Here is a 44,034-nt window from a genome sequence, read left to right on the forward strand (position 1 = left end):
ACTCGCCATCTTCGGCAGGCGGAAAGTGCTGCCGCGAGATGAAAATGCGGGCGCCTTTGAGGGCTTCGGCGGCCGTTCGGTCTGGCAGGCCGGCGAGCAAAGCCACGAGGCCCTTGGCGTGTTCCTTGATCTCATCCACGCGCGCCGAAACGACGCCGTCGAAGGCGGCAAAGCCACGGGCATAGCGGCCCTCGGGTGGGCACAGAAACCAGTCTTTGGAATAGAAGAGTGCCTGCGGATCGGCGCTGTGGGAGTGGACATGCAACCACCCCTTGATGCCCCAGGCTTCGGCCAGGCGGCCCACTTCCACCGCGTCGGCGGGCAAGGAGGCTGGGGTCAGACCGGCAATCATGCGTGTGGGGCGCTCAAAAAGAAACAGACCCCGGGCGAAAAGCACGGGGTCTGTGGGGTCACACGATCAGGCAGCGGCCTTGGCAGCGTGTTGCTTGACCAGGCGGGCCACGGTGTCGGAGGCCTGTGCACCCACGCCAGTCCAGTAGGTCAGGCGATCTTGGGCGATGCGCAGGGGCTCTTCGCCGCCCTTGGCCAGGGGGTTGTAAAAACCGATGCGCTCGATGAAGCGGCCATCGCGGCGGTCGCGCTTGTCGGCCACAACAATGCTGTAGAACGGACGGGCTTTTGCGCCGCCGCGGGAGAGTCGAATGACGACCATGATTTATCCTTCGGGTGGTGGTGACAGACACAACTCTCTCGGAGAGGACCTGGCACCGCAAAATTTTGCAACGCTTGAGACACACGACTGACCACCCGGTCAGCGAAACGCCGCAAAGCCCGCGATTATAGCCTTCACCGGCGTTGTGCGCCATACCGACCGAACGACCACCTGCCATGCCCCTGATTCGCCCGAGCACCGACCACGACATTGCCGCCATCACCCGCATCTACGCCCACCATGTGCTGCACGGCACGGGCACCTTCGAGACCACGCCACCGACCGAGGCCGACATGGTCACCCGCCGCGCGGACGTGTTGTCCAAAGGCTTGCCCTGGCTGGTGCTGGAAGACGGAGGCAACGTCATCGGGTTTGCCTACGGCAACTGGTTCAAGCCCCGCCCGGCCTACCGCTTTTCGGTGGAAGATTCGATTTACCTGGCCCCCGAAGCGGCCGGCAAAGGCCTGGGCCGCGCGCTGCTGGCCGAGCTGCTGGCCAAGCTGCAAGCCGGTGGCGTGCGCAAGGTGATGGCGGTCATCGGCGACTCGGCCAATGCCGGCTCGGTGGGCGTGCACGCCGCGCTCGGGTTCGAACGGGTCGGCGTCGTCAAGTCCTGCGGCTGGAAATTTGACCGCTGGCTGGACATCGTGCTGATGGAGAAAAGCCTGGGCGAAGGCGACAGCACGCGTCCGGAATAAGCACACCATGCACACCAAGAACAAAACCGTCGCCGCCTGGCTGGCCTTGCTGGGTGGCCCGCTGGGCCTGCACCGCTTCTACCTCAAAGGCCTGGGCGACACCCTGGGCTGGCTCTACCCGCTGCCCACCGCGCTGGGTCTGTGGGGCGTGGAGCGCCTGCAAAGCCTGGGGCAGGACGACAAACTGTCATGGCTGCTGATCCCGCTGCTCGGCTTCACCGTGGCCAGCACCTGTCTGACGGCCATCGTCTACGCGCTGACAGACCGTGCACGCTGGAATGCGCGCTACAGCACCTCGACTGAGAGTGGTGCCGGCAACACCAACGGGCTGACCATCACGGCCATTGTGGTGTCGCTGCTGGTAGGTGCCGGCTCGCTGATGGCCAGCCTGGCTTTCAGCTTCCAGCACTACTTCGAATACCAAGTTGAGGAAGCGCGAAAAATAAGCCAGTGATCAGTTGCTGCGGAACATGAAGTACACCGCGCCCACCATGCACAGGCCGGCCCACAGAAAGTCGAGCTTGAGTGGCTCCTTCATGTAGAAAACAGCAAAAGGCACGAACACGCTGAGCGTGATCACCTCTTGCATGATCTTGAGCTGGGCCACGCTGAACTGGGTGTGGCCAATGCGGTTGGCGGGCACCTGCAGCAGGTACTCGAACAGCGCAATGCCCCAGCTCACCAGCGCGGCCACCAGCCACGGCGATGCCGCGTGGCTGCGCAGATGGCCATACCAGGCAAAGGTCATGAACACGTTGGAGGCGATCAGCAGACCCACGGTCTGCACCGACACGGGCAGGGATTGCAAAAAGGTGATCATGGCCACTCCAGTGAAACGACGCCCTCAGGACACCAACCACATGACCACGCTGAGCGTGACCAAACCCATGGCGGTGGACACCCCCACGCTGGCGGTCACCACGTCTTCGGCCACCTGGTAGCGTTGCGCAAACAAGAACACATTGGCGCCGACCGGCAGCGCGGCGGCCACCACCATCACCGTCCAGGGCAGGCCGGTCAAACCCCACGCCCAGCCACTGAACGCCACGCAGGCGGGCAGCGCCAAATTCTTCAGTGCGGTCACCCACAAGGTGTGTCGCCACAGGCCTGCGACGCGGGTGCGCGCCATGGTCACCCCCACCAGCAACAGCGCGATGGGACCAAACGCATTGGCCAGCAATTGCAGCGGTTTGTCCACCACCACGGGCAGCCCCCAACCCGTCTGGCCGTACAACAGCCCACACAGAATGGGCAGCGGAATCGGGTGGATGACGGTGCTCTTGACGGCCGCACCGACCGTCACCCACAGCGACGTGGCAGCAGCCCCCGACGCCCTCGCTTCTCGGGCGACCACCAGTTCGAAGACGATGGTGATCACCGTCAGCAGCACCAGCGCATGCACCGAAATCAGCGTCAGCAGCGTGACCAGGCCGGCTTTGCCATAGGCCAGCTCCACCAGAGGGATGCCGATCATCACCGTGTTGGAGAACACCCCGGCCAAGGCAAATGCCACCGAACGCCTGTCCAGCCCCTGGAAGGCCAACAGCGCAAAAAACAAACCCAGCGCGGCACTGAAGTACACCAGCAAGGGCAAGGGGTCGAGTTGCTCGACACGAACCGAGCTCATGGTCCGGAACAGCAAGGCCGGAATCAGCACCAGAAACACCAGGTTGGAGAGGTCGCGCACCGCGCCGTCGCGTATCCAGTGCAAACGCCCCGCCAAAAACCCCAGGGCAATCAGCAGCACCACCGGCGTGAGCGAAACCAGAACAGGGTGTTGGGCAGGAAAATTCACGGCCGCGATGTTACCCGCAGCCTGCAGGTGATCAAGGCTGGGCAAGGCACCGCTTCTGTTAGTGTCAAGGGATGATGGCGCTTTCCCTCGACTTTCTTTCGCTGCCCCTGCTGGCGGCGGCGGCGCTGGTGTTTGCCAGCGTGCTCGCAGGCCTGTTCTCTGCCCGCCTGGGTTTCTCGTTCTTGTTGGTGTTTCTGATCGCTGGCCTGCTGGCGGGCGAGGACGGCCCCGGCGGCCTGAGATTCGACGACTTCCGTTTGAGTTTCTGGGTCGGCAACGTGGCCTTGGCGGTGATCCTGCTCGACGGTGGTTTGCGCACCGAACAAGCGACCTTTCGCACCGGTTTGCGGCCCTCATTGCTGCTGGCCACGCTGGGCGTTGTGCTGTGCGCAGGCATCACGGGCGCTGCCGCCCACTGGCTGCTGGCACTGGACTGGCCACGCGCCCTGCTGCTCGGCGCCATCGTGGGCTCCACCGATGCGGCAGCGGTGTTTGCCCTGCTCAAAAACTCCGGTGTCCGGCTGAATGAGCGTGTGGCCGCGACACTGGAAATCGAGTCCGGTATGAACGACCCGATGGCGGTGTACCTGACGCTGGCGCTGATTGGCGTGGCGCTCAGCGCACAAGACGCCGGCCAGGCCGGCGTGCTCGCCTGGCTGCAGTCCTTTGTGTTGCAGTTTGGGCTGGGCGCCTTGCTGGGCATTGGTGGCGGTTGGGCCTTGGCCGAACTGCTGCGCCGGGTCCAGTCCCGATTCGACACGGGCGACGGCGTGCTGGCCTTGCTGCTGGTCTCGGGCGGTCTGGCGGTGTTTGCCTTCACCACATGGGCAGGTGGTTCGGGTTTTCTGGCCGTGTATGTGCTGGGGGTGGTGGTGGGCAACCGGGCCAAGCAGGCCGTTGCCCCCGCGCTGGCGGCCATGGATGGCTATGCCTGGCTGGCCCAAGCCGGTATGTTCTTGTTGCTGGGCCTGCTGGCCACGCCCGGTCAAGTCGCCAACACCTTCTGGCCGGCGCTGGGGTTGGCGGTCGTGTTGATGGCCGTGGCCCGCCCCCTGTCGGTGGCGCTGTGCCTCTGGCCCTTCCACTTCACGCGCCGTGAGATCGCCTACATCGCCTGGGTGGGGCTGCGCGGCGCCGTGCCCATCGTGCTGGCCATGTTCCCATTGATGGCCGGGGTCGAGGGGGCTCAGATATTTTTCAATGTGGCTTTGGTGGTCGTGTTGGCCTCCTTGTTGCTCCAGGGCTCCACCATTGCCCTGGCCGCACGCCGGCTGGGGCTGGCCTTGCCCGACCCGGACGACACGGCGCACACCCGCCAGGTGTTCGGCGACTTCGCGCTGGCGGCCCACACCCCGCTGTCGGATCTTTGCGCTTTCTACAACCTGCCACCCCCAGCCGATGCGCACCTGTCCGTCGCACAGTGGCTGACAGCCACGCTCAACCGCCCACCGGTGGTGGGTGATGCCATGCGGCTGGGGAACGCCGAACTCAGTGTCCGCGAGATGGACGACGGGCACATCACACGCATAGGCATTCGCCTGTTGGAAGACTGAAAAGGTCGAATCGGGGACGCTTTACACGGCATTGACCGAACGCCGTGTGCGCCAAGACGGGGATGCGCTATAGTTAATAACCAACTGGTCATTAACATCCATGTCCGCCCCAGCCTCCCCACCGCCACCCGACGCCGACACGCGCCACAAGCGCGAGCGCCGCAAGGAGGCGCGCCCGGGCGAGCTGCTGGACGCGGCGTTGGACCTGTTCGTGGAAAAGGGCTTCGCCGCGACCCGCGTGGAAGAGGTGGCCGCCCGAGCGGGGGTGTCCAAGGGCACCCTGTTCCTGTACTTCCCGAGCAAGGTCGATTTGTTCAAAGCGGTGGTGCGCGAAGCCATCAGCGGCCGTTTTGACGAGTGGAAAGCCGAGATGGACAGCTTTCCCGGCGACACCGGCGAACTGGTGCGCGAATGCATGCTGCGCTGGTGGGAGCGCATTGGCAACACGCGCGCCTCAGGCATCACCAAACTGGTTATGAGCGAAGCAGGCTCCTTCCCGGAGATCGCCGCCTTCTACACCCAAGAAGTGATTGAACCGGGCAATGTGCTGGTGCGCACCATCTTGGAACGCGGCGTCAAGCGGGGCGAGGTGCGCGACATCGACATCGACAGCGCCTGCCACAGCATCATCGCGCCCATGATTTTTCTGACCATGTGGAAACACTCGCTGGGCCCCTGTTGCGCGGTGCAACCCACGCTGGACCCACGTGCCTTCATCCTGGCCCAGGCCGACATCCTCACCCACGGCCTGCTCAAACCTTCCACCCGGACACATTCGACATGAAACGCTGGATCACCTGGTTGTTGTGGGGCGCACTGCTGCTGGCGGTTGTGTTGGGTGTGGCCCGGGCCTTGAACGCCCGCAAAACCCAGCAGGCCGCCGCCACACAGGCTGCCAACGCCCTGCGCGCTGACGCCGTGCTCGCGCTCAATGCGGGCGACGTGCTGGTGGCCCAGCCCACCGACATGGCAACCAACGTGGCCTTGTCCGGCCCGCTCAAAGCCGTGCGCAGTGCCGCAGTGAAAGCCAAGGTGGCCGGTGAACTGCAAGGCCTGACGGTGCGCGAAGGCGATAGCGTGCGCGCCGGCCAGGTGATTGCCCGCATCGACAACACCGAAGGCCTGGCCCGTGTGCGCCAGGCCAGCGAACAAGCCGAGGCCGCGCAGGCCCAGGTGGCCATTGCCCAGCGCCAGCGCGACAACAACCAGGCCCTGGTCAACCAGGGCTTCATTTCGCGCACCGCGCTCGACACCTCGCTGGCCAACCTCGACGCCGCCCAGGCCAGCCACAAGGCGGCGTTGGCCGCCCTGGACATCGCCAAAAAGGGCTTGGCCGACACCGAGCTGCGCGCCCCAATCAACGGCCAGGTGGCCAGCCGGTTGGTACAAAACGGCGAACGTGTGGGCCTGGATGCGCGCATCGTGGAGATCGTCGATCTGTCCGCGCTGGAACTGGAGGCGGCGCTCGCGCCCGCCGACGCGCTGGCCGTGCGCGTGGGCCAAAAAGCCGAGCTGACCATCGAAGGCGCTCCCCTGCGTGTGCCTGCCACCGTGGCGCGCATCAACCCCACCGCGCAGGCCGGCAGCCGCAGCGTGCTGGTTTACCTGCAACTCCACACCACCGACGGCCTGCGCCAAGGCCTGTTCGCACAAGGCCAACTTCGCACCGGCGAGACACAAGGTGTGGCCGTGCCGCTGTCGGCCGTGCGCACCGACAAGCCGCAACCCTACCTGCAACTGGTGCGCGACGGCAAAGTGGTGCACCAGACCGTGACGCTGGGCGCACGTGGCCGCGTGTTGGACGAGGACTGGGTGGCGGTGGCGCCGCTGAACGCGGGCGATCAGGTGCTGCGCGTGGCCGTGGGCGCACTGCGCGAAGGCACGGCGATCAGCCCGACCGCGCAGCCCAAATAAGCCCGGACACCCCACCATGTGGTTCACTCAGGTTTCGCTGCGCAACCCGGTCTTTGCGACCATGGTCATGTTGGCCTTTGTGGTGCTGGGGGCCTTCTCCTACCAGCGCCTGCAGGTCGACCAATTCCCCAACATCGACTTCCCCGTGGTGGTGGTCACCACCACCTACCCGGGCGCCTCACCCGAGATCGTCGAATCGGAGGTGACCAAGAAAGTTGAGGAGTCCGTCAACGCCATTGCGGGTATCAACAAGCTGACTTCGCGCAGCTACGAAAACCAGTCGGTGGTCATCATCGAATTCCAGCTGCACATCGACGGCCGCAAGGCGGCCGAAGACGTGCGGGAAAAAATCGCGCTGCTCAAACCGCTGTTGCGCGATGAGGTGGAAGAACCCCGCGTGCTGCGCTTCGACCCGTCCAGCCGCGCCGTGTGGTCGGTGGCTGTGCTGCCCGAGGCCAACGGGCCCACCGCAGCCGAACTCACCAACTGGGCCGACCAGACGCTCAAAAAGCGACTTGAAAACGTGCGCGGTGTGGGCTCGGTCACGCTGGTGGGGGGCACCCAACGGGCCATCAACATCGAGCTCATCCCGTCGGCCATGGAGGCCATGGGCATCACACCCGAACAAGTGGTGAACGCGGTGCGCAGCGAGAACCAGGACCTGCCCGTGGGCGCACTCAAGTCGCGCGAGCAGGAACGGGTGGTGCAGGTGCAGGCGCGCATGGCCCGGCCACAGGACTTTGAACGCATCATCGTGGCCCGCCGCAACGGCCAACCGGTGTACCTGCAGCAGGTGGCCCAGGTGGTGGACGGCACCAACGACGTGGAAAGCCTGGCCCTCTACAACGGCCAGCGCACCCTGCTGCTGCAGGTGCAGAAGGCGCAGGACGAAAACACCATCGCGGTGACGGACGGGCTCAACACCGCCCTGGCCGAGTTGCGCACACAGTTGCCCTCCGGGGTTCGGCTGGAGCCCATCGGCGATGCGGCGCGCCCCATCAAGGTGGCGGTCGACAACGTGCGCCGAACACTCATCGAAGGCGCCGTGCTGACCGTGCTGATCGTCTTCCTGTTCCTGAACTCGTGGCGCTCCACCGTCATCACCGGCCTCACGCTGCCCATCGCCCTGATCGGCACCTTTTTGTTCATGCAACTGTTTGGCTTCACCATCAACATGATCACGCTGATGGCGCTGAGCCTGTGTGTGGGCCTGCTGATCGACGACGCCATCGTGGTGCGCGAGAACATCGTGCGCCACGTGCAAATGGGCAAAACGCCCTACCAGGCGGCCATGGAAGGCACGCAGGAAATTGGCCTGGCGGTGTTGGCCACCACGCTGTCCATCGTGGCGGTCTTCCTGCCCATCGGCTTCATGGAAGGCATCATCGGCAAGTTTTTCCACGAGTTCGGCATCACCATCGTGGCGGCGGTGCTGATCTCCATGTTCGTGAGTTTCACGCTCGACCCGATGTTGTCCAGCATCTGGCACGACCCTGCCATCGACCAACACGGCAAACCTTTTGTGCCGGTGACGCTTTACGACAAAACCATCGGTCGACTGACACACTGGATAGACCGCGCACAAGACCACCTGGCCGATGGCTACCAGAACATCCTGCGCTGGTCGCTCAAACACAAGCTGGCTACGCTGAGCGTGGCGCTGGCCACTTTTGTCGCCAGCATCGTGATGGTGCCGCTGCTGGGCACCGAATTTGTGCCCAAGGCCGACTTTTCCGAAACCTCGGTCACCTTCCACACGCCCGTGGGTTCGTCGCTGGAAACCACCGAATCGCGCGCCGCGCAGGTGGAAGCCATCGTCCGCGAGTTCCCCGAAGTCAAATACACCCTGACCACCATCAACACCGGCAACGCGCAAGGAAAAATTTACGCCAACGTCTACGTGCGGCTGGTGGACCGCAAGGACCGCACCGTCAGTGTGGACGCGATGTCGGCCAAACTGCGCGAGCGGCTGCGGCAAGTGGCGGGCATCACGGTCACCCACGTGGGCCTGCTCGATCCGGTGGGCGGTCAGAAGGCGTTGGAGTTCTCACTTCAAGGCACCGACCTCAAGGAACTGGAGCGCCTGAGCCAGCAGGTGCTGGAGCGCATCCGGACCATCCCCGGCCTGGTGGACCTCGACGCCAGCGTCAAACCCAACAAGCCCACGGTGGACATCGTGCTGCGCCGCGATCTGGCCTCGGACGCCGGTGTGGGCGTGGCCAGCGCCGCCAGCGGCCTGCGCACCCTGGTGGCCGGCACCACGGTGGGCAACTGGCGCGCGCCCGACGACCAGACCTACGACGTCAACGTGCGCCTGCCGGCGGCTGAACGCGCCCGCCTGGGCGACCTCGCCCAGTTGCCGCTGGTGACCGGCACCCAGGCCGATGGCAGCGCCCGCGTGGTGCGTCTGGGCCAGGTGGCCGAGGTGCGCGAGGCCACCGGCGCCAACCAGATCAACCGCCGCAACCTCACCCGCGAAGTGAGCATCAGCGCCAACAGCTACGCCCGCTCCACTGGCGAAGTGTCGGCCGAAATCCGCCAGGTGCTTGACAGCATCGCCTGGCCCCCCGGCTACCGCTACGAGTTCGGCGGTTCCACCAAAAACATGCAGGAGTCGTTTGGCTACGCCATCTCGGCCCTGCTGCTGGCCATCGTTTTCATCTACATGATCCTGGCCAGCCAGTTCAAGAGTTTCCTGCAGCCATTGGCGCTCATGAGCTCGCTGCCGCTCACGCTCATTGGCGTGGTGCTGGCGCTGCTGATGTTCCGCTCCTCGCTGTCCATGTTCTCGGTGATTGGCGTGGTGATGTTGATGGGCCTGGTGACCAAAAACGCCATCCTGCTGGTGGACTTCGCCATCCGCGCCCGCGAGGGCACACCCGACCACCCGGCGGTGGGCCGCGAAGACGCCCTGCTGATGGCCGCGCGCGTGCGCCTGCGCCCCATCCTCATGACCACGCTGGCCATGGTGTTTGGCATGGTGCCGCTGGCGTTTGCGCTCACCGAAGGTTCGGAGCAACGCGCCCCCATGGGGCAGGCGGTGATTGGGGGCGTCATCACCTCCTCGCTGCTCACCCTGGTGGTGGTGCCGGTGGTGTACTGCTACATGGACGACCTGGCCCAGTGGGGCCGCCGGTGGATGGGTCTGGCGCCAGCGCCCGCGTTGCCAGAAACGACACACACCCCCCGGTAAAATCGAAAACCCTGATTGACAAGCCCCACGGAGCCTTTTGCCATGACCGCCTTGCCCACTGCGTTCGACACCGAACAAGCCCGTTTCAACATGATCGAACAACAGGTCCGCCCCTGGGAGGTGCTGGACCCGCAGGTGCTCGCGCTGCTGGGTGAGGTCAAGCGCGAAGACTTTGCGCCAGCGGTGCACAAGGCACTGGCTTTTGTGGACATGGACCTCCCCTTGACCCAGCCCGCCGTGGAAGGCCAGTGCATGCTGTCGCCCCGCGTCGAGGCACGCATGGTGCAAGACCTGCAGCTGCAAGCCACCGACAAGGTGCTCGAAATCGGCACCGGCTCGGGTTTTTCGGCCGCCCTCATGGCACGCCTGGCGCAAGAAGTGCTGAGCCTGGAAATCGACCCCGCGCTCGCCAGCAGGGCGCGCACCCACCTGATGCAGGCTGGCCTGAACAACGTGGACGTGCGTCAGGCCGACGCCGCTGCCAACGACTTCGCGGCCTGCCGGGCCGCCGCGCCGTTCAACGCCATTTTGCTGAGCGGCTCGGTGACCGAGGTGCCTGCCAGCCTGCTGCAACTGCTGGCCGTGGGCGGGCGTCTGATCGCCATCACCGGCGACGAACCCATGATGCGCGCCACCCTGGTCACCCGCACCAGCGACACAGCCTTCCACACCACCCAGCCCTGGGACACGGTGGCACCACGTCTTCTGAACTTCCCCCAAGCTTCGCGCTTCAATTTCTGATGAACGCCCTGCGCCCCAACCAAATGGCCGCCTGGATCGCCCAGGTCAAGGCCGAGCTGCCCGCCGATGTGCTGCCCGTGGTGCTGGACGTGCGTGAGGCCTGGGAAGTCCAGACCGCCAGCGTCAAACCCGATGGCTTCGAGCTGGTCCACATGCCCATGCAGACCATACCGGCCCGCTTGCAAGACCTGCCCCGCGACCGCCCCATCGCCTGTCTGTGCCACCACGGCGGCCGCAGCGCACAGGTGACGCACTTCCTCAACAACCAGGGCTTCGATCAGGCGGTCAACATCGCCGGCGGCATCAACGCCTGGTCGGCCGAAGTCGATCCTTCTGTGCCGCGCTACTGAGCCACTGAGCCTCTCATTCAACCGATCCCAACCAGGACTTCTCGCATGAACCGACGCCCGCACGCTTTGGCCGCCCCTGTCGCAGCGCCCCGCCGCCCCCTGTGGCGGGCCCTGGCACAAACGGGCCTCTCCCTCAGCCTGGCGGGCGCCGCCCTGCCCGGCTGGACCCAGAGCCTGGGCACCTTGTACAGCGCCGCGCGCGACTTTGACGCCACCTACCTGTCGGCCCGGTCGCAGTACCAGGCCAACCTGGCCAAGGCCGAGCAGGCACGTGCCGGCCTGCGCCCGCAAGCTGCGTTGAGCGCGGGTGCCAACGTCGCCAACATCGACAGCAGCCTCACCGGCAACCGCGACACCAACAGCCAGAACGCCGCACTGTCGGCCAGCCTGCCGCTGTACCGCCCGGTCAACCAGATTGCGTTTGATCAAGCGCAAAAATCGCTGGAGGTGGCCGAAGGCCAGTTGCTGGCGGCCGAACACGATCTCATCGTGCGCAGCTCACAAGCCTATTTCGACGTCTTGGCCGCACAGGACACGCTCACTTTCGTGAAGGCGCAGAAAACCGCCGTGGCCGAACAACTGGCCGCCGCCAAGCGCAATTTCGAGGTGGGCACGTCGACCATCACCGACTCGCGCGAAGCCCAGGCCCGTTTTGATCTGGTGCTGGCGCAAGAAATCGCGGCCGAGAACGATTTGCGCGTGAAGCGGCTGGCGCTGGACCAATTGGTGGGCCGCGCCGGCACCGCCCCGCTGCCATTGGCCGCACCGGTGAACCTGCCGGCGATTGCACCCAACGACGTCGCGCCGTGGGTGGCGCAATCGGAGAATGCCCACCCTGGCATCCGCCAGGCGCGTGCGGCGCTGGACATCGCTGCGCTGGAAACTCGCCGTGCCCAAGCCGGCAAAAAGCCCACGGTGGACCTGACCGGCCAGTACCAGCTCAGCCGCTCGCCCAGCACCTCGTCGTTGGCCGCAGGCAATGTGCGCACCAACACCGCGAGTGTGGGTGTGCAGTTCAACCTGCCGCTCTACACCGGCGGCGCGCTGGAGAACCGCATCGTTGAGGCCGCCGCCCTGGAAGACAAAGCCCGCACCGACCTGGAAGCCGCCCGCCGCAACGTGGCGCAGGCCACACGCACGGCGTTTTTTGGCGTCGTCTCCGGTCTCGGTCAGGTCAAGGCGCTGGAGGCCGCCGAGGCGTCCAGTCAAAGTGCACTGGACGCCAACAAACTGGGCTACCAAGTGGGTGTGCGCATCAACATCGACGTGCTCAACGCACAGAGCCAGTTGTTCCAAACCAAACGCGATCTGGCCGTGGCGCGCTACAACGTGCTGCTGGGCACGCTGCGTTTGAAGCAGGCCGGTGGTGTGTTGAAGGCCGAGGACTTGGCCGCCATTGATGCTCTGTTGGCCAAATAAGCCTTGCGCCGCCAGGGCTTATCCTGATGGGTGGGTGGATCGGGGCGGCACATTGCCCTGTTCCGCTCATGTCCCCCGGGCGCTGCGCGCCCTCCGCCTTTACTTCGCTGCACAGGGCAGCATGCCACCCCGATCTGCAACTGTGTAGGTACGCCTCCGCTGGTACGCCAACACGGCTGATGCCCGAGGGCACGGGGTGCCTGGCGCAGCGGCATAAAGGCGGAGGAGGCGAAGCCGACGGGGGACAGCCGCGGAGCCAGGTGCCCCGTGTCCTTGAGCGAGGACACGGGCGTAGGTAAACGACTCAGGCCTTGGCTGCGTCCAGATTGCGCAAGCGGATGTGCAGTTCGCGCAGCTGCTTTTCGTCCACTGGCGACGGGGCTTGCGTGAGCAGGCACTGGGCGCGCTGGGTCTTGGGGAAGGCGATCACGTCGCGGATGGATTCGGCACCGGTCATCAGGGTGATGATGCGGTCCAGACCAAAGGCCAGGCCGCCGTGCGGGGGGGCGCCGTACTGCAGCGCGTCGAGCAGGAAGCCGAACTTGAGCTGCGCGTCCTCAGGGCTGATCTTGAGCGCGTCGAACACCTTCTGCTGCACGTCGGCGCGGTGGATACGGACCGAGCCACCGCCGATTTCCCAGCCGTTGAGCACCATGTCGTAGCCCTTGGCGATGCACTTTTCGGGCGCGGTCACCATCCAGTCCTCGTGGCCGTCTTTCGGCGCGGTGAAGGGGTGGTGCACGGCCGTCCAGCGGTCTTCTTCCTCGTCGTGTTCGAACATGGGGAAGTCCACCACCCACATCGGCGCCCAGCGCTGCTCGAAGAAGCCCTTCTTCTTGCCCAGCTCGCTGTGACCGATCTTGATGCGCAGCGCGCCGATGGCGTCGTTGACGATCTTGGCCTTGTCGGCACCGAAGAACAGGATGTCGCCGTCCTGCGCGCCGCTGCGCGTGAGGATGTGCTGGAGAGCGGCGTCGTGGATGTTCTTGACGATGGGCGACTGCAGGCCATCGCGGCCCTTGGCCAGCTCGTTGACCTTGATCCAGGCCAGGCCCTTGGCGCCGTAGATCTTGACGAACTCGGTGTAGGCGTCGATCTCGCTGCGGCTCATCTCGGCGCCGCCAGGCACACGCAGGGCCACCACACGGCCGTTCTTCATTTGAGCAGGTGCGCTGAAGACCTTGAAGTCCACGTCGGCCATGACGTCGGTCAATTCGGTGAATTCGAGCTTGACGCGCAGGTCGGGCTTGTCGGAGCCGTAGCGGTGCATGGCTTCGCTGTAAGCCATCACGGGGAACTCGCCCAGATCGATGTCCAGCACGTTCTGGAACACGGTCTTGATCATGCCCTGGAACATGTCGCGGATCTCCTGCTCGGTGAGGAAGGAGGTCTCGATGTCGATCTGGGTGAACTCGGGCTGGCGGTCAGCGCGCAGGTCTTCGTCGCGGAAGCACTTGGTGATCTGGTAGTAGCGGTCAAAGCCGGCGACCATCAGCAGCTGCTTGAACAGCTGGGGCGACTGCGGCAGCGCGAAGAACTGCCCGTCGTGCACGCGGCTGGGCACCAGGTAGTCGCGCGCGCCTTCGGGCGTGCTCTTGGTGAGCATGGGGGTTTCGATGTCGACGAAGCCGTTGGCGTCGAGGAACTTGCGCACCTCCATGGCCACCTTGTAGCGCAGCATCAGGTTGCGCTGCATGTAGGGGCGGCGCAGGTCCAGCACGCGGTGCGTGAGGCGGGTGGTCTCCGACAGGTTGTCGTCGTCCAGCAGGAAGGGCGGCGTGACCGAGGGGTTGAGCACGTTCAGCTCGTGGCACAGGATCTCGATCTTGCCGCTTTTGAGGCTGTCGTTGGCCGTGCCTTCGGGACGCGCGCGCACCAGGCCGGTGATCTGCACGCAGAACTCGTTGCGCACGCCTTCAGCGGTTTTGAACATGTCGGCGCGGTCGGGGTCGCACACCACTTGCACAGAACCTTCGCGGTCGCGCAGGTCGACAAAAATCACACCACCGTGGTCGCGGCGGCGGTTGACCCAGCCGCACAAGGTCACGGTCTGGCCCATCAGGGCTTCGGTCACCAGACCGCAGTAGTGGGTACGCATCGCCATGGCTGTTCTCTTTTCTCTCGGGTTTCGCTGAAAGGGATCATGGGCAGCGGCTCAGGCCACCACCGTCTTGAGTTTGGGATTCTTGGGACCACCAGGGACAATCACGCCCATGGAGATCACGTAGGTCAGGGCCTCGTCCACCGACATGGCCAGTTCGACACAACGGCTGCGCGGCACCATCACAAAGTAGCCACCGGTGGGGTTGGGGGTGGTTGGCACGTACACGCTGAGGCAATCGTCCGGCAGATGACGCGCCAACTCACCTGCGGGTGCGCCCGTCAGAAAGGCGATGGTCCACATCCCATCGTGCGGCCATTGCACCAGCAAGGCCTGCCGGAAAGCGTTGCCTTTTTCTGAAAACAGGGTGTCGGACACTTGCTTGACACCCGAGTAGATGGAACGCACCACGGGAATGCGGTGCAACAAGGCGTGCCACCAATGGACCAGTTTGTTGCCGATGATGTTGGACGCCATGGCGCCGATGCTCAACACCACCACCAGCGCGAACACGACGCCCAAGCCGGGAATGTGCATGCCCAGCCACCGGTCGGGTTGCCAGGCCATGGGCAGGATGCGCAAGGTCTGGTCCAGCGTGCTCACCACCCAGTCCAGCACCCACAAGGTGATGATGAGCGGCACGAGGACCAGCAGGCCGGAAAACAGCCATTTGCGCAGGGCGGCAATCATGAGTTGGCTTTCGGTGCGGCCGCTTCAGTGGCAGGCGCAGGAGCCGCCACAGCCGCCAGCCGTCGAGCTGGTGCCTGTCTCGGCCGTGGCCGGCGCGGGCGCCGCAGCAGCATCGGCGGCGGCCGGCGCTGCAGCGGCCGCTGCGCCGGCGGCGGGTGCGCTGGCGCCACCCGAGCCACCACGGAAATCGGTGACGTACCAGCCCGAGCCCTTGAGCTGGAATCCGGCGGCGGTGAGTTGTTTGGAGAAAGCCTCGGCACCGCAAGCCGGGCAAGCCGTCAGCGGGGCGTCCGAGATTTTTTGCAACACGTCCTTGGCGTGACCGCAAGACGCGCACTTGTAAGCGTAGATGGGCATGGCGTGGACCTGAAGAAAAGGGATGACGACCCGGCAGGCGAGCGGCCTGCACCGGGTCAACGAACAAAACCCGTCATTATAAATTGGGGCTCGGCGCCCCGCCTCAAGCCAGGGTGCTCACCAAATCTGCACGCGCACCAGCAGCTGCATGGCCAGCAAGCCCAGCAAAAAGCCCAGCCCCACATAAACGATCATCTGCAACAGGCGGTTGGTGCGCCGCTGCTCGTCCATCAAGGCCTTCAGGTCGCGCCGCAGGTCGTCGGGGCGCTGCTGCAAATAATCGTGCAGCAGGCGCGGCAAGGCGGGCAGCAGTTTGGCGTACTGAGGCGCTTCCTCCTTGAGCTGGCGCAACAGGCGCTGCGGCCCCACCTGATCGAGCATCCACTTCTCAAGAAAGGGCTTGGCCGTGCTCCACAGGTCCAGCTCCGGGTCCAGTTCGCGGCCCAGGCCTTCGATGTTGAGCAAGGTTTTTTGCAGCAGCACCAGCTGGGGTTGGATTTCGACGTTGAAGCGACGCGAGGTCTGGAACAGGCGCATGAGCACCATGCCCAGCGAAATTTCCTTCAGCGGACGGTCAAAATACGGTTCGCAGACCGCGCGTATGGCCGACTCCAGCTCGTCCACCCGCGTGTCGCTCGGCACCCAGCCGCTTTCGATGTGCAGCTCCGCCACGCGTTTGTAGTCGCGTCGGAAAAAAGCGGAGAAGTTCTGGGCCAGGTACTCCTTGTCGTACTCGGTCAGGGTGCCCACGATGCCGAAATCCAGCGAGATGTAACGGCTGAAGCTGGTGGGCTCCACGCTCACCTGGATGTTGCCGGGGTGCATGTCGGCATGGAAAAAGCCGTCGCGGAACACCTGGGTGAAAAAGATGGTGACGCCATCGCGTGCCAAGCGCGGAATGTCCACGCCACGGGCGCGCAGTTCCTCGATGCGGCTGATAGGCACACCCTTCATGCGCTCCATCACCATCACCTCGGGGCGGCAATAGTCCCAGTACATCTCGGGGATCAGCACCAGCCCCACGTCCTGCATGTTGCGGCGCAACTGCGCGGCGTTGGCGGCTTCGCGCACCAGGTCCAGCTCGTCGTGCAGGTATTTGTCGAACTCGGCCACCACCTCGCGTGGCTTGAGTCGTTTGCCATCGGCCGAGAGGCGTTCCACCCAGCCAGCCATGACACGCATCAGGCCCAGGTCCTTGTCGATCACCGGCAGCATGTTGGGGCGCAGCACCTTGACAGCCACCTCACGACCGTCGTTCAGCGTGGCGAAGTGCACCTGCGCAATCGAAGCACTGGCGATCGGCACCTGCTCGAAGCTGGCGAACACCTGTTCCAGCTTGCGGCCAAAGGCACGCTCGATGGTGGCCACGGCGACGTCGCTGGGAAACGGTGGCACGCGGTCTTGCAGGGCGGCCAGTTCATCGGCAATGTCGGGCGGCAACAAATCGCGGCGTGTGGACAGGACCTGGCCAAACTTGACAAAGATGGGGCCCAAGCGCTCCAGCGCCTCGCGCAGGCGTTGGCCACGGGGCACGCTCAGGTCGCGACCGATGGACACCCAGCGCGTGAGCAGGCGCAGCAGCGGGTGCTGGAAGCTCGACAACACCAGCTCGTCCAGCCCGTGCCGGAGCACCACCCAAACAATGAAAGCGCCGCGGAAAAACCGCCTCATGGTTGGGCCTTGGGCACGTCGGCCGCCGCCCCGGGCACCACCCGCGACACAAAACCCCGCACCGCTGTTGCCAGCGCCTGCGCCTGGCTCACCAGGGTGTGGGCAGCGGCATCGCCCAGGAAACGCGAGAGGTCTTCCTCCATGTCCCAGCGCAGGTTGTCGGCCAGCCAGGCCACATCGGCCGCCAGCGCCACGTCACCCTGTATGGACACATCGGGCTTCTGCCCGGACATCACCGCCTGCGCCACCGCCAGCGGCGAGGTCTGCACCAAGGTGATGCTCAGATCGGGTTCGGCCGCCACGTGCGTGCGCTCCAGCAGACCGGCCGGGCTGGCCGCCAGGCGCAGGTCGAACACCCCCCAGCGCACCAGCATGACCTTGCCTGTTTGCCGCTTGAGACGCTCCTGCGCCTGCGGCTCCTGCATCAGCACATGGTTGGCGAACAGCACCACACGGTTCTGCAGTTCGGCCACCAGCCAGTCGGGCAACTGCACCGACGCGGCCAACGACTGCAGGAAATCAAAAGGAGGAAAAGAAATCGGGGACGCCTGTTTCATGGTCCCCGATTCTGACGGATAAAACCGGGTCGCCGCAGGCGCGGCGCGGGGGTGGGCTAACTCACTGCAGGGCCTGCACGCCGGCCACCAGCCAACCGCCCTTGCCCGCCTTGGGACGGGTGATGTTCCAGACCTCGCGGAACGGGTTGGGACCGGTCGACACATCCTCGCGAATCAGCCCGGAAAACTCGACGCTGGCCATGTAGCCCTGCTCCAGTTCTTCGATGCCCAGCAGGTGCGCCTCCAGCATCACGACCTCGGTCTGGTTGGGGGCACCGCCGGTGTGTTGCTCGCGCTCGGCCAGCTGGGACTTGATCTGCGCGAGCATCTCGTCGGTCATCATGGCACGCAAGCTGGGGATGTCAGAGCGGTCCCACGCCGCTTGCAGGTTGACGAAGTTGGCTTTGGATGCGCTCAGGAAACCATCGACATCAAAATCTGCCGGGATAGACCAGTTTTGAGCACTGTTGAGCGCGGTGCCAATCAGCGCGCCACCAGCCAGTGCGGGCGAGCCGGTGTCAAAGCCCATGGTGCTGCGCTCCCAGGGCCGGGCCGAGGCGTCGTTGCCCACGTTCTGCGGGCTGTAGCCACGTGGCGTGGTGGCGTCGGCGCTCTGGAAGGCCAGGTTCGCGCCGCCCACTTGGGCAGCCCGCGATTGGGCGCGCGAGCGCAGCACCCAGCCCACCACCATCACGGCCACCACACCCAGCAAGGCCACTAGCAGAAACTGCGCAAACGCCTCACCAAACCCCAACGTGGACGCCAGCCAGGCCAGCCCCAAACCCGCAGCGAGGCCGCCCAGCATGGTGCCCCAAAGGCGCTGGGGTGCGGCGGCGGGCGCGGCCGCCGTGGGTTTGGTGGCGGCAGCACCCTGCGCAGGCGCCTGCGGCGCGGCTGCCGGTGTGTTGCGCTGGGTCACGTTGGCGGATTGTTTGCCCACGGAGGCGCCGCCGCCCAGGCGCTTGGCCCACACGTCCTGCGACGTGATCGCCATGGCACACACAAACAGGACAGACAGCAGCTTCATGACAACTCCTTCAACCCACAAGGTTCACAGACTTCACACACCCGACACGGGATTCAACACTTGATGCCCACATGCAACGCCACCACCCCGGCCGTGAGGTTGTGGTAGTCCACATGCCCAAAACCAGCCTCGCGCATCAGTTGCTTGAGGGTTTCCTGGTCGGGGTGCATGCGTATGGATTCGGCGAGGTAGCGGTAGCTGCCTTCGTCGCCAGCCACCAGGCGCCCCATCTTGGGCACCACGTTGAAGGTGTACCACTCGTAGGCTTTTTCCAGCGGCTTGGCGACCTTGGAAAACTCCAGCACCAGCAGCTTGCCGCCAGGGCGCAGCACGCGCTGCATTTCCTTGAGCGCCACGTCCTTGTGCGTCATGTTGCGCAAGCCAAAGGCCACGGTGACGATGTCGAAATGGCCATCGGGAAAGGGCAGTTTTTCCGCGTCACACACCAGGGTGGGCAGGATCACACCCGCGTCGAGCAGGCGGGTGCGCCCCTCGCTCAGCATGGCTTCGTTGATGTCGGTGTGCACCACCTGGCCCATGGGGCCCACCTTGGGCGCGAAGGCCAGGCCCAGATCGCCCGTGCCCCCGGCGATGTCGAGCACGCGGTCGCCCGGTTGCGGGTTGGCCACGGTGACGGTGTAGTGTTTCCAGGCCCGGTGCAGGCCGGCCGACATCAGGTCGTTCATCACGTCGTAACGTGACGCAACCGCGTCGAAAACGCCGCGCACGTGCTTGGCCTTGTCGCGCTCGTCGACGGTCTTGAAGCCGAAATGGGTGGTGGACATAGGTGTTGATGTTAGAGCACCACACCGGTGCAAACATCAAAACCAGCGTGGCGCGGCGGGGCAAAACCCCCAAAAAAGCCCAACAAACATGCGGCTGTGCACCCCAAAACGGACCGCAGCCCGCATGTTCAGTGGTGTGAGCCGCAGGCGTGACCGGCTTTTTCGTGCATGGGTGCGTCGCGGCCCACGCCGGCTGCAGCGAGCCGTGCGTTGTAATCGGCCCACAACTCGGCTTCTTTCGAGCCCAGGAAATACAGGTAATCCCAGGAAAAAATGCCGCTGTCGTGGCCATCGCTGAAGGTGGGCTGCACGGCGTAGTTGCCCACCGGCTCCAGCGCCATGACCGCCACCTCACGTTTGCCGGTCTGCAACACCTCCTGGCCCGGGCCGTGGCCCTGCACCTCGGCCGAAGGCGAATACACACGCATCAACTCAAAGGGGATGCGGAAGGTCTTGCCGTCCGAAAAACCCACCTCCAACACCCGCGACTTGTTGTGCAGCGTGATGGATTCGGGGCTGGGGGTGTCTTGGGTCAGGCCGGCCATGGGGGTTGTCTCCGAGTTCAATGAAAGGTGGCCGCCAGCGCCTGGTCGAGCGCCGGCAGCTTACTGCTCAGCACGGCCAGTGCCGCAGGCAACGGTTCGCGTTGTGCTGGCGCCCAGATGGGCGCAGGGAAATGGCTGTCGCCTTCAAAACGCGCAATCAGGTGCCAATGCAGGTGCGGCACCACATTGCCCAGCGCGGCGAGGTTGATTTTGGTGGGCGCGAGGTGGGCGCGCATCAGGCGCTCCACCTGGGTGACCACATCCATGCATTCGTGGCGCTCGGCATCGCTCAGGTCAGACAGCTCGGCGACGTGGGCGTTCCAGACCACGCGGTAGAAGGCGGGATAGGCCGGCGTGTCGGTGGCGCGGATCAGGCGCCATTTCGGCGCCCGGTGGATCAGCAGGCCACCGTCGGTGTCACACAACACGCAGCGGGCCATGGTCAGACCAGCACCCGCTCAATGCCGCCGGCATTGGCGCGCGCCACGTACTCGGGCATCCAGTCTTCGCCCAGGATCTTGCGCGCCATCTCGACCACGATGTAGTCGGCTTCCAGCAAACCGTTCTGCAAGTCGTCGCCGTAGCGGCTCAGGCCTTGAAGGCAGCTGGGGCAGCTGGTGAGGATTTTGAGGTCGGCCTTGGCATCGAGGCCCGCCTGCTCGCGCAGCGCGGTTTCGTTCTTGCGCAGCTCCTCTTCCTTGCGGAAACGCACCTGGGTCGAAATGTCAGGTCGCGTCACGCCCAGCGTGCCCGACTCGCCGCAGCAGCGCGCGCTCTGCAGCACATCGGGGCCCAGCAGCGCCTTCACCGTCTTGAGCGGCTCCTGCTGCTTCATGGGCGTGTGGCAGGGGTCGTGGTACAGGTAGGCACCCTTGTTGTCGAGGACGATGCCTTTTTCCAGCAGGTACTCGTGGATGTCGATGATGCGGCAGCCGGGGAAAATCTTGTCGAATTCATAGCCCTGCAACTGGTCGTAGCAGGTGCCACAGCTCACCACCACCGTCTTGATGTCGAGGTAGTTGAGCGTGTTGGCCACGCGGTGGAACAACACCCGGTTGTCGGTGATGATCTTCTCGGCCTTGTCGAACTGGCCCGAACCGCGCTGCGGGTAGCCACAGCACAGGTAGCCCGGCGGCAACACGGTCTGAACACCCGCGTGCCATAACATGGCCTGGGTAGCCAAGCCGACCTGGCTGAACAGCCGCTCGGAGCCACAGCCGGGGAAATAGAACACCGCCTCCGTGTCGGCCGTGGTGGCCTGCGGGTTGCGGATGATGGGCACGTAGTCCTTGTCCTCAATGTCCAGCAGCGCGCGTGCGGTTTTCTTGGGCAGGTTGCCCGGCATCTTTTTGTTGATGAAGTGGATGATCTGCTCCTTGATCGGAGCAGGCCCCACCGTGGCCGGCGGCGCGTTGGTTTGCTTTCGCGCGGCCAGTTTGAGCACGTCGTTCGCAATGCGCTGCGCCTTCATGCCCAGGCCCACCATGCCAGCGCGCGCCAGCTTGATGGTCTCGGGGTTGGTGGCGTTGAGCATGAACATGGCGGCGGCGTTGCCTGGGCGGAAGCTCTTCTTGCCCATCTTGCGCAGCAGATTGCGCATGTTCATGGTCACGTCGCCGAAGTCGATCTTGACCGGGCATGGCGTGAGGCACTTGTGGCAGACCGTGCAGTGGTCGGCCACGTCCTCGAACTCTTCCCAGTGTTTGATGCTGATGCCCCGGCGTGTCTGCTCCTCGTACAAAAAGGCCTCGACCAGCAGCGAGGTGGCCAGGATTTTGTTGCGCGGGCTGTACAACAAATTGGCGCGAGGCACGTGGGTGGCGCACACCGGCTTGCACTTGCCGCAGCGCAGGCAATCTTTCACGCTGTCGGCAATGGCGCCGATGTCGCTCTGCTGCATGATCAGCGACTCATGCCCCATGAGGCCGAAGCTGGGCGTGTAGGCCTGGCTCAGGTCGGCCATGCGCACGTCGTCTTTTTCAGCGTTGCGCAGCAGCTTGCCTTTGTTGAAGCGGCCTTCGGGGTCCACGCGCTGCTTGTAGTCGGCAAAAGGCGCCAGCTCGGCTTCGGTCAAAAACTCCAGCTTGGTGATGCCAATGCCGTGTTCGCCCGAGATCACGCCGTCCAGGCTGCGCGCCAGCACCATGATGCGGGCCACCGCTTCGTGTGCGGTCTGCAGCATCTCGTAGTCGTCGCTGTTGACGGGGATGTTGGTGTGCACGTTGCCGTCGCCGGCGTGCATGTGCAGGGCCACCCAGACGCGGCCCTTGAGCACGCGTTTGTGGATGGCATTGCACTCGGTCAGGATGGCGCCGAACGCCGCACCGCTGAAGATGCCTTGCAGCGGCAGACGGAGCTGGGTTTTCCAGCTCGCGCGCAGCCGGTGGTCTTGCAGTTCCGAGAACAGGCCATCCACATCGCGCAGCCAGCCGGCCCACAGGGCGCGCACCTCGCGCACCAGCGCCAGCGCCTGCGCCACGCGGTCTTCCAGCAGCTCGGCGCTGGGGATTTCGCTGGCGTCGTCGGTTTTGCCCAGCGGCAGGTTGCCCCGGCTGAAGAAGGTCTCCAGCTCGTCGCACAGGCGCAACTTGTTGCGCAGGCTCAGCTCGATGTTGATGCGCTCGATGCCGTCGGTGTACTCGGCCATGCGCGGCAGCGGGATCACCACGTCTTCGTTGATCTTGAAGGCGTTGGTGTGGCGGCTGATGGCGGCCGTGCGCTTGCGGTCGAGCCAGAACTTCTTGCGCGCTTCGGCACTGATGGCCACAAAACCTTCGCCGCTGCGCGAGTTGGCGATGCGCACCACCTCGCTGGTGATGCGGGCCACGGCGTCGGCATCGTCGCCCACGATGTCTCCGACCAACACCATCTTGGGAAAGCCGCCGCGCTTGCTTTTGGTGGTGTAGCCCACCGCCTTCAGGTAGCGGTCGTCCAGGTGCTCCAAACCCGCGAGCAGCACGCCCGAGCGCTTTTGCTCGGCGAACATGAAGTCCTTGATCTCGACGATGCTGGGCACGGCGTCGCGGGCGTTGCCAAAGAACTCCAGGCACACCGTGCGGGTGTGTTCGGGCATGCGATGCACCACCCAGCGGCAGCTGGTGATGAGGCCGTCGCAGCCTTCCTTCTGAATGCCCGGCAGGCCGCTCAGGAACTTGTCGGTCACGTCCTTGCCCAGGCCTTCCTTGCGGAAAGTTTTGCCCGGGATCACCAGGCGCTCGCTGCGCACCGGCGTTTTGCCGTCGGCCTCGAAATACTTCAGTTCAAAGCTGGCCGCCTCGGCATCGTGGATCTTGCCCAGGTTGTGGTCCAGGCGCGTGACTTCCAGCCACTGCGCCTGCGGTGTCACCATGCGCCAGCTCACCAGGTTGTCCAGCGCCGTGCCCCACAACACGGCCTTCTTGCCGCCCGCGTTCATGGCCACGTTGCCGCCCACGCAGGACGCTTCGGCCGAGGTCGGATCGACGGCGAACACATAGCCCGCGCGTTCGGCCGCATCGGCCACGCGCTGGGTCACCACGCCGGCTTCGGTCCACACCGTGGCCACCGGCTGGCCGTGGCCGGGGATGGCCACAAACTCCACCTCGGTCATGGCCTCCAGCTTCTCGGTGTTGATGACCACGCTCTTCCACGTCAGTGGGATGGCGCCGCCGGTGTAGCCGGTGCCGCCCCCTCGCGGGATGATGGTCAAGCCCAACTCGATGCAGCCCTTGACCAGGCGCGCCATCTCGGCCTCGGTGTCGGGGCACAAGACCACAAAGGGGTATTCCACGCGCCAGTCGGTGGCGTCCGTCACGTGGCTGACGCGCGAGAGGCCGTCGAACTTGACGTTGTCCTTGGCCGTGAGGCGGCGCAACTCGCGCACCACACGCTGGCGCAAGGCCGCCATCTCATCGAAATGGCGCGCAAAGCCTTCGATTGCCGCGCTGGCGGCCTGGGCCAACTCGCCCACCAGGGCATCGCGGGCAGGGTCGTCCTGGGGCGTGCGGCGCTTTTGCACCTCGGACAGGCGGTGATGCAAGGCATCCACAAGGAGGCGGCGGCGCTTGGGGTTGTCCAGCAGGTCGTCCTGCAGGTAGGGGTTGCGCTGAACCACCCAGATGTCGCCCAGCACTTCGTACAACATGCGGGCCGAGCGTCCGGTGCGGCGTTCCTGGCGCAATTGGTTGAGCACGTCCCAGGCCCGGGAGCCCAGCAGCCGCACAACGATCTCGCGATCGGAGAACGAGGTGTAGTTGTACGGGATCTCGCGCAGGCGCGGCGCATCCGTGGTCACGTCGACCAGGGCCTCGGGCAAATAGGGAGCATTCATGGGGACAGTGGCTGGGGCGGCTGGCGCGACCACCCGGCGTGGCAGGGCCGCAAATGTTACCGCAGCGCAGCATGGGCCTGCTGGCCTCATGGAAACCCCGGCTTGTCACACAAGTGAAATACCGGTGCAATACTTTTCACAAAAATGCCACAAGTGAGCGTTAAGCTGCGCGCCTGTGTTTCTGTAACGTATTCAGGAGAACCCATGACATCTCGCATTTCCCGCCTCACCCTCGCCGTGGCCCTGGGCCTGAGCGCCGCCGGCGCCCACGCCCAGACCGAAATCCAGTGGTGGCATTCCATGGGTGGCGCCTTGGGTGAATGGGTGAACGACCTGGCCAAGGAATTCAACGCCAGCCAGAAGGACTACAAGATCGTGCCGACCTTCAAGGGCAGCTACGACGAGTCCATGACCGCCGCCATCGCCGCCTTCCGCGCCGGCAACGCCCCCCACGTGCTGCAGGTGTTTGAAGTGGGCACGGCCACCATGATGGCCAGCAAGGGCGCCATCGTGCCCGTGGCCGAGGTCATGAAAAAAGCGGGCGTGACATTTGACGCCAATGCGTATGTGCCCGCTGTGGCAGGCTACTACACCGCCCCCAACGGTCAGATGCTGAGCTTCCCGTTCAACAGTTCGACGCCGGTGTTCCACTACAACAAAGATGCCTTCAAGGCCGCAGGCATGGACCCAGAGAAGCCGCCCACCACCTGGCCTGAAGTGGCCCTGGCTGCGGCCAAGCTCAAGGCCAGCGGACACAAGTGCCCCTTCACCACCAGCTGGATCAGCTGGACGCAATTGGAGAGCTTCTCTGCCTGGCACAACGTGGAGTTCGCCACCAAGAACAACGGTTTTGCCGGCCTGGACACCCGCCTGGCCTTCAACACGCCCCTGCACGTTCGCCACATCGAAAACCTGGCCAACATGGCCAAGCAAGGCCTGTTCGTCTACAAGGGGCGCGGCAACGCAGCTGACGCCACCTTTGTGTCGGGCGAATGCGCCATGGCCACCGGCTCATCGGCGCTGTATGGCAACGTGACCCGCAACGGCAAGTTCGGCTACGGCATCGGCACCCTGCCCTACTACCCGGACGTGCCGGGCGCACCGCAGAACACCGTGATCGGTGGCGCCAGCCTGTGGGTCATGGCGGGCAAGAAAGCCGAAGAGTACAAGGGTGTGGCGCAGTTCTTTGCCCACCTGTCCAAGCCTGAGATTGCCGCCGCCAGCCACCAGCGCACCGGTTACCTGCCCGTGACCAAGGCCTCGTTCGAAATGACCGATAAGGCCGGCTTCTACAAAAAGAACCCTGGCACCGACGTGTCGGTGACACAGATGATTCGCAAAACCACCGACAAGTCGCGGGGCGTGCGCCTGGGCAACTTTGTGCAGATCCGCACCATCGTTGATGAGGAGCTGGAAGGCGTGTGGTCGGGCAAAAAGCCGGCCAAGGAAGCGCTGGACACGGCCATCAAGCGCGGCAATGAACAGCTGGAGCGTTTCCAGAAAGCCAACAAGGGCTGAGAACCCATCCACGGCTGTGCCGCGCTGACGGCACCTTCAGGCCCTCCCGCGCGGCGCGCGGGAGGGTGTGTTTTTTTCCAAGCAAAATCGCCCCATGGAAAAACGCGTTCGCTTCAAATCGTGGTGGCTGCCCTGGCTGCTGGTGGCACCACAAATGGCCGTGGTGCTGGTGTTCTTTTTCTGGCCCGCCGCCCAGGCGCTTTACCAGAGTGTGCTCACGCAGGACGCCTTTGGCACTTCAACCGAGTTTGTGGGCATGGAGAACTTCCAGCGCCTGTTCAACGACGAGAGCTACCTGGCCTCGTTCAAGACCACGGCCGTGTTCTCCATCTTGGTGGCCGGATCTGGCCTGGTGATCGCCCTGTTGCTTGCCGTCATGGCCAACCGCGTGGTGCGTGGTGCTGGCTTTTACAAAACCCTGCTGATCTGGCCCTATGCGGTGGCGCCTGTGGTGGCGGGGGTGTTGTGGCTGCTGATGTTCGCGTCACCCTATGGCGTGATCGCCTATTTCCTGCGCTGGCTGGGCCTGCCCTGGGACCACCTGCTCAACGCCAACCACGCCATGGCCTTGATCGTGATGGCGGCCGTGTGGAAACAGATTTCCTACAACTTTCTGTTTTTCCTCGCTGGCCTGCAGTCCATTCCTCAGTCGCTGATCGAAGCCGCCACCATCGACGGTGCTTCGCCCTGGCACCGCTTCTGGACCATCGTATTCCCGCTGCTCTCGCCCACCACGTTCTTTCTGCTGGTGATCAACATCGTCTACGCCTTTTTCGACACCTTCGCCATCGTTGACGCCGCCACCCACGGGGGCCCAGGCAAAGACACGGCCATCCTCGTCTACAAGGTGTACTACGACGGCTTCAAGGCGCTTGACATGGGCGGCTCGGCCGCGCAGTCGGTCATCCTCATGCTGATCGTGGTGGCCCTGACGGTGATCCAGTTCCGCTTTGTTGAAAAGAAAGTGCAGTACTGAAGATGCCCCCCCACGCTCATCACTTCGTGTATTCGCTGCCCCCCGAGGGGGCTGCCCTCCCTTGGGGCGGCCCGGCGGGAGACCATCCATGATCGAACGACGCCCCGGCCTGACCTTTCTGGCCCACCTCATCCTCATCCTGGGCGTGCTGGTGGTGGCCTTCCCGGTTTTCATCACCTTCATTGGCTCCACCCAGACGGCCGAGCAGGTGTCCACCAGCAACCCCTTGTCGCTGTGGCCTGGCAACAACTTCATCGAGAGCTACCGCCTGGCCCTGTTCGGTGGCAAAACCACCGGGGGCTCCACCATTGCGCCGGTCGCGCCCATGTTGTGGGTGAGCTTCGTCAGCGCCATGGTCATTTCCATTGGCAAGATCGCCATCTCGCTGCTGTCGGCGTTTGCCATCGTCTACTTCCGCTTCCCCGCACGCGGGCTGGTGTTCTGGATGATCTTCGTGACGCTGATGCTGCCGGTGGAGGTGCGCATAGGCCCCACCTACCAGGTGGTGTCCGACTTGGGCATGCTCAACAGCTACGCCGGCCTCACCGTGCCACTGATCGCATCCGCCACCGCCACCTTCTTGTTCCGGCAGTTCTTCCTCACCGTGCCAGACGAATTGGTGGAAGCCGCACGCATCGACGGCGCCGGCCCCATGCGCTTTTTCTTCGACGTGCTGCTGCCGTTGTCTCGCACCAGCATTGCCGCGCTGTTCGTGATCCAGTTCATCTACGGCTGGAACCAGTACCTGTGGCCGCTGCTGGTGACCACCAACGAGGACATGTACCCCATCGTCCTGGGCATCAAGCGCGCCATCTTCGGCGAGGTCTACGTGGAATGGAACGTGGTCATGGCCACCGCCATCCTGGCCATGCTGCCACCCGCGCTGGTGGTCATGCTGATGCAGAAATGGTTCGTCAAGGGCCTGGTCGACACCGAAAAATAAGATTCACACATGGCTTCCATCACACTCAAAAACGTCGTCAAGCAATACCACCAGGGCAAGCAGTCGCTGCAGGTCATCCACGGCGTCAACGCCGAGATCGCCGATGGTGAATTCATCGTCATCGTTGGCCCTTCGGGCTGTGGCAAATCGACGCTGCTGCGCATGGTTGCGGGCCTGGAAGAGATTTCGGGCGGCGACATCATGATTGGCCCACGCGTGGTCAATCAGCTGGAGCCGGCCGAACGCGACATCGCCATGGTGTTCCAGAACTACGCCCTCTACCCGCACATGAGCGTGTTCGACAACATGGCCTATGGTCTGAAAATCGCCAAGGTGCCGGTGGCTGAAATCAAGGCCCGGGTGGACAAGGCCGCCGGCATCCTGGAGCTGGGCCACCTGCTGGAGCGCAAGCCGCGCCAGCTCTCGGGTGGTCAGCGCCAGCGCGTGGCCATGGGCCGCGCCATCGTGCGCCAACCACAGGTGTTTTTGTTCGATGAACCGCTGTCCAACCTCGACGCGAAGCTGCGCGCCCAAACCCGTCTGGAAATCCAGAAGCTGCACCGCGAGCTGGGCATCACCAGCCTGTTTGTGACCCACGACCAGGTGGAGGCCATGACCCTGGCCCAGCGCATGATCGTGATGAACGCCGGCAACATGGAACAGTTCGGCACGCCCGAGGAGGTGTATGCGCGCCCGGCCACCACCTTTGTGGCCAGCTTCATGGGCGCACCGCCCATGAACCTGCTGCAGAAAGCCCCCGGTGTGCAGCCCGGCGAGATCCTGGGCGTGCGCCCCGAGCACCTGAGCATGGGCACGGATGGCGACGGCTGGAGCGCTCAGGTCGAAACCACCGAGATGCTGGGCGCGGAACGTCTGATTTACCTGCGCATCGCCGATGAAGGTCTGATCGTGCGCACCCACGCCGACGAGGCACCGCCTGCCATTGGCAGCACGGTCAAGGTGTGGTCGCGCCCCGAGCAGGTGCACCGCTTCAACGCAGAAACAGGGCGGCGCATCGACGCATGACGAACTGGCCTTACCCGCGCTGGATCGCCCACCGGGGTGCCGGCAAACTCTCGCCCGAGAACACACTCGCCGCTGTCCGCTTGGGCGCCGAGCACGGCTACCGCATGATTGAGTGCGACGTGAAGCTCAGCGCAGACGGCGTGCCCTTTTTGTTGCACGACGCCACACTGGAGCGCACCACCAACGGCCAAGGCACGGCGGGTGACCTGAGCTGGGCCGCCTTGTCGCGCCTGGACGCGGGTGCGTGGCATTCGCGCCGCTTTGTGGGCGAAAGCTTGCCCAGCTTCGAAGCCATTTCACGCTGGTGCCGCGCCAACGGCATGCTGCTGAACATTGAGATCAAGCCGACGCCTGGCACCGAAGCCCAGACCGGCCACGTGGTGGCCACCGAGGCCGCCCGGCTGTGGCAAGGCGCCCACGTGCCGCCGCTGCTGACATCGTTCCGGCCAGAGGCCTTGTACGCCGCACAGGCCGCAGCCCCAGCGCTGCCGCGCGGCTTGTTGCTCGACAGCTTGTGGGACGGCTGGTTGGACCATGCCCAGGCGCTGGGGGTTGTGGCGCTGGTCTGCAACCACGCCTTGTGGGACGACGCCCTGGTGGGCGTGGCACGCACCCACGGCTGGCGCATGCTCAGCTATACCGTCAACGACGAATGGGCGGCGCAGCGCCTGTGGGCCTTGGGCACCGACGGCATCATCACCGACCGCGTGGACCTGTTTGCGCCGGACTGATCAAGCCCGGTGCCGCCAGAACGCCAAGGTACCCATGATGAGCACCAGGGCACCGTAAGTGGCCATCTTGCCGTCACGGCCAAAAAACACCAGGCCCAGCGCCAACACCAGCACGCCTCCCAACGCGGCCCACACAAACAGGGCGCGTGCGTGGTGCAGGGCCCGCGGCGAGAAACGCGCCCCGGGCCGCAGCGCCCAGGACAACAGGGCCATCAAGGCAGCCACCGCCAGCGCGGGCGCAACAAAATTGGCGAAATGCAGCAAGGCGGTGGTGATACCCATGGGGGTGGCTCTCGGTCAAACGATTTGAAATTTTATAATTCACTACATGACCGTCTGGACTCTCGGCATCAACCACCACACCGCGCCCTTGGATTTGCGCGGGCGGTTCGCGTTTCCGCTGGACCAGATCCCTCACACCCTGGCACGTTTCCGCCAGTCGATGGCACGGGCGCCCGAAGCCACCTTGCTGTCCACCTGCAACCGCACCGAAATCTATTGCTCCACCGACGGTCAGTCGCTGGACCCGGCCATTGCCTGGTTGGCCCAGGCCGGTGGCGTGAGCCCCCACGAGTTGCGCAGCCACGCCTACATCCTGCAAGGCGACGACGCCGCCCGCCATGCCTTTCGCGTGGCCAGCGGGCTGGACAGCATGGTGCTGGGCGAGGCACAGATCCTGGGCCAGCTGAAAGACGCCGTGCGGGCGGCCGATGACGCCGGCGCCCTGGGCACCACACTGCACCAGCTGTTCCAACGTTCCTTTGCGGTGGCCAAGCAGGTGCGCAGCTCCACCGAGATCGGCGCCCACTCCATCAGCATGACGGCCGCTGCCGTGCGCCTGGCCGGCCAGCTCTTTGAAGACCTGAAAGACATCAAGGTGCTCTTCGTGGGCGCCGGCGAGATGATCGAGTTGGCCGCCACCCACTTTGCGGCCAAGACACCCAAAGGCATGGCGATTGCCAACCGCACGCTGGAGCGCGGCGAAGCCCTGGCCGGCCGCTTTGGTGCCGAGGTGCTGCGCCTGGCCGATTTGCCCGAGCGCCTGCACGAGTACGACGCTGTGGTCAGCTGCACCGCCAGCACCCTGCCCATCATTGGCCTGGGCGCGGTGGAGCGCGCGCTCAAACGCCGCAAACACCGGCCCATCTTCATGGTCGATCTGGCGGTGCCGCGTGACATCGAACAGGAAGTCAAGGCGCTGGAAGACGTCTACCTCTACACAGTGGACGATTTGGCCGCCGTGGTGCAGACCGGGCGCGACAACCGCCAGGCCGCCGTCGCCCAGGCCGAGGCCATCATCGACGCCGGGGTGCAGAGTTTCATGCACTGGATGCAGCAACGCGACCCCAAAGCCGGCGTTGTGCAGCTCATCCAGCAAATCCACCAGCAAACCGACGTCTGGCGCGAGGTGGAACTTGCCCGCGCGCGCAAGCGCCTCGCCAAAGGCGAGGACGTGGAAGCCGTGCTGGAAGCCCTGGCCAAAGGCCTGACCCAGAAGATGCTGCACGGCACCCTGGCCGAGCTGCACACGGGTGATGCCGAGGCGCGCGAAGCCACGGCCCAGACCGTTTCGCGCCTCTTCCTGCGCGAGCGCTAGGTGGTGGCGCGCAGCGCGCGCATGGCACCACCTTTTTTCTCCTATCCACGCTCCATCCGTCATGAAGCCCTTTCTCCGCGACACCCTTGAACGCCAGCGCCTGCGCCTGCACGAGCTGGACGCGCTCCTGAGTGCGCCCGATGCCACAGGCGACATGGCACGCTTTCGCCAGCTCACCCGCGAACACGCCGAAACCGATGCCCTGGTGCAGGTCTACCTGCGCCACCAGCAGCGCACGCGCGACCTCGCCGCCGCCCAGGCCATGGCTCAAGACGCTGACGTCGACATGGCGGCCATGGCGGCCGTGGAAATCGACAGCGCGCAAGCCGAGCTGGCCGCCCTGGACACCGAACTGCAGCTGATGCTGCTGCCCAAGGACCCGGACGACGAGCGCCACGCGTTCCTGGAAATCCGCGCTGGCACCGGCGGCGACGAGTCGGCGCTGTTTGCCGGCGATCTGGCGCGCATGTACACCCGCTACGCCGACAGTCAACATTGGCAAGTGGAGGTGGTGAGCGAGTCGCCCAGCGAGCTCGGCGGCTACAAGGAACTGGTGCTGCGCATCGTCGGCCACCACGCCTACGGCAAACTGCGCTTCGAGTCGGGCGGCCACCGCGTGCAACGTGTGCCCGCCACCGAAACCCAGGGCCGCATCCACACCAGCGCCTGCACCGTGGCGGTGATGCCCGAACCCGACGAGGCTGAGGCCATCAAGCTCAACCCGGCCGACCTGCGCATCGACACCTTCCGCGCCAGCGGGGCCGGTGGCCAGCACATCAACAAGACCGACTCCGCCGTGCGTGTGGTGCACCTGCCCACCGGCATCGTGGCCGAATGCCAAGACGGCCGCAGCCAACACAGCAACAAGGCCAAGGCGCTGCAAGTGCTGCAGGCGCGCATCCAGGAAAAGGAACGCAGCGAACGCGCGGCCAAAGAGGCCGCTTTGCGCAAAGGCCTGGTGGGCAGCGGCGACCGCAGCGACCGCATCCGCACCTACAACTTCCCGCAGGGCCGCCTCACCGACCACCGCATCAACCTCACGCTCTACAAGCTGGGCCAGGTGATGGAAGGTGACCTGGGCGACATCGTCCACGCGCTGCAGGTGGCGCGTGGCGCCGAGCTGCTGGCCGACCTGGAAGCCCAGGCCCCCAGCGGCGCCCTGCGTTGATGCCCATGCAGACGCTCAAACAGGCGCTGCTCGACGCCCAGGCCCAAGGGCTGGCCCGCATCGATGCCCAGCTGCTGCTGCTCCACACGCTGGGCCGCGACCCCAATGACCGTGCCTGGCTGCTGGCGCACGACACCGACGCCCTCCCCGCCGAGCCATCCACCACATTCAATGCCCTGTGCCAGCGCCGCTTGGCGGGCGAGCCTGTGGCCTACCTCACCGGCCACAAAGCGTTTTATGGCTTGCAACTCCGGGTGGACGCGCGTGTGCTCGACCCCCGCCCCGACACCGAGACGCTGGTGGACTGGGCCCTGGACGCTCTGCATGGCAAAACTCAGCCCCAGGTGTTGGACCTGGGCACCGGCAGTGGCGCCGTGGCCCTGGCCATTCAGCACCAACGCCCCAGCGCTGAGGTCCACGCCGTGGACGCCAGCCTGGCCGCACTGGCGGTGGCCCAAACCAACGCCCAGGCTTTGGGTCTGCCGGTGCGTTTCCTGGCGGGTTCGTGGTTTCAGGCCCTGCCCAACGGCCAGCGCTTCGACGCCATCGTCTCCAACCCGCCCTACGTGGCCGAAGGCGACCCTCACCTGCGCGCCCTCACCCACGAGCCGCTGTCGGCCCTCACCAGCGGCGCCGATGGGCTGGACGACATACGCACCATCGTGGCGCAAGCAGGCGAGTACTTGGTGCCCGGTGGCTGGCTGCTGCTGGAGCACGGACACGACCAAGGCGCCGCCGTGCGCGCCCTGCTGAGGGCGGCGGGCTTTGAGGCGGTCAGCACCCGCACCGATCTGGCGGGCTTGGACCGCTGCAGCGGCGGCCAATGGGCCGGGCGGGGATAATCCACCCATTCACCTTTTTCGGAGCGAATCCATGAGCGACGCACACACCCGCATCGACCAGTTGGTCAAATCCAACGACATCGTCCTGTTCATGAAGGGAAGCGCCAGCTTCCCCATGTGCGGCTTCTCGGGCCGCGCGGTGCAAATCCTCAAAGCCTGCGGCGTCGACCCCAAGGACCTGAAAACCGTCAACGTGCTGGACGACCCGGAAATCCGCCAGGGCATCAAGGACTACAGCCAGTGGCCCACCATCCCCCAGCTCTATGTCAAGGGCGAGTTCATCGGCGGCTCCGACATCATGATGGAGATGTACGAGTCGGGTGAACTGCAACAGGTCATCACCGGACAGAGCTGAGGCCCAGCCTTTTTGATCCTTTGATCAAAAGGCAACACCTGCCGCAGTTCCGGCGTTTCACGCATTGATGGGCGGGCATGGCTTGTGCTTGAATGAAAACCGTGGTCCCTGCGGTTGATTTGTTCAAGGAGGAAGCCATGAGCTCGAACAGTCTGGTCACCACCAACGACCTGAACCTGCCCATTGCGCACATGCGCAGCGTGTTCCATGCCGACGAGGTCCAGCGCAAACTCGTCAAGCTGCAAACCAGCGGCGCCGAACGCGAACATGAAAGCCTTCGCGCCACCTACGAACGCATGCTGGAGCGGGGCCCGCAGCGTTTTGCGGTCAAGCCCTCGGGTGTGCCGCGCATGGAGCCGCTCTATGACCTGCTGCCCAACTTCACCGAGGTGCTGGACGACGTGAAACGCCACGTCGCCCTGAGCCAGGACAGTCGCGACGCATTGGAAGTGACCCCCATGCTGCTGCTGGGGCCGCCCGGCGTGGGCAAAACCCACTTTGCCCGCCAACTGGCCGATCTGCTGGGCACCGGCATGAGCCTGGTGCCCATGAGCTCCATGACGGCCGGCTGGCTGCTCTCGGGCTCGTCCTCACAATGGAAAGGCGCCAAACCGGGCAAGGTGTTCGAGGCCCTGGTGGACGGCCAGTACGCCAACCCGGTGATCGTGGTGGACGAAATCGACAAGGCCAGCGCCGACGCCCAGTACGACCCGTTGGGGGCGCTCTACAGCCTGCTGGAACACGACACCGCCCAGCGTTTTGTGGACGAATTCGCCGAGGTGGCGGTGGATGCCAGCCAGGTGATCTGGATCACCACCGCCAACGACGAGCGCGGTATCCCGGAGCCGATACGCAACCGCATGAACGTGTACGAGATCCAGGCGCCCACGCTGGAGGCGGCGCGCCGGATTGCTCGCCACCTTTACGCGACGATACGTGAAGAACACGACTGGGGCCGGCTTTTTGCCGACGAGCCGAACGACGATGTGCTGGATCAGTTGGCCACCTTGGCACCGCGTGAGATGCGGCGTGCCCTCATGACGGGGTTTGGCAATGCGCGCCTGGAACAGCGCGATGCCATCGCGGCCGACGATTTGCCGCGGGCGGGCGGGAACAAATCCCGCATGGGTTTCCTGCAATAAACGCCGCCGTCAGGCGGCCAAGACCCAGTTCTTCTGCGCGGCAAACACCGCGTTCGGGTAAGGATCGCGCCCTCGGCTGCCGTTGTAGCGGCCCAGGGCCATGAACATATCACCGCGCTCTCGGTCCAGGTAGTGGCGCAGGATCACGCAACCAAAACGCAGGTTGGTCTGCATGTGGAACAGCTTGCCGACGTCGCCATCGCCAATCAAACGCACCCAAAACGGCATGATCTGCATGTAACCCCGCGCGCCGACACTGGAAATGGCGAACTTTCGAAAGGCGCTCTCCACCTGCACCAAACCCAGTACCAGGGAAGTGTCCAAGCCCGCGCGGCGGCTTTCGTACCAGATGGTCTGCAAAAACTCCACGCGGTGCTGCAGGTCGGGCTTGCGGCGCGCCAAGCGTTCGCTCATGCGACCGAGCCAGCGCAGGTAGTCCAATCGCGCCTCGGTTGTATGAAAATCGGGCACTGGCGGTGCGCTGCTGGCGATGGCCGATGCCAGCGCGCCACGCACCGAATCAGCCAGTGGCTCTTCGAGTTGTCCGGCCGCAGTAGGCCGAGGCCAAGCACCAGCCACTGCCCACGCCGCCGCAGCGCCCAGCAGGCGGCGCCTGCCAGGGTCGCTCAGCGGCCTCATGCCTTCAAGCGGCCCTGGATCAGTGCCGCAATTTCCGCCAGCGCCACCTTGGTCGCCTCGGTATCACGCCGGTGCTGGTACTCCACCACGCCGTCCTTGAGCCCCTTGTCGCCAATGGTCACGCGGTGCGGCACACCAATCAGTTCCCAATCGGCAAACATGGCGCCAGGGCGCTCACCGCGGTCGTCCAGCAGCACGTCCACGCCGGCAGCCACCAGCTCGTCGTGCAGTTGTTCGGCCGCCTGTTTCACCGCGTCGCTGCGGTCCATGCCGATGGGGCAGATCACGACGCTGAACGGCGCGATGGCGTCGGGCCAGATGATGCCGCGCTCATCGTGGTTCTGCTCGATGGCCGCCGCCGGCAGGCGGGTCACACCGATGCCGTAGCAACCCATCTCAAACGGCTTGGGTTTGCCGTCGGTGTCCAGGAAAGTGGCGTTCATGGCCTGGCTGTATTTGGTGCCCAGGTAGAACACATGCCCCACTTCGATGCCGCGCTCAATGGCCAGCACACCCTTGCCGTCGGGCGAAGCGTCGCCCGCCACCACGTTGCGGATGTCGGCCACCAGATCGGGCTCGGGCAGGTCGCGACCCCAGTTGACGCCGGTCATGTGGAAGTCCGCCTCGTTGGCGCCGCAGATCCAGTCGGCCATCACGGCCACCTCGCGGTCGGCCACGACTTGCACGGGTTTTTTCAGGTTCAGCGGTCCCAGGTAACCGGGCTTGCAGCCGAAGTGGTCTTCGATCTCGGCCAAAGTGGCAAAACGGAATCCCATGTCCAGGCCGGGCAATTTGCCCACCTTGACTTCGTTCATGTCGTGGTCGCCGCGCAGCAGCAGCAGCCAGACCGTGCTGTTGACGATTTCATCGCGCTCGTTGATCTCGTCGGTGGCCAGCACCAGCGACTTGACCGTGGTGGACAGTGGCACACCCAGCAGTTCGGCCACGTCAGCGCAGGTGGCCTTGCCGGGGGTGGGCGTCTTGCTCAGCGGAGAAACTGCGGCCGGGCGGGGGCCAGCGGGTGCCAACGCTTCGGCCTTCTCCATGTTGGCGGCATAGTCGCTGTTCGGGCAGTAGACGATGGCGTCTTCGCCAGTCGCGGCGATGACCTGGAACTCCTCGCTCAGGTCGCCACCAATGGCGCCGCTGTCGGCCGCCACGGCGCGGTAGGTCAGGCCAAAACGGTCGAAGATGCGGCGGTAGGCCGCCGCCATCACTTGGTAGCTGGCCTGCGCGCTGTCGCGGTCGCGGTCGAAGCTGTAGGCGTCCTTCATGATGAATTCACGCCCACGCATCAGGCCAAAACGCGGCCGGCGTTCGTCGCGGAATTTGGTTTGGATCTGATAAAAGTTCTTGGGCAGTTGTTTGTAGCTGCGCAGTTCCTGGCGCGCAATGTCAGTGACCACTTCCTCGGAAGTGGGTTGCACCACAAAGTCGCGCTCGTGGCGGTCCTTGATGCGCAGCAGCTCCGGGCCCATCTTGTCGAATCGCCCGGTCTCCTGCCAGAGCTCTGCCGGTTGCACCACCGGCATGGTCAGCTCCACCGCACCCGCTCGGTTCATTTCCTCGCGCACGATTTGCTCCACCTTGCGAATCACCCGCAGGCCCATGGGCATGTAGGTGTAAATGCCGGCACCCAGCTTTTTGATCATGCCGGCACGCATCATGAGGCGGTGGCTGACCACCTCGGCGTCGGACGGGGCTTCCTTGAAGGTGGAGACAAAAAACTGCGAGGCTTTCATGTGGCGGCGTGTGGGAGAAATGCGGGAAGAGACTGAACAGAAAGGGCCGGCGGGCGGCGTGTGCGCTTCATTTCAGTTGCACAGCGGTGCATAATGAAGACAGTTCAAAAATTTGGGGTTGATTATGCTTGACAGAGAAGGCTTCAGGCCCAATGTCGGCATCATTCTGCTCAACCAGAAGAACCAGGTGTTCTGGGGGAAGCGTATCCGCACCCACTCCTGGCAGTTTCCGCAGGGTGGCATTGACCGGGGCGAAACCCCCGAGCAGGCCATGTACCGGGAGCTCCACGAGGAGGTGGGTCTGATGCCGGAGCACGTGGCGATTGTGGCCCGCACGCGGGACTGGTTGCGCTACGAAGTGCCAGACCGTTACATACGGCGCGATGCCCGTGGGCATTACAAGGGACAGAAGCAGATCTGGTATCTGCTCAGGCTGATTGGCCACGACTGGAACTTGAATCTGCGCGCCACCAACCACCCGGAATTCGATGCCTGGCGTTGGAACGACTACTGGGTGCCGCTGGACGTGGTGGTGGAGTTCAAGCGTGGCGTCTATGAGATGGCGCTGACCGAGCTTTCACGCTACCTGCCCCGCACCGATCCGCGCAACCGCTACCTTCGCGGCAACCTCCGCCATCGCGACGGCGCCGACAGCGGGCCTGTCTCCAGCCACATGGGGTTGGAGTTGCCTCCCGGCGCCAGCTTTGATCCTGATCCTCAGACCATGGCCACCCAGTCAGCACCCATCCAACAAAGGTCGGGCGGATGAGACAGCTCTGGACAGTGCCCTTGGCGCTGGGAATGGCCGTCTGCGCATTGCCCTCTCATGCGCAGTCGGTCTGGCAGGAAAACGAGGTGTCGCTGCCCGGGCCGTTGCAGCGCAGTGCACCCATCCCCTTTGACATGAGCACGCGCACCGAACTGCAATTCAGTGTGGATGCCAGCAGCATCAGCGTGGGCAGCGATCGCGTCTTGCGCTACGTGCTGGTGGCGCGCAGCAACAGCGGCGCGGAAAACATTTTGTACGAGGGCTTGCGGTGCGAAACCGGCGAGGCACGCAACTACGCGCGCTGGAACCCGTCTGAGCAACGCTGGGTGCCATACAACGGCAGCACCCCTTGGCGTCCGCTGTCGGGCGTGGCCGCATCCTTGCCAGCAGCACGCTTGGCGTACCTCGCCTTCTGCGAAGGTCGCACGCCAACCGAGCCCATGGAACGCCTGCTGGCCGACCTGCGACGAGGTGGCAAAAACGTCGGTCTGCGCTGAGTCGCCCCTGCGCCTCAGCCTTTGGTGAGCACCAGGTTGGTTCGGTGGATCATCTCAGGCTCGGCCGCGTAGCCGAGCAGTCGCTCAAACTCGGCGGAGGCGCGCCGGCAAATCAGCCGTGCCTCCGAGCTGGCGTAATTGGCCAGCCCACGCGCAATCTCCTGACCACGGGCGTCGCGCACCGCGATCACGTCACCACGCGAAAACTCACCCTCAACGCCCGTCATGCCAATGGGCAGCAGGCTCTTGCCCTCTTCCACAATTTTGGCCACCGCGCCATCGTCCACCAGCACTGCGCCGCGCAACTGCAGGTGATCGGCCATCCAGCGCTTGCGGGCCTGGCTTTTGGCGGTTTGAGCCAACAGGCAGGTGCCAATCGGCTCACCGGCGGCCAGACGCAACAGGGCATCGGGCTCGCGGCCCCACGCGATGACGGTGGAGGCGCCCGAACCGGCCGCCCGTTTGGCGGCCAGGATCTTGGTGATCATGCCCCCCTTGCCAATGCCGCTGCCGGCGCCGCCGGCCATGGCCTCCAACGCCGGGTCACCTGCACGGGCGGTGAACACGAACTGCGCCTGCGGGTTGCTGCGCGGATCGGCGGTATACAAGCCCTTCTGGTCAGTGAGGATCACCAGCGCGTCCGCCTCCACCAGGTTGGCCACCAGGGCGCCCAGGGTGTCGTTGTCACCAAACTTGATCTCGTCGTTGACGACCGTGTCGTTCTCGTTGATCACCGGCACCACGCCCAGCTGCAGCAAGGTCAGCAGCGTGGAACGGGCGTTGAGGTAGCGCTCACGGTCGGCCAGGTCGGCGTGGGTCAGCAGCACCTGCGCACTGCCAATGCCGCTCTCGCGCAACTTGGTCTCGTACATCTGCACCAGCCCCATCTGCCCCACGGCAGCAGCAGCCTGCAACTCGTTGATCTCTTTCGGGCGTGTGCTCCAACCCAGGCGCTTCATGCCCTCGGCCACCGCGCCACTGCTGACCATGATGAGCTCGCGCCCTTCCTTGACCAAAGCACTGAGCTGCACACACCACTCCCCAATGGCAGCCTCGTCCAGCCCCCGCCCTTCGTTGGTCACCAGACTGGAGCCGACCTTGACCACGATGCGCCGCGCATGGCGCAGCACAGACTCGTCCAGACGGGGCAACAGACTGCTCGATGCGGCCGCTGCCGCGCTCTCGTTTTCGACGGACATGCTCAGGACTGCTGCGGGAAACGGGGATCGACCTCCACCGAAGGCAACGCGGCCTGGCGCGTGGCGACGATGTGGTCAAAAATTTTGTGCACGAGTTGTTCGCAGCCTTCGCGGGTGAGCGCGGAAATTTCGAACACCGGGCCTTTGTGGCGCATGCGTTTGACGAAGTCCTTGACCCGCGCAGCGCGCTCGTCAGCAGGCACCATGTCCAGCTTGTTGAGGACGAGCCAACGCGGTTTCTCGTACAACGCCTTGTCGTACTTCTTCAACTCGGCCACGATGGCCTTGGCCTGCGCCACCGGGTCAATCGAATCGTCGAACGGGGCCATGTCGATCACATGCAGCAACAGGTGCGTGCGCTGCAGGTGGCGCAAGAACTGGTGGCCCAGGCCGGCCCCCTCGCTGGCCCCCGGAATCAACCCGGGCAGATCGGCGACAACAAAACTTTTCTCCGGCCCCACACGCACCACCCCCAGGTTGGGGTGCAGCGTGGTGAAAGGGTAATCGGCGATTTTGGGCCGGGCGTTGGAGATGGCGGTGATCAACGTGGACTTGCCCGCGTTGGGCATGCCCAGCAAGCCCACATCGGCCAGCACCTTGAGCTCCATCTTCAGGCTGCGTCGCTCGCCCGGCCAGCCGGGCGTCTTGTGGCGCGGCGCTCGGTTGATGGCGCTCTTGAAGCGCATGTTGCCAAAACCACCATCGCCGCCCTTGGCGATCAGGATCTGCTCACCCGGTTGCAGCAACTCAAACAGCACTTCGCCGGTTTCGGCGTCGCTGATGATGGTGCCCACAGGCATTTTCAGGACGATGTCGTCGCCCTTGACGCCAAACATGTCCGAACCCTTGCCGTGTTCGCCGCGCTGGGCTTCAAACTTGCGGGTGTAGCGGAAATCGACCAGGGTGTTGAGGTTGACGTCGGCCAGCGCGTACACGTGACCACCGCGGCCGCCGTCGCCACCGTCGGGGCCGCCAAACTCTTTGTATTTCTCGTGCCTGAAGGACGAACAACCATTGCCACCGTCACCAGCGGCAATATCGATATAGGCTTCGTCAACGAACTTCATGGCCGTATTCTAGAAAGAGAAAACACAAAAGGCCCGCAAGGCGGGCCTTTTTCGGTGACACGCCAGGGCGCGTCAGACGGGGGTGATGTTCACCACGTGGCGGTTCAGCGCGCCCTTGATGGCGAACTCAACGTGGCCATCGGCCGTGGCAAACAGGGTGTGGTCCTTGCCCACGCCGACGTTGTTGCCGGGGTGGAACTTGGTGCCGCGCTGACGAACGATGATGGAGCCTGCGCTCACCAGTTCGCCACCGAAGGCCTTGACACCCAGCATCTTTGGCTTGGAATCACGGCCGTTTCGCGTAGAGCCGCCGCCTTTTTTCTGTGCCATGTCGCTTTACTCCTGAACTTGGCTCAAGCAGCGATCGAAGCGATCTGCAGCTCGGTGAAATTTTGACGGTGACCCTGACGCTTTTGGTAGTGCTTGCGACGGCGCATCTTGAAGATACGAACCTTGTCGCCACGACCGTGCGAGAGCACCGTGACCGTAACAGTTGCGCCGGAAACCAAGGGCGTGCCCACCTTGATCTCGCTGCCGATGCCGACAGCCAGAACCTGGTCGATCACGATCTCTTGGCCCACTTCCGCAGCAATCTGTTCTACTTTAATTTTTTCGCCAGCAGCAACGCGATATTGCTTGCCACCGGTTTTTATGACCGCGTACATATGAACCTCTGAGGACGAACCTCTGCAAAAACCTGTGAAGGTATCGGCGAACGGATTTTCACCGAACTACGGATTATAGCCCACGATATTGCCCGGCGCAAACCACTCACGACCAACGGATCGCCAGCGAACGGGGCTGTGGCCGTGCTTTTTATAATCCGTGAAACATTTGCAGGCGCCCCACCTTGTCCTCCACGCCCCCCGCTTCCCAAGCAGCCCACGTGCTGACCCTGATTGCCGACGACATGCGCGCCGTGGACGACGTGATCGCCCATCGTCTTAACTCCGACGTGCCCCTGGTGGGCGAAGTGGCACGCTACATCATTTCGGCCGGCGGCAAGCGCCTGCGGCCGGCTTTGTTGCTGCTCGTGTCGGGCGCCTTGGGGCTGACAAGCCCACACCGCCACACCCTGGCCGCCGTGGTCGAATTCATCCACACCGCAACCCTGCTGCACGACGATGTGGTGGACGAGTCCACGCTGCGCCGGGGCCGGCAGACCGCCAACGAGGTGTTCGGCAACGCCACCAGCGTGTTGGTGGGCGACTTCCTCTATTCCCGCGCTTTCCAGATGATGGTGGACGTCGGTCAGATGCGCGTGATGGAGGTGCTGGCCGACGCCACCAACGTCATCGCCGAAGGCGAGGTGCTGCAGTTGATGAACATGCACGATGCCGATCTGGACGAAGCCGCCTACCTGCGCGTCATCCGGTCCAAAACAGCCAAGCTGTTCGAGGCCAGTGCCCGTCTGGCCCCGATACTGGCCGGCGCCGACAGCGCCACCGAACAACGCTGCGCCGACTACGGCCAGGCCCTGGGCACGGCTTTCCAAGTGATTGACGATGTGCTGGACTACGAAGGTCAGGCCGACGAGCTGGGAAAAAACCTGGGCGATGATCTGCGCGAGGGCAAGATGACCTTGCCGGTGATCTGGGCGTTGAAACTGGGCAACCCCGAAGAGCAGGCCATGATTCGGCACGCCATCGAACAAGGCGACGTGACCCACCTGGACACCATCGCCAACGTCATTCGCCGCACCGGCGCACTGGATCGCGCCCGGGAGGCGGCAGAATTGGAAGCCCAACGCGCCATCGCCGTCGTCAGCGGACTGCCCCAAAATACCTACCAACAAGGTTTGCTACAATTAGCGGCTGACCTGTTGACGCGCCGCACCTAGCGCTCCGGCAGCAGATCGGGGTGTAGCTTAGCCTGGTAGAGCGCTACGTTCGGGACGTAGAGGCCGGAGGTTCGAATCCTCTCACCCCGACCAGACACACAGACAAAGGCCGTTAGGAACATACACCTAGCGGCCTTTTTCTTTGGAAAATCAACGGTTTACCCTGCAACGGGGTACAAAGACCGACATTGACAGCCAGAACGACAGCAGGGAACATAACGGGGAACAAAACCCCGGTTTCCTGAAAACCGGGGAACATGCCCCGGTTTGACCGGGACACCACCCACCGGGGAACCCCCATGCTGACCGATGCCGAATGCCGCAACGCCACCTGCCCACCGGGCAAGAAGCGCGAGCGCCTGACAGACTCCGGCGGGCTGTACCTTGAGGTAAGCCCAAATGGCCGCAAACGCTGGTTTCAGAAACTCTACAAAGACGGCAAGGAAACCCGCATGGCGCTGGGCAGTTACCCGGCGGTGGGCCTGACTGCTGCGCGCAAGGAACAGAAGGCGGCAAAGCTGAAAAAGGCGGACGGCATTGACCCGGTGCAGGCGCGCAAGCTGGACAAGATCAAACAGGCCATGAGCGAAGGGGAAACTTTCGAGCATGTGGGGCGGGAGTGGTTCGGCAAGAAATCACCCCTGTGGAGTGGCCACCACCAGACCCGCGAACTGCGCAATCTGGAAAAAGACCTGTTCCCCTGGGTGGGCAAGCGGCGCATTGCTGAGATCGAGCCGGTGGAATTGTTGATGCACGTTCGCAAGGTGGAGGCGCGGGGATCGTTGGATGTGGCCCACCGGGTACTGTCCACGGCGCGGGCGGTGTTTGCCTATGCGGTGGCCACCGGCAAGGCGCAACGGAATATCGCGGTGGACCTGACCGGGGCACTGACCCCCCACCGGGGAAAACACTTCGGGGCAATCACCGACCCGGTGAAGCTGGGCGAACTGATCCGAGCGATCCGAGGTTACAAGGGCGGGTTGATCGTGCGCGCGGCGCTGCAACTGACCCCCATGCTGTTTCAGCGACCGACCGAGCTACGCGCGGCGGAGTGGTCCGAGTTCGATCTAGACGGCGCGCTGTGGACGATTCAGGCCAAGCGCATGAAGCGCAACCGGGACGGCAAGGAAAACGGCGACCCGCATTTGGTGCCCCTGCCTGCCCAGGCGGTTGCCATCCTGCGCGAGTTGCACCACCTGACCGGCGACGGCGTGTTGCTGTTCCCCGGCGAGAAATCCCGCAACATCCCAATCAGTGACAACACCCTACGGGCGGCGCTTCAGACGCTGGGCTATGGGTCCGATGTGCAGACCGTTCATGGCTTCAGAGCCACGGCGCGAACCCTGTTGGATGAAGTGTTGGAGTTCGACCCGCTGGTGATTGAGGCGCAGCTAGCCCACACGGTGAAGGATGCCAACGGGCGGGCCTACAACCGCACCACCTATCTGAAGCAACGCGCGGACATGATGCAGCGGTGGGCGGACTACCTGGACAAACTGGCCACTGGTGCCGATGTGATCGAGTTCAAGCGGGCATGATGGTTTGACGCCACGCCTAGCCATCGGCTGATCCCCGATGGTGAAAACCGGGACACCCTGACCCGGC

44 protein-coding genes and 1 tRNA gene (1 of these 45 cut by a window edge) are annotated in these 44,034 nt (G+C 64.4%); 24 read left to right on the top strand and 21 right to left on the bottom strand.

Annotation, left to right across the window (positions count from 1 at the left end):
• Together rimM and rpsP are read right to left on the bottom strand one after the other, a co-directional pair.
• Window positions 1-352, bottom strand: partial view of a ribosome maturation factor RimM gene (rimM, locus tag ACFQU0_RS02335; RefSeq protein WP_382198473.1) — the 5' portion only. Its footprint begins 245 nt before the window's first position; only the first 352 of its 597 coding nucleotides appear in the window; its start codon is at window positions 350-352; the stop codon falls past the left edge of the window.
• Between the two features lie 66 nt (window positions 353-418).
• Window positions 419-673: a 30S ribosomal protein S16 gene (rpsP, locus tag ACFQU0_RS02340; protein ID WP_382198475.1), complete on the bottom strand. Its 255-nt coding sequence runs from the start codon at window positions 671-673 to the stop codon at window positions 419-421.
• A gap of 176 nt (window positions 674-849) precedes the next feature.
• Between rpsP and ACFQU0_RS02345 the strand changes: the two genes are divergently transcribed.
• Both ACFQU0_RS02345 and ACFQU0_RS02350 read left to right on the top strand, forming a co-directional pair.
• The gene (locus ACFQU0_RS02345) at window positions 850-1,371 is read left to right on the top strand and encodes a GNAT family N-acetyltransferase (RefSeq protein ID WP_382198476.1); all 522 of its coding nucleotides are present in this window, start codon (window positions 850-852) and stop codon (window positions 1,369-1,371) included.
• 7 nt (window positions 1,372-1,378) lie between these two features.
• Entirely contained in the window at window positions 1,379-1,825 is a 447-nt protein-coding gene (locus tag ACFQU0_RS02350; protein WP_382198478.1) for an NINE protein, read from the top strand.
• Here ACFQU0_RS02350 and ACFQU0_RS02355 read toward each other — a convergent pair whose 3' ends face one another.
• Window positions 1,826-2,191, bottom strand: coding sequence for a DMT family protein (locus ACFQU0_RS02355; RefSeq protein ID WP_382198480.1), 366 nt, complete (start codon window positions 2,189-2,191; stop codon window positions 1,826-1,828). It lies immediately after the preceding gene.
• Between the two features lie 24 nt (window positions 2,192-2,215).
• Entirely contained in the window at window positions 2,216-3,211 is a 996-nt protein-coding gene (locus tag ACFQU0_RS02360; RefSeq protein ID WP_382198482.1) for an AEC family transporter, read from the bottom strand.
• Window positions 3,212-3,240: 29 nt separating this feature from the next.
• Between ACFQU0_RS02360 and ACFQU0_RS02365 the strand changes: the two genes are divergently transcribed.
• The 7 genes from ACFQU0_RS02365 (at window position 3,241) to ACFQU0_RS02395 (ending at window position 12,336) form a co-directional block, all read left to right on the top strand.
• Window positions 3,241-4,719: a potassium/proton antiporter gene (locus ACFQU0_RS02365; protein WP_382198484.1), complete on the top strand. Its 1,479-nt coding sequence runs from the start codon at window positions 3,241-3,243 to the stop codon at window positions 4,717-4,719.
• A gap of 100 nt (window positions 4,720-4,819) precedes the next feature.
• Window positions 4,820-5,503, top strand: coding sequence for a TetR/AcrR family transcriptional regulator (locus ACFQU0_RS02370; protein ID WP_382198486.1), 684 nt, complete (start codon window positions 4,820-4,822; stop codon window positions 5,501-5,503).
• Window positions 5,500-6,633, top strand: coding sequence for an efflux RND transporter periplasmic adaptor subunit (locus ACFQU0_RS02375; protein ID WP_382198488.1), 1,134 nt, complete (start codon window positions 5,500-5,502; stop codon window positions 6,631-6,633). The genes ACFQU0_RS02370 and ACFQU0_RS02375 overlap by 4 nt, the downstream gene beginning before the upstream one ends.
• Before the next feature lie 16 nt (window positions 6,634-6,649).
• Entirely contained in the window at window positions 6,650-9,826 is a 3,177-nt protein-coding gene (locus ACFQU0_RS02380; RefSeq protein WP_382198490.1) for an efflux RND transporter permease subunit, read from the top strand.
• A gap of 42 nt (window positions 9,827-9,868) precedes the next feature.
• Window positions 9,869-10,567, top strand: a complete 699-nt coding sequence (locus ACFQU0_RS02385) for a protein-L-isoaspartate O-methyltransferase family protein (protein WP_382198492.1) — start codon at window positions 9,869-9,871, stop codon at window positions 10,565-10,567.
• Window positions 10,564-10,917 (top strand): rhodanese-like domain-containing protein, encoded by a 354-nt coding sequence (locus ACFQU0_RS02390; protein WP_382198549.1) that lies wholly within the window; start codon window positions 10,564-10,566, stop codon window positions 10,915-10,917. The genes ACFQU0_RS02385 and ACFQU0_RS02390 overlap by 4 nt, the downstream gene beginning before the upstream one ends.
• Before the next feature lie 45 nt (window positions 10,918-10,962).
• Window positions 10,963-12,336, top strand: a complete 1,374-nt coding sequence (locus ACFQU0_RS02395; RefSeq protein ID WP_382198494.1) for a TolC family outer membrane protein — start codon at window positions 10,963-10,965, stop codon at window positions 12,334-12,336.
• 304 nt (window positions 12,337-12,640) lie between these two features.
• Here ACFQU0_RS02395 and aspS read toward each other — a convergent pair whose 3' ends face one another.
• The 10 genes from aspS to ACFQU0_RS02445 all read right to left on the bottom strand — a co-directional run bounded on the left by aspS (window position 12,641) and on the right by ACFQU0_RS02445 (window position 24,378).
• Window positions 12,641-14,440: an aspartate--tRNA ligase gene (gene aspS / locus ACFQU0_RS02400; RefSeq protein WP_382198496.1), complete on the bottom strand. Its 1,800-nt coding sequence runs from the start codon at window positions 14,438-14,440 to the stop codon at window positions 12,641-12,643.
• Between the two features lie 51 nt (window positions 14,441-14,491).
• Complete coding sequence (locus ACFQU0_RS02405) at window positions 14,492-15,124, bottom strand: DUF502 domain-containing protein (RefSeq protein WP_382198550.1); 633 nt, start codon at window positions 15,122-15,124, stop codon at window positions 14,492-14,494.
• A gap of 27 nt (window positions 15,125-15,151) precedes the next feature.
• Entirely contained in the window at window positions 15,152-15,484 is a 333-nt protein-coding gene (locus ACFQU0_RS02410; protein ID WP_382198498.1) for an FmdB family zinc ribbon protein, read from the bottom strand.
• Between the two features lie 117 nt (window positions 15,485-15,601).
• Entirely contained in the window at window positions 15,602-17,155 is a 1,554-nt protein-coding gene (ubiB, locus tag ACFQU0_RS02415) for a ubiquinone biosynthesis regulatory protein kinase UbiB (RefSeq protein ID WP_382198500.1), read from the bottom strand.
• Window positions 17,152-17,712: a hypothetical protein gene (locus tag ACFQU0_RS02420; RefSeq protein ID WP_382198502.1), complete on the bottom strand. Its 561-nt coding sequence runs from the start codon at window positions 17,710-17,712 to the stop codon at window positions 17,152-17,154. The genes ubiB and ACFQU0_RS02420 overlap by 4 nt, the downstream gene beginning before the upstream one ends.
• A 61-nt stretch (window positions 17,713-17,773) precedes the next feature.
• Complete coding sequence (locus tag ACFQU0_RS02425; protein ID WP_382198504.1) at window positions 17,774-18,739, bottom strand: Tim44 domain-containing protein; 966 nt, start codon at window positions 18,737-18,739, stop codon at window positions 17,774-17,776.
• Between the two features lie 53 nt (window positions 18,740-18,792).
• Window positions 18,793-19,524, bottom strand: a complete 732-nt coding sequence (ubiE, locus tag ACFQU0_RS02430; RefSeq protein ID WP_382198505.1) for a bifunctional demethylmenaquinone methyltransferase/2-methoxy-6-polyprenyl-1,4-benzoquinol methylase UbiE — start codon at window positions 19,522-19,524, stop codon at window positions 18,793-18,795.
• Between the two features lie 128 nt (window positions 19,525-19,652).
• The gene (locus ACFQU0_RS02435) at window positions 19,653-20,069 is read right to left on the bottom strand and encodes a gamma-butyrobetaine hydroxylase family protein (RefSeq protein WP_382198507.1); all 417 of its coding nucleotides are present in this window, start codon (window positions 20,067-20,069) and stop codon (window positions 19,653-19,655) included.
• Window positions 20,070-20,086: 17 nt separating this feature from the next.
• Window positions 20,087-20,509: an HIT family protein gene (locus ACFQU0_RS02440; protein WP_382198509.1), complete on the bottom strand. Its 423-nt coding sequence runs from the start codon at window positions 20,507-20,509 to the stop codon at window positions 20,087-20,089.
• 2 nt (window positions 20,510-20,511) lie between these two features.
• Complete coding sequence (locus ACFQU0_RS02445) at window positions 20,512-24,378, bottom strand: DUF3683 domain-containing protein (RefSeq protein ID WP_382198511.1); 3,867 nt, start codon at window positions 24,376-24,378, stop codon at window positions 20,512-20,514.
• Between the two features lie 204 nt (window positions 24,379-24,582).
• Here ACFQU0_RS02445 and ugpB point away from each other — a divergent pair, with 204 nt between their 5' ends.
• The 5 genes from ugpB (at window position 24,583) to ugpQ (ending at window position 29,572) form a co-directional block, all read left to right on the top strand.
• A complete protein-coding gene (gene ugpB, locus ACFQU0_RS02450; protein ID WP_382198513.1) occupies window positions 24,583-25,896 on the top strand; it encodes a sn-glycerol-3-phosphate ABC transporter substrate-binding protein UgpB in 1,314 nt (437 codons plus the stop codon).
• 94 nt (window positions 25,897-25,990) lie between these two features.
• Entirely contained in the window at window positions 25,991-26,872 is an 882-nt protein-coding gene (gene ugpA / locus ACFQU0_RS02455; protein ID WP_382198514.1) for a sn-glycerol-3-phosphate ABC transporter permease UgpA, read from the top strand.
• 88 nt (window positions 26,873-26,960) lie between these two features.
• On the top strand, window positions 26,961-27,815 hold the full coding sequence (gene ugpE / locus ACFQU0_RS02460) for a sn-glycerol-3-phosphate ABC transporter permease UgpE (RefSeq protein WP_382198516.1): 855 nt from the start codon (window positions 26,961-26,963) through the stop codon (window positions 27,813-27,815).
• 9 nt (window positions 27,816-27,824) lie between these two features.
• The gene (locus tag ACFQU0_RS02465; protein WP_382198518.1) at window positions 27,825-28,841 is read left to right on the top strand and encodes a sn-glycerol-3-phosphate import ATP-binding protein UgpC; all 1,017 of its coding nucleotides are present in this window, start codon (window positions 27,825-27,827) and stop codon (window positions 28,839-28,841) included.
• On the top strand, window positions 28,838-29,572 hold the full coding sequence (gene ugpQ, locus ACFQU0_RS02470) for a glycerophosphodiester phosphodiesterase (RefSeq protein ID WP_382198520.1): 735 nt from the start codon (window positions 28,838-28,840) through the stop codon (window positions 29,570-29,572). Before ACFQU0_RS02465 ends, ugpQ begins: the two co-directional genes overlap by 4 nt.
• On the opposite strand, the gene ACFQU0_RS02475 is transcribed toward ugpQ, so the two are convergent.
• Window positions 29,573-29,854, bottom strand: coding sequence for a hypothetical protein (locus ACFQU0_RS02475; protein WP_382198522.1), 282 nt, complete (start codon window positions 29,852-29,854; stop codon window positions 29,573-29,575).
• Window positions 29,855-29,900: 46 nt separating this feature from the next.
• Here ACFQU0_RS02475 and hemA point away from each other — a divergent pair, with 46 nt between their 5' ends.
• The 5 genes from hemA (at window position 29,901) to ACFQU0_RS02500 (ending at window position 34,676) form a co-directional block, all read left to right on the top strand.
• Window positions 29,901-31,169, top strand: coding sequence for a glutamyl-tRNA reductase (hemA, locus tag ACFQU0_RS02480; RefSeq protein WP_382198524.1), 1,269 nt, complete (start codon window positions 29,901-29,903; stop codon window positions 31,167-31,169).
• A gap of 61 nt (window positions 31,170-31,230) precedes the next feature.
• Window positions 31,231-32,337 (top strand): peptide chain release factor 1, encoded by a 1,107-nt coding sequence (prfA, locus tag ACFQU0_RS02485; protein ID WP_382198526.1) that lies wholly within the window; start codon window positions 31,231-31,233, stop codon window positions 32,335-32,337.
• On the top strand, window positions 32,337-33,179 hold the full coding sequence (gene prmC / locus ACFQU0_RS02490) for a peptide chain release factor N(5)-glutamine methyltransferase (RefSeq protein WP_382198528.1): 843 nt from the start codon (window positions 32,337-32,339) through the stop codon (window positions 33,177-33,179). The genes prfA and prmC overlap by 1 nt, the downstream gene beginning before the upstream one ends.
• Before the next feature lie 31 nt (window positions 33,180-33,210).
• Window positions 33,211-33,534 carry a Grx4 family monothiol glutaredoxin gene (gene grxD, locus ACFQU0_RS02495; RefSeq protein WP_382198529.1) on the top strand — a complete coding sequence of 108 codons (324 nt, stop codon included), beginning with the start codon at window positions 33,211-33,213 and terminating at the stop codon, window positions 33,532-33,534.
• Between the two features lie 137 nt (window positions 33,535-33,671).
• Window positions 33,672-34,676, top strand: a complete 1,005-nt coding sequence (locus tag ACFQU0_RS02500) for an AAA family ATPase (RefSeq protein WP_382198531.1) — start codon at window positions 33,672-33,674, stop codon at window positions 34,674-34,676.
• Window positions 34,677-34,685: 9 nt separating this feature from the next.
• Here the strand turns inward: ACFQU0_RS02500 and ACFQU0_RS02505 are convergent, their stop codons facing one another.
• Both ACFQU0_RS02505 and ACFQU0_RS02510 read right to left on the bottom strand, forming a co-directional pair.
• Complete coding sequence (locus ACFQU0_RS02505) at window positions 34,686-35,315, bottom strand: lytic transglycosylase domain-containing protein (protein ID WP_382198533.1); 630 nt, start codon at window positions 35,313-35,315, stop codon at window positions 34,686-34,688.
• Window positions 35,312-37,057 (bottom strand): proline--tRNA ligase, encoded by a 1,746-nt coding sequence (locus tag ACFQU0_RS02510; protein ID WP_382198535.1) that lies wholly within the window; start codon window positions 37,055-37,057, stop codon window positions 35,312-35,314. Before ACFQU0_RS02510 ends, ACFQU0_RS02505 begins: the two co-directional genes overlap by 4 nt.
• A gap of 124 nt (window positions 37,058-37,181) precedes the next feature.
• On the opposite strand from ACFQU0_RS02510, the gene ACFQU0_RS02515 reads away from it, so the two are divergent.
• Window positions 37,182-37,826, top strand: a complete 645-nt coding sequence (locus ACFQU0_RS02515) for an RNA pyrophosphohydrolase (protein WP_382198536.1) — start codon at window positions 37,182-37,184, stop codon at window positions 37,824-37,826.
• Complete coding sequence (locus tag ACFQU0_RS02520; RefSeq protein ID WP_382198537.1) at window positions 37,823-38,323, top strand: CNP1-like family protein; 501 nt, start codon at window positions 37,823-37,825, stop codon at window positions 38,321-38,323. The genes ACFQU0_RS02515 and ACFQU0_RS02520 overlap by 4 nt, the downstream gene beginning before the upstream one ends.
• A 14-nt stretch (window positions 38,324-38,337) precedes the next feature.
• Here the strand turns inward: ACFQU0_RS02520 and proB are convergent, their stop codons facing one another.
• The 4 genes from proB to rplU form a co-directional block, all read right to left on the bottom strand.
• Window positions 38,338-39,450, bottom strand: coding sequence for a glutamate 5-kinase (gene proB / locus ACFQU0_RS02525; protein ID WP_382198551.1), 1,113 nt, complete (start codon window positions 39,448-39,450; stop codon window positions 38,338-38,340).
• A gap of 74 nt (window positions 39,451-39,524) precedes the next feature.
• Window positions 39,525-40,589 (bottom strand): Obg family GTPase CgtA, encoded by a 1,065-nt coding sequence (gene cgtA, locus ACFQU0_RS02530; RefSeq protein WP_382198538.1) that lies wholly within the window; start codon window positions 40,587-40,589, stop codon window positions 39,525-39,527.
• 72 nt (window positions 40,590-40,661) lie between these two features.
• Entirely contained in the window at window positions 40,662-40,919 is a 258-nt protein-coding gene (gene rpmA / locus ACFQU0_RS02535) for a 50S ribosomal protein L27 (RefSeq protein WP_382198539.1), read from the bottom strand.
• 23 nt (window positions 40,920-40,942) lie between these two features.
• Window positions 40,943-41,254: a 50S ribosomal protein L21 gene (rplU, locus tag ACFQU0_RS02540; RefSeq protein ID WP_382198540.1), complete on the bottom strand. Its 312-nt coding sequence runs from the start codon at window positions 41,252-41,254 to the stop codon at window positions 40,943-40,945.
• Between the two features lie 245 nt (window positions 41,255-41,499).
• Here rplU and ACFQU0_RS02545 point away from each other — a divergent pair, with 245 nt between their 5' ends.
• The 3 genes from ACFQU0_RS02545 (at window position 41,500) to ACFQU0_RS02555 (ending at window position 43,967) form a co-directional block, all read left to right on the top strand.
• Entirely contained in the window at window positions 41,500-42,429 is a 930-nt protein-coding gene (locus ACFQU0_RS02545) for a polyprenyl synthetase family protein (protein ID WP_382198552.1), read from the top strand.
• A gap of 16 nt (window positions 42,430-42,445) precedes the next feature.
• Window positions 42,446-42,522 (top strand) — tRNA-Pro (locus ACFQU0_RS02550).
• Between the two features lie 206 nt (window positions 42,523-42,728).
• Window positions 42,729-43,967 (top strand): tyrosine-type recombinase/integrase, encoded by a 1,239-nt coding sequence (locus tag ACFQU0_RS02555; RefSeq protein ID WP_382198541.1) that lies wholly within the window; start codon window positions 42,729-42,731, stop codon window positions 43,965-43,967.
• Window positions 43,968-44,034 lie beyond the last annotated feature (67 nt).

The sequence above is a fragment of the Hydrogenophaga defluvii genome (assembly GCF_042665235.1).
GTDB classification, from domain to species: domain Bacteria; phylum Pseudomonadota; class Gammaproteobacteria; order Burkholderiales; family Burkholderiaceae_C; genus Hydrogenophaga; species Hydrogenophaga defluvii_A.

Excerpts from the sequence above, each read along its gene's own strand:
- ACFQU0_RS02515 (WP_382198536.1), top strand. The coding sequence starts at position 37,182 with ATGCTTGACAGAGAAGGCTTCAGGCCCAATGTCGGCATCATTCTGCTC.
- ACFQU0_RS02505 (WP_382198533.1), bottom strand. The coding sequence starts at position 35,315 with ATGAGGCCGCTGAGCGACCCTGGCAGGCGCCGCCTGCTGGGCGCTGCG.
- ugpQ (WP_382198520.1), top strand. The coding sequence starts at position 28,838 with ATGACGAACTGGCCTTACCCGCGCTGGATCGCCCACCGGGGTGCCGGC.
- grxD (WP_382198529.1), top strand. The coding sequence starts at position 33,211 with ATGAGCGACGCACACACCCGCATCGACCAGTTGGTCAAATCCAACGAC.
- ACFQU0_RS02365 (WP_382198484.1), top strand. The coding sequence starts at position 3,241 with ATGGCGCTTTCCCTCGACTTTCTTTCGCTGCCCCTGCTGGCGGCGGCG.
- ubiB (WP_382198500.1), bottom strand. The coding sequence starts at position 17,155 with ATGAGGCGGTTTTTCCGCGGCGCTTTCATTGTTTGGGTGGTGCTCCGG.
- ubiE (WP_382198505.1), bottom strand. The coding sequence starts at position 19,524 with ATGTCCACCACCCATTTCGGCTTCAAGACCGTCGACGAGCGCGACAAG.
- ACFQU0_RS02355 (WP_382198480.1), bottom strand. The coding sequence starts at position 2,191 with ATGATCACCTTTTTGCAATCCCTGCCCGTGTCGGTGCAGACCGTGGGT.
- ugpB (WP_382198513.1), top strand. The coding sequence starts at position 24,583 with ATGACATCTCGCATTTCCCGCCTCACCCTCGCCGTGGCCCTGGGCCTG.
- ACFQU0_RS02410 (WP_382198498.1), bottom strand. The coding sequence starts at position 15,484 with ATGCCCATCTACGCTTACAAGTGCGCGTCTTGCGGTCACGCCAAGGAC.
- ACFQU0_RS02520 (WP_382198537.1), top strand. The coding sequence starts at position 37,823 with ATGAGACAGCTCTGGACAGTGCCCTTGGCGCTGGGAATGGCCGTCTGC.
- ACFQU0_RS02350 (WP_382198478.1), top strand. The coding sequence starts at position 1,379 with ATGCACACCAAGAACAAAACCGTCGCCGCCTGGCTGGCCTTGCTGGGT.
- aspS (WP_382198496.1), bottom strand. The coding sequence starts at position 14,440 with ATGGCGATGCGTACCCACTACTGCGGTCTGGTGACCGAAGCCCTGATG.
- ACFQU0_RS02420 (WP_382198502.1), bottom strand. The coding sequence starts at position 17,712 with ATGAAACAGGCGTCCCCGATTTCTTTTCCTCCTTTTGATTTCCTGCAG.
- ugpE (WP_382198516.1), top strand. The coding sequence starts at position 26,961 with ATGATCGAACGACGCCCCGGCCTGACCTTTCTGGCCCACCTCATCCTC.
- ACFQU0_RS02380 (WP_382198490.1), top strand. The coding sequence starts at position 6,650 with ATGTGGTTCACTCAGGTTTCGCTGCGCAACCCGGTCTTTGCGACCATG.
- ACFQU0_RS02425 (WP_382198504.1), bottom strand. The coding sequence starts at position 18,739 with ATGAAGCTGCTGTCTGTCCTGTTTGTGTGTGCCATGGCGATCACGTCG.
- ACFQU0_RS02345 (WP_382198476.1), top strand. The coding sequence starts at position 850 with ATGCCCCTGATTCGCCCGAGCACCGACCACGACATTGCCGCCATCACC.
- ugpA (WP_382198514.1), top strand. The coding sequence starts at position 25,991 with ATGGAAAAACGCGTTCGCTTCAAATCGTGGTGGCTGCCCTGGCTGCTG.
- rplU (WP_382198540.1), bottom strand. The coding sequence starts at position 41,254 with ATGTACGCGGTCATAAAAACCGGTGGCAAGCAATATCGCGTTGCTGCT.
- ACFQU0_RS02500 (WP_382198531.1), top strand. The coding sequence starts at position 33,672 with ATGAGCTCGAACAGTCTGGTCACCACCAACGACCTGAACCTGCCCATT.
- ACFQU0_RS02370 (WP_382198486.1), top strand. The coding sequence starts at position 4,820 with ATGTCCGCCCCAGCCTCCCCACCGCCACCCGACGCCGACACGCGCCAC.
- ACFQU0_RS02385 (WP_382198492.1), top strand. The coding sequence starts at position 9,869 with ATGACCGCCTTGCCCACTGCGTTCGACACCGAACAAGCCCGTTTCAAC.
- rpsP (WP_382198475.1), bottom strand. The coding sequence starts at position 673 with ATGGTCGTCATTCGACTCTCCCGCGGCGGCGCAAAAGCCCGTCCGTTC.
- ACFQU0_RS02435 (WP_382198507.1), bottom strand. The coding sequence starts at position 20,069 with ATGGCCGGCCTGACCCAAGACACCCCCAGCCCCGAATCCATCACGCTG.
- ACFQU0_RS02545 (WP_382198552.1), top strand. The coding sequence starts at position 41,500 with ATGCGCGCCGTGGACGACGTGATCGCCCATCGTCTTAACTCCGACGTG.
- ACFQU0_RS02465 (WP_382198518.1), top strand. The coding sequence starts at position 27,825 with ATGGCTTCCATCACACTCAAAAACGTCGTCAAGCAATACCACCAGGGC.
- ACFQU0_RS02440 (WP_382198509.1), bottom strand. The coding sequence starts at position 20,509 with ATGGCCCGCTGCGTGTTGTGTGACACCGACGGTGGCCTGCTGATCCAC.
- prmC (WP_382198528.1), top strand. The coding sequence starts at position 32,337 with ATGCCCATGCAGACGCTCAAACAGGCGCTGCTCGACGCCCAGGCCCAA.
- ACFQU0_RS02555 (WP_382198541.1), top strand. The coding sequence starts at position 42,729 with ATGCTGACCGATGCCGAATGCCGCAACGCCACCTGCCCACCGGGCAAG.
- ACFQU0_RS02510 (WP_382198535.1), bottom strand. The coding sequence starts at position 37,057 with ATGAAAGCCTCGCAGTTTTTTGTCTCCACCTTCAAGGAAGCCCCGTCC.
- prfA (WP_382198526.1), top strand. The coding sequence starts at position 31,231 with ATGAAGCCCTTTCTCCGCGACACCCTTGAACGCCAGCGCCTGCGCCTG.
- ACFQU0_RS02375 (WP_382198488.1), top strand. The coding sequence starts at position 5,500 with ATGAAACGCTGGATCACCTGGTTGTTGTGGGGCGCACTGCTGCTGGCG.
- hemA (WP_382198524.1), top strand. The coding sequence starts at position 29,901 with ATGACCGTCTGGACTCTCGGCATCAACCACCACACCGCGCCCTTGGAT.
- cgtA (WP_382198538.1), bottom strand. The coding sequence starts at position 40,589 with ATGAAGTTCGTTGACGAAGCCTATATCGATATTGCCGCTGGTGACGGT.
- ACFQU0_RS02445 (WP_382198511.1), bottom strand. The coding sequence starts at position 24,378 with ATGAATGCTCCCTATTTGCCCGAGGCCCTGGTCGACGTGACCACGGAT.
- ACFQU0_RS02395 (WP_382198494.1), top strand. The coding sequence starts at position 10,963 with ATGAACCGACGCCCGCACGCTTTGGCCGCCCCTGTCGCAGCGCCCCGC.
- ACFQU0_RS02475 (WP_382198522.1), bottom strand. The coding sequence starts at position 29,854 with ATGGGTATCACCACCGCCTTGCTGCATTTCGCCAATTTTGTTGCGCCC.
- rpmA (WP_382198539.1), bottom strand. The coding sequence starts at position 40,919 with ATGGCACAGAAAAAAGGCGGCGGCTCTACGCGAAACGGCCGTGATTCC.